Here is a 56266-nt window from a genome sequence, read left to right on the forward strand (position 1 = left end):
AGGCGGCGCAGCCGGTCGCCCTCGTAGGGGCCCGACTCGGCCACGACCTGCCGCAGGCTGAGGCCGGCGACGTACTCGCTGACGATGTACAGCGGCGCCACCTCGACCTGCGCCTCGATCACCTTGGCAGTGCAGAACGAGGCCACCCGCTGGGCCGCCGACGCCTCCTTGGCCAGCCTGGCCCGCGCCTGCGCGCCCTCGGACCTGGGCACCTTGATCGCGACCCGCTCGCCCCGCTCGCCGTACGCCTCATAGACGACGCCCTGGCCGCCCGCGCCGAGACGGCCGACCAGCCAGTACCGTCCCAGGCGGTGCGGGTCGGAAGAAGTGAGAGGAACCATCAAGTCCGCCATTCTGCTCGATCGGGGCCTTCCCGGACCGGCCTGGAGCTCCCGAAGCTACAGCGAGCCGCAAAATAGGGATCGTCGCGGTCAACGGGCCGGGAAGTTCGGCGCGAGCCGGTGACCGGGGGCGACCTTTGGGGCTGGTCGCACGGCCCCGAACGGAGGGCCTTTTGGAGCGCTTACCGCGTACCTTGCTCTTCGACTTCGTCATGATCGTTTGCGGCCGATTGATCCGACCGCGAAACAGGACGATCACTTGCGGCGGAGCCGGGTGGATCTCCAGCAGTCGCGTGGGTTGAACGGGCTCGGCTCGCGGGCGCGGGGCGCTGCCTGGCGGATCGGCCGGCCTGGGCGTGCGGCTCTCCTGCCGGTCCCGGCCGCCGCCCGTCAGGCAGCGCTCCGCGATTTCCTCGAGGCGTCCGTGGACAGATGCATCGCGCGTACGCGAACCCGCTGCCGCCCGATCCCGTTCCGCATCACAGCGATCAAGCACACCTCTGCATGACACCCTGGCGGCCCGATCGCGCTCGCTTTCGAGGCGGGCGGTCAGAGTACCGCCGCAACGGCTAGCAGTAGCTGGCGCCGTTGAACCTGCGCGGCGCCTTGGGCACGGTGCTGGAGATGGTCTCGCCGGGGTCGACGGTGAAGCAGCGGCCGTCCGCCCCGTACGACCAGTCGATGCGGTAACGCATCCGGACGCCGCAGTCGTTGCGGGCGTAGCCGGTCTTGTTGACCCAGCCGCTCTTCTGCCAGATGGCGACGCAGGCGGGGGTGTTGCCCTGCGCCTTGGCGGTGTCGGCGACGGCACCGGTCGGGGCGGCCGTCAGCATGGCGATGGAGGCCGCGCCACCGATGGCCAGGGCGGTGAGCGACTTACGAAGCTTGATGCTCATCGTCGTCTTCCTCTCGTGTTGTGGCTGATGAGAGGAAGGTAGGTGCGGCTGTGTTGAGTCCATGTTGAGGATTCGTTCAGGCCCCTCCGGACCCCGGCACGGGACCCGCATATGACCCAGCGTGAGCGGCCGGTCTGCTTCTTGCCCAGCCACAGCAGGAACAGCTGGAGCGGGAGGAGCACAACCGCGAGGGCGATGGCCCAGGCCAGGAAGATCGGGAAGTCGATCGCCCGGACCAGGGGGCGGCGATGAACGCGTACACGGCGACGATGACCGCGCCGGGCACCAGGTGCAGTGCGATGGAGAACGGGACGGAACGATGGTCGGCGGGGAAGCCATCGGATACGCCGCCCGCTTCCCCGGCAGGTTCACCGCCGCCGCCGCCTTCAGCGGAGCGCTCGACAACGACCAACCGGGCAACCCCGGCCTGCCCGCGATGGCCGCGATCGCGAGCGGCGCGTTGACCTGCGGCGCAGGGCTCCGGCACGTGGTGTGACTGGGAACGCAAGACGTTCGACCCCGGCATGAGCGCGACCGATCCCACCGCGTTCGCCTTCCCCAGCGTCAACGGCCCCGACTGGGCGTTCCCGTTCCGCAACGCCGACAACCAGACTCGGATCTACGTGGTCCCGACGTCGTCGGCGGCCGGGCAGGACGCGCCGGCGTTCGTTCACTACCCGCCCGGCGCCGGCCCGCGACCCGCCCTCGCAACGGGCGCTGCCTGCGCTTGCCCGTGACGGCACGCGTCTGTTGCGGCGGCCGCCGCGGCCGGGCATCGTAGAAGCGCCGTTCCCTTCCTGGAGGCGGACCATGACGCTGGTGCGGGGGTGAGGGTTTGTCCGGCAGGCTCGCGTCGTCCGCCCGTCGGCTTTCCGCTCTGGACCCGCGGTTGCTCGACGTCGCCCTGGCGGTCGCGCTGGGCGTCGGCACCTCGTTGTGGGAGGTGCTGGAGCTGGGCAAGGGGCGCCCGGCCGATGCGCAGTCGCTGGCGCTGACCGCGCTGGTGAACGCGCCCCTCGCGCTGCGCAGGCGGGCGCCGTTCACGGTCCTGGTCGTCTCGACGTCGGCTGCGCTGCTCTACCACCTGCTGGGCCACCACCCGGGGCTCAACAGCATCGGCCCGCTGCTGGCGCTGTACTCCGTGGCGGCGCACGGTTCCTGGCAGGCCGGCGCGGGCGGGGCGGTACTGGTGGTGGCCGAGTGGACGCATGCCTCGGTCAACCAACCCGGCGTGGCGCTGTGGTCGGCGCTGGGCCAGTCGCTCATCGTGGGCGGGTGGGCCTTCACCACGGGGACGATCGTGCGCCTGCTGAGCGCGCGCGGCAAGCAACTGGTGGCGCTGGCCGAGCAGTTGGCCGCGGAACGGGACGCGGCCGCCCGCCGGGCGGTGACCCGCGAGCGGGTGCGCATCGCCCGCGAGCTGCACGACGTCGTCGCACACCACATGTCGGTCATATCCGTACAGTCCGGGTTAGGCCGTTACGTGGCGCTGTCCGATCCCGCCACCGCGCACGCCACGCTGGGCGTCATCGCCGACACCAGCCACGAGGCGCTCACCGAGATGCGGCGCCTGCTGTCGATCCTGCGCGTCGAGGCCCACGAGCAGGACGAAGGGCGCTACTCCACGATGTCCCGCCTGAGCGACCTGGAGACCCTCGTGGAACGCATGCGCGCGGCCGGGCTGAACGTCCGGTTGACCGTCGAGGGCCCGGCCAGAACACTGCCGCCGGGCCTCGACCTGTGCGCCTACCGCATCGTCCAGGAGTCGCTGACCAACGTGCTCAAGCACGCAGGGGCCGACCGGGCGGACATCAACCTGACCTACGCCCCCGACAAGCTGACCCTCCGCGTCACCGACGACGGCGCGGGCCCCGCCCCGGGACCAGGCCGTGGCGGGCACGGGTTGATCGGCATGACCGAACGTGTCAGGCTCTACCAGGGAACGATCACCGCAGGCGGTCGCCCGCAGGGCGGCTACGAGGTTCTGGCGGCCTTCCCGCTCTCCCCCTCCGAAGAGGACGAACGGATCTGATGACCAAGGTCCTGGTGGTGGACGATCAGGTGCTCATCCGGGCCGGCCTGGCGGCGCTGCTGCGGGCCGCCGGGCTGGAGGTGGTGGGCGAGGCCGTCGACGGCGAGGAGGCCGTGCGCCTGGCCGCCGAGCTCCGGCCCGAGGTGATCCTCATGGACATCAGCATGCCGCGACTGGACGGCATCACCGCCATGGAGCGCATCCTGGCCTCCGCCGCCGGCCTCCCGCCCAAGGTCCTCATCCTGACCACCTTCGACCTGGACGAGTACGTCTACAACGCCTTACGCCTGGGGGCCAGCGGCTTCCTGCTCAAGGACACCTCCCCCGAGCGCATCATCTCGGCCATCGGCGCCGTCGCCGCGGGTGACGTGCTGCTGGCGCCGGGCATTACCAAGCGCCTGATCGAGGCATTCATCGTCCCGCCCACGCCCCCGCCCTCCCTCGACGGCCTGACCGCCCGCGAGACGGAGGTGCTGTGCCTGGTGGGGCAGGCGCTGTCGAACAAGGAGATCGCCGACCGGCTGTCGGTGAGCGAGGGCACCATCAAGACCCATCTCAACCGGCTGATGAGCAAGCTGGGCCTGAACAGCCGCGCGCAGGCGGTGGTGCTGTCCTACGACTGCGGCCTGGTCAAGCCGGCCGCCCCCTGACCGGCGCCTCAGCAGGCGGTGCGTCTGGGATGACGGATGTGCTGGCTCGGCCATGCTCCTTCGCCGCGCTGCGACTGCTGCCCATGAGCGATCGAGACAAGGACATACGCCGACGAGACCGGCTCGGCGGGGTCCGCCACGAGTACTCACATACCGCGTGACCTGTATGGATGTAATTTTCGGCAGGTGCGCTTCCGGACAGACCCGTTCTCCGACACCGACACCGTGCGTGCCTTGTCGGCGAGCCGCTCGGATGAGCGGCTAATCTATTAATAAACTTTACTTTAAATTCCGGACGGCTCGCAGGTAGAAAGAGCCTTATGAAAAGACATGCTCTTCGACTCGTGGTCATCGCCCTCGCCCTGACCGCCGTCGGCGGCATCCCCGCCTCCCCCGCCAACGCCGGCACCGCCGATCAGCTCGTGCCTCTCGGCCGCACCACGCTGGGTGGCGCCGACCCCAGCGTCATCAAGGTCGGCAATCTCTACGTCGCGGCCAAGTCGGTGAACGGCGGCGTCGCCGTACGGACAGCGACCACTCTCGAGGGCATCGCCGTCGCGTCCCCGCGCCAGGTGTGGATGGACACCGGCAACCTCGGTGAGGTGTGGGCTCCCGAGATCGTGCACCACGACGGCCGCTACCACATCTACTTCGCAGCGGGCCGCGGCGCCGCCCACCGGATGTACCACATCAGCTCCGCCAGCGCCGACTCCGGTTATTCCGCCGCGACGAAGGTCGCCCTGCCCGGCGACAAGTGGGCCATCGACGGCGTGCCGTTCACCTTCAACGGCCAGCGCTGGTTCGTGTGGTCCGGCTGGGCGGGCGACACCAACGTCGAGCAGAACCTCTACCTCGCCCGGATGAGCAGCCCGACCACGACCACCGGCGGCCGGTACATCATCTCCCAGCCGCGGGAGCCGTGGGAGCGGGTCGTCGGCAACCCGTTCATCAACGAGGGCCCCGAGCCGATCCTCGACCCGAACGGGCAGTTGCACATCGTGTACTCCGCGAACGGCAGTTGGAGCAGCAAGTACTGCCTCGCCGATCTGCGGCTGCGCTCCGGTGGTGACCCGACGAACGTGTGGGACTGGTACAAGAGCAACGGTTGCCTGTTCGGCTCGTACGCGGAGTACATGATGGCGGGCTGGACCCCGACGCTGCACGTGGACGGCCCGGGCCACCACACGTTCGTGCTGGAGCGCGGGGACATCGCCACCAGCCCGCCGTCCGGCAACCGGTTCCCGACCATGTACCACGCGGTTGCCAAGGGCACGCCGTACTCGTGGTCCAATCGGTACTGGTACACCGGCACGGCTGTGTGGTGGAGCAATACCACCTACCGGCGGGCGAACGTGCCCGGCGCCAACACCAACGTCGGGTACAGCCTCAAGTTCTTCGAATGACGCACGTACGACGCCCGATCCGCCGTCCTTGGTGAGCGCCTTGACTGGTTCGTCACATCCGAGCCGATGTCGGTGTGGAACGGCGCCTCCCGTACGGGCGACTGCCTGAATCACCCCGACGGCGCCGTCCGCGAAAGCGCGCTCGACGGCATGCAGGGCTCGGCGCACCACCGGGGTGACAGCCATCCGTGCATCTGGTGCGCATCGCCGAGCGCGCCGGGACCTCCCCGGCCGTGCCGGTGTTGTGGAGCTGCGAGTCGCCGCACCGGACCGCGACAGGAGCGGCCCGATCACGATCAGGATCACCGGTCCCCTCCTCAGCCGGAGGCGCTGCGGCCTTCGAGGCGGCTGATCGCCTGGGTTCCGGCGTTGCCGCGCAGGCCCGCGGCGTGGTGCCAGCCGTTCAGCGCACCGGGCTGGGTGAAGTCGACGCGGCCCTGGGTCGGTCGCGTAGATCCCGGACCTCGAGGCGTGCACGCCGGCCCCTGCGATCGGCATGCCGTCACGGGCGTCCACCACCCGGCCTCGTACCTCGATCGTCCTGCCTTGCACGGGGCCTGCCGCCGCAGGCGCGGGATCGGCGGAAGCGACGGCGGGGGCGGCCGGGGACAGCAGCGTCAAGACGGTGACCAGCCTGACGGCGAACGCCCGCCGCTTCCTCAGGATGGTTGACATCCCTCGGCCTCAGATCGCGCGTGCTCGATGGCGGCCGGACGTAGCTGTGCCGCGCGGATCCGCGAGACGTCCAGCTTGCTGGAGCGGTCGAAGCGATAGATCCCGTTCTGTTCCTGGAAGACGTCGGTGAGCTGCGTGTAGCAGTAGCCGAACATCCGAGGGTCGTTCAGCAGGACCCCGACCAGGCCGGCGAACCGCTGCTGGAGCTCCTCCTCGCCGGCGGGGCGCTCGCCGTATCCCCAGGAGCTCTCATCGGGACGCACGTCCGGATTCCACCAGATGCCGCCGAACTCGCTGCAGAAGTACGGCTGCCCCTGGTACGGCACCGACCACGCCGTGCCGTCGGGATCGGCGTTGACGTACGGCGTCCCGTCGGCCAGGCCCGCCATCAGCTTGCCGAACACCTCGGGATCCTGCTCGTAGCAGTGCGAGTCGTAGACGTCGGCGCCGGGGACCCGGTGCGCGTAGCCGGACGCGTCGATCACCGGGCGCGTGGGGTCGGCCGCCTTCGTGGCCAGGTACATGCCCCGGGTGACGTCGTCGAGCACGGTGATCCGGTCGTGCAGCCGCTGCCAGGTCTCGTTGAGCGGGCACCAGCCGACGATGCTCGGGTGGGAGTAGTCGCGCTCGACCGCCTCCAGCCACTGGGTCACGAACGACGCGGTCGGCTGCTGGTTGTCGCCGGGCGGCCCGCCGACGTTGGCCCCCCAGTCCCCGAACTCGCCCCAGACCAGGAAACCCGCCCGGTCGGCGTGGTACAGATACCGCTCCTCGAACACCTTCTGGTGCAGCCGCGCGCCGTTGAACCCCGCGGCCACGGCCAGCTCGATGTCGCGGCGCAGGGCCTCGTCCGTGGGCGCGGTCATCAGGCCGTCGGGGTAGTAGCCCTGGTCGAGCACGAGCCGCTGGTAGCGCACCTCGCCGTTGAGCAGGACGGCGTGCCCGTCGATGGCGACCGAGCGGAGCCCGGCGTAGCTGGTGGCGGTGTCGACCACGGCGCCGTCGCCGTCGAGCAGGTCGATGCGCAGGTCGTACAGGTGCGGGTCCTCGGGGGACCACAGCCGTACCCGGTCCTCCGGCAGCGGCAGCCAGACTTCGGCGGCCAGGTCGAGGTCGGCGCGAGCCTGCGCCTGCGCGAGGTCGCCGGCCTGGTCCGACACGGTCACCCTGACGGCGTGCCCGGGGCGGTCGCCCGACACCGGCACGGTGACGCGGAACGCGGAGGCCGCGACGTTCGGCGTGATCCGCGGCCGGCCGAGGTGCGTGCCGGGCACGGGCTCGCACCACACCGTCTGCCAGATGCCGGTGGTGCGCCCGTAGTGCGCGCCGCGCCCCTCGTAGTCGGTGCTCTGCTTGCCGCGCGCCTGCGGGCCGGAGCGGGCGTCGCGGGCGCGCACGACCACGGTGTACGTGTACGCCGGATCGGCCGCCGCGGTCAGATCGCAGGTGAACGGGGTGAACCCGCCCCGGTGCCGGCAGGCCTCGACGCCGTCCACCCACACCGTGGTGTCGTGGTCCACCGCCTGGAAGTGCAGCAGCACCCGCTGCCCGGCCCAGTCCTGCGGCACCCGGACGGTACGGCGGTACCAGACGGCCGGATGGAAGTCCGGATCGCCGATGCCGGACAGCGACGCCTCCGGGCAGAACGGCACGACGATCTCGCCGGTCAGATCCCGGTCGAGCAGGCCCCGGTCCAACCCGGAGTCGCCGGGGTCCCTCTCGAACTGCCAGGTTCCGTTGAGGCACCGCCATGCGGGGCGGACGAACTGCGGACGCGGGTACTCGGGACGGGGAATGACGGTGTTCACAAGACTCGCTTTCTCCGGGGATTCAGGATTTGACGGCACCGGCGATGCCCTCGACGAAGTACCGCTGCAGGACGATGAACAGCGCGACGACGGGCAGCAGCGAGATCGTCGCCGCGGCGGCCATGCCGGACCAGTCGGTGGTGTTCTCGCCGACGAACGCCAGCATGCCGACGCTGACGGTGCGCAGGTCGGGCCGGGAGAACGTGAAGACCAGCGGCAGGAAGAACGCGTTCCAGGTGTTCAGGAAGGTGAGCACGGTGACCGTGGCCGTCACCGGCTTGGCCAGCGGCAGCATGATGCGGAAGAAGACGGTCAGGAACCCGGCGCCGTCGATGAGCGCGCTTTCGGACAGTTCCTTGGGGATGCCGCGGAAGTATCCGGCGTAGAGCAGGATCGCCGACACGTTCGCGGCCCCCGACATCGCCACGATCATGCCCGTCAGCGAGTTCAGCAGGCCGAGCTGCTGGGAGAGCTCGACCAGCGGGATGATGGTGTATCCGGCCGGGACGAACAGCGTGGCGACCAGGACGCCCATGACGATCCGGCGCCCGCGGAAGTCGTGGCGAGCCAGGACGTAGCCGGCCATGGCGCACCGGACGAGCACCACCACGACCGTGCTCACCGTAACGATCACGGTGTTGAGCAGGTACTTCCCGAACTGCGCGCTGCTCCACGCGCGCTCGTAGTTCTCCCATGCCGGGTTGTCGGGCAGCAGGCCGAGCCCTTGGGTGAACACCTCCGCCGACGTCTTCAGCGACGCGGAGACCATCCACAGGAACGGGTAGATCCACAGCAGGCAGCCGATGGCGAGCGCGGCGGCGGCCAGCCACCAGGGCAGCCGGCGCAGCGTCGCGCTCCAGGTCCGTCGCGGGCGGGGGCGCGTCTGCGCGACTGTGCTCATGCCGCCCTCCTGGTCCGCCGGGCGGCGCGAACCGCGAGCAGTTGCAGGATGCCGACGAGGCAGACGAACAGGCCGAACAGGACGGCGGCCGCGGAGGCGTACCCGAGCCGGGGGATGGTGGCGGCGAAGGCCCACCGGTAGATGTAGACCTCGATCACCTCGGTCGAGTAGAACGGGCCGCCGCCGGTCATGGTCAGGACGAGGTCGAAGACCTGCAACGACGCCTCGATCGACAGCAGCGTGATGATGACCAGGAAGGGCTTGAGCAGGGGCAGGGTGATGTGCCGCAGGATGGCGGGCGCGCCGGCGCCGTCGAGGCGTGCCGCCTCGTACACCTCGTTCGGCACCGTCTGCAACGCGGCCAGCCAGTAGACCAGGGTGATCCCGAACCACTTCCACACGTACACGGCGATCGTCGTGCCCAGCGCCGTCGACGACTGGCCGAGGAAGTCGATGCCGTCCGTCACCAGGCCGGCCTCGCGTAACGCGAGGTTCACCGGGCCGCTGGCCGGGTCGAAGACGAACTGCATGACGACGCCGACGATCGCCGTGGTGGTGACCACCGGCAGGAACAGCGCGGTGCGGAACAGCTTGCGCAGCGGCATGCGGGGCGAGTTGAGCAGGATCGCGACCAGCAGGGTGACCAGCACCTGGAGCGGCACCGCGCAGACCATGAACGTCAGCGTCAGCCGGAACGAGCTCCAGAACATCGGGTCCGCGAGGACCTCGCGGTAGTTGGCCACGCCGATGAACGTCCGGCCCGTGTCGAACCCGTTCCAGTCGGTGAGCGAGTACGCGTAGCTGCCGATGATCGGGTAGACGGTGAAGGCGCCGTACAGCAGCACGGTCGGGGCCAGGAACAGCCAGACGTACGCGGTGCCGCGCGGTCGCGTTCCCGGCGCGGCGGGGAGTGCGACCGTCATCCGCGCGTCTCCGGAGCGCTCTGCCCGGTGCCGCCGATGGTGCTCTGGTCGACCACCAGCCGCCAGGGCGCCTCCAGATGGACGGGCGGGCCCTGGTCTCCCTCGACGCGCTCCAGCAGGCGGGTCACGGCGAGCTCGGCGATCCGCTTCTTGTCGGGCGCGATGGTGGTGAGCGCCGGATTGGCGAACCGGCCCTCCTCGATACCGTCGAACCCGACGACGGCGACGTCCTCGGGCACCCGCAGTCCCCGGGACACCACCGCCCGCACCGCCCCGATGGCCAGCAGGTCGTTGTAGCAGAACACCGCGTCCGGCGGCTCCGCCAGATCGAGCAGCTGGTCCATCGCGCGCCGGCCGTCTTCGCGCTGGTAGCGCCGCACCCGTACGGTGAGCTCGGGCCGGAGCGGCAGCCCCGCCTCGGCCAGCGCCTGCTCGTACCCGTCGGACCGGTGCGCCGAGGTCTGCCTCCGCGCCGCGGCGGTCTCCGAGCGCGGCAGGTGGGGCACGCCGATGGCGGCGATCCGGGTGCGGCCCAGCGAGATCAGGTGCGCCGTGGCGCTGCGGGCCGCGGCGGTGTCGTCGATGGCGACGTGGTCCATGCCCTCCACCCGCATCTCGCCCAGCATCACCGTCGGGCAGTTGCCGGCCCAGCGACGCAGCTCGTCCTCGGTCAGGCCGAGCGGGCTGAAGATGAACCCGTCGAAGAGGGCCGACCGGTCCCGCCGCATGACGATCTGCCGCTCCCGTTCGGCCACCCCCTCGGTGCGGTCGATGAGCACCGTGTACCCGCGCTCCTCGGCCCGATCCACCACGTGGGCGGCCAGTTCGGTGAAGTACGGCACGTCCAGCGGCAGCACGAGGGCCAGCAGGTTCGACCGCCCCCGGTTCAGGCTGCGCGCCGCGACATTGGGCCGGTAGTCGAGTTCGTCCAGGGCGCGCTGGACCTGGGCGCGGGTCTCCTCCGACACGTAGGCGAAGTTGTTCACGACGTTGGAGACGGTCCGCACGGAGACTCCGGCCAGCCGCGCAACGTCACGTTGTGTCACCACGGTCGTTCACATCCTCCAGGGGAAGCCGATGACATTGAGTTCATACAAGAGTCTTGCCGCGCGGCATGCCGCGTGGCAAGAATGAATTTGCCGCGCGGCAACATTTTTACGCGACGTTCACAGCCGCCGGTGGGAGGCAGGACCGATGACCGCGATGACTCGGCGGGGATTCCTCTCCGCAGCAGGCACCCTGGCCGCCGTGGCGGCGACCGGCGCGTGCGGTGGCGGCGGAGGCGGTGGCGGTGGCGGCGGTGCCGCGGGCGGGTCGCTGACCTGGTGGGATCACCAGAACCAGCTGCAGAAGGCGAAGGCGGACATCTTCGCCACGTTCGCCAAGAGCGCCGGCGGCGTCCCCGTCCAGTACACGTACTACAACCCCGCGAAGATGGGCCAGGCGCTGCAACTGGCCAAGCAGAGCAACCAGCTGCCGGACATCCACTCCAACGCCGGCCTCAACAACGTGCCGCCCGCGGCGCTCATCGCCGCCGGGTGGGCTCAGCCGCTGGACCTCGGCGACGAGGCGACGGCCCGGGTCAAGGACTCGCTCATCGAGGGCCTGCACGTCTTCGACGGCAAGATCTACGCCTTCCCCGTCTTCAGCCACCAGGTCTACGTCGCGGCGTCGTGGTTCAACACGGAGCTGGTCACGCGCGCCGGGCTGGACCCGCAGGCCCCGCCCAAGACCTACGACGAGTTCCGGGCCGCGGCCCGGACGGTGCAGAGCAAGAGCGGCGGCCAGTCGTACGGCTGGGTGTGGAACGTCGGCATGCCGCAGCGGCTGGGCGAGCAGGTCCACGACCTGGCACAGGCGGCCGGGTTCGAGGGCGGCCTCGGCCTGCGGTACGCCACCGGCGAGTACGCCTTCCACGCCGACGAATACCTCGACGTGATCGAGTTCCTGGTATCGCTGAGCCGGGACAAGCTGCTGGTGCCGGGGGCGAACTCCTGGACCGACGACGTGGCGCGCGCCCGGTGGACCGCCGGGGTGGCGGCGTACTACTTCGACGGCCCGTGGTGCCCCGGCGTGGCGCTGCAGAGCACGCCCGACTTCGCGGACAAGCTCGGCGTGGGACCGATCCTGGTGCCCGACGCGGGCGACACCGTGGCCACGTACCATGTGCCGCAGCCCGGCGAATACTGGCTGTCGCCCGGAAGCAAACACGCCGCGGCGGCGAACAAGCTGCTCGGCGACCACTTCACCACGGAGGACTACTCGCGCCGGGTCGCCGAGACCATGTCGCAGCCACCCCGCGACATCGCCGTCGTCGAACAGTCCCAGGCGCACCCCGCCTACAAGAAGCTGATCTCCTGGTTCAAGGAGAGCGTCTACCTCGCCCCCACTCCGGTCGCCGGGAACAAGGACGTCCAGCGGGTGCAGATCGAGTCCAAGCCGGTCACCCCCACCCTCGGGGACATCGTCCAGGGCGCGTTCAGCGGCGACGTCACCGACGTCCGCGCGGCGCTGACCAAGCTGTCCAGCGACAGCGCCAAGGAACGGGACGCGGCGATCGCGGCGGCCAGGGGCAAGGGCGCGAAGGTCGGCCTGGACGACTACGCCTTCCCCAACTGGAAGCCGCGGGCGGACTACCTCAAGCCCATGTACGCCGAGCGCTAGCGAGGGGGATCATCCCGTGAACCGACCGAACATCGTGCTGATCATGACCGACCAGCAGCGTGCCGGCTGGACCGCCGCGAGCGGCTTCCCCCTGGACACCATGCCCTTCCTCGACGGGCTGATGAGCGGCGGCACGCGGTTCCAGCGGGCGCACACCACGTCCCCGCTGTGCGTGCCCGCCCGGGTCAGCCTGCTCACCGGACGCTACCCGTCCGCGCACCGGGTCCGGCAGAACAGCGCGGCGCAGCACGTGCTGCGCGGCTCCGACCTGGTGGACGTGCTCCGCGACGCCGGCTACGCGCTGCACCTGGCAGGCAAGACGCACTTCCACCGCAAGCCCGGCGACTTCGACACCTTCGCCGCACCGTACTGGCACAACCGCGGCCCGGCCGGCGCGGCGACCGCCGACCAGGCGCGGTTCGAGCAGTGGCTCGGCGCGCTCGACCACTCGGTCAGCCACGAGCCGACACCGTTCCCGCTGGAGTGCCAGTTCCCGCACCGGATCGTCTCCGACGCGATCAGCGCCATCGATCGGACGCCCGGCGACCGGCCGTTCTTCGCCTGGCTGTCGTTCCCGGAACCGCACAATCCGTACCAGGTCCCGGAGCCGTACTTCAGCCTCTTCGGGCCGGACCAGGTGCCCGACCGGCTGGCCGGGCCCGAGGGCGCCGCGCGCAAGGGCGGCACCTACACCTGGCTGCGAGATTTGATCGAGGAGAAGCGGCCCGGGTACGACGCCGAGTGGCGGCGCTACCGCGCCAACTACTGCGGCATGCTCCGGCTGATCGACGACCAGCTCCAGCGGTTCTTCGCGCACCTGCGCGAACGTGGGCGGGACGCGGACACGCTGGTGCTCTTCGTCGCCGACCACGGCGACTACGTCGGAGACTACGGGCTGCAGCGCAAGGGTGCGGGCATGCCCGAGTGCCTGATGCGCATCCCGTTCGCCGTCGCCGGGCCGGGCGTGCGGGCCATGGACAACCGCACCGACTTCGTCTCGCTCGCCGATCTGTTCCCGACGATCTGCGACGCGATCGACGTCGAGATCCCGCCGGGCGTCCAGGGCCGTAGCCTGTGGCCCCTGCTCACCGGGGCTCCGTATCCGGCCGAGGAGTTCGCCAGCGGATACGGCGAACGCGGGTTCGGCGGGCTGTCCTACGACGTCGACGAGCGCCCGCCGTTGCACTTCCCGTACGAGGGCCGGACCTTCGACGAGCTCAACACCGTCACCCAGTCCGGCACGACGGTGATGCTCCGGCGCGAGCAGTGGAAGCTGCTCCTGGACGAGCGCGGCGCCGGCGAGCTCTACGACCTGGACGCCGACCCCGCGGAGCTGGACAACCGGTACGACGATCCCGCGCTCGCCGAGATCCGCGCCGCCCTCACCACCGATCTCGCCCGCTGGATGATCCGCGTCCGGGACGACCTGCCGGAGGCGGTCTACACCCTCAAACGCGCGTCACACAACTGGCACTAGGCCGGCGCGGAGCCGGTGGAAGCGCGGTAGACCATGGACACGGGGAGCACGACATCCTCCGGTGAGGTGCCTCCGGACGCGATGCGATCGAGGAGGAGGCGGACGGCGGCCGCTCCGGCGTCGAAGAACGGCATGTGGACGGTCGTCAGCGGCGGAATGGTCCGGGCGGCGACCGGATGGTCGTCACAGCCGACGACCGAGCAGTCATCAGGGACTCGGAGCCCTCGCTCGTGCAGCGCGTTGAGCACGCCGACCGCCATGAGGTCGTTCTGCACGTAGATCGCGGTGATGCCGGAGGCCCGGTCGAGCAACCGGTGGGTGGCGGCGTACCCGCCCTCGACCTCCCATGCGCCGTCCTCGACGAGGAGGGGATCGTAGGGGAGGCCGTGTTCGGTCAGCACCCGCCGGTAGACGGCGGTGCGCCGCTGCGCGCTGTGACGCTGCTGGAAGCCGGTCACCATGGCTATCCGTCGATGGCCGAGCGCGAGCAGGTGGCGGATCGGGAGCGCCGCGGTGCTCTCGGACTCGGGGCCGACGGTCGGGACGCCGCCGCCGGCGATGTCGTGCAGGCTGACGGAGGGAGGCCCGGCACGCAGCAATCGCCCGACCTCCTCGTCCTCCTCGGTCGCCGGGGCGTTCATGATGATCCCGTCGACCCGGCGCTCCATCAGCACGCGCAGATAACGCACGCAGTCCGAGCCGTCCGGCTCGAGGCTGCTGAGGATCACGCTGAGGCCGTGCCGCCGTGCTTCGCGCTCTATGCCGACGAGGAACTGCGCCGGCGTCGTGTTGCTGAAGTCGACGGTGATCACTCCGAGGGTCAGGGAGCTGCGTGACTGCAGGCTGCGGGCCAGCGCGTTGGGGATGTAGCCGATCTCTTCGGCCGCCTCGATGATGCGCCGCCGGGTGGCCGGCGTGACGGTGCCCTTGCCGTTGAGCACTTTGCTCACCGTCTGGAAGCTCACGTTGGCGCGCGCGGCGACGTCCCTGAGCGAGACACTGGCCACGGCGGTTACCTCCGGTAGGCGAACGTTCGCACTGACTTTACCGCCGAATTCTGCCAGGTCTTCAACGCCGTCGCTTGCAGGGGTTGACGGAGTCGCTTGGGGTGGCACAGCATAGGCGAACGTTCGCCTTGGGATCTGGACCCTCAGTTCCGGCTCGGTGCCGTGAAGTCCTGACGCGCCCCTACCTCGAATGAGAGCAATGAACCGACCGAACATCCTGCTCATCTGCACCGACCAGCAGCGCTTCGACGCGATGGGCGCCTACGGCAACGACGAGATCGACACTCCCAACCTCGACCGGCTGGCGGCCCAGGGCGTGCTCTTCGAGAACTGCTACGTACAGAGCCCGGTCTGCGGCCCCTCCCGCGCCAGCCTGATGTCGGGCCGCTACGTTCACGCGCACGGCGCCTGGGCGAACGGCGTCGGGCTGCCCGCGCACGAGCACCTGTTCTCACGCACCCTGGCCGACCACGGCTACGACTGCGGCCTGGCCGGGAAGTTCCACGTCGGCGGGGCGTGTTTCGGCGGCCGTCTCGAGCCGCGGCTGGACGACGGCTTCCGCGTGTTCCGGTGGGCACACGACCCTTACGTCGGCTCGTCCGAGAACGCCTACCACCGGTGGCTGCGGGCCGTACGGCCGGACCTGTACGAGGCCGCCGCCCGGGCCGACTCCGGGACCGGCTTCGACACGCTTCCCACGGAGTTCCACTACAGCCGGTGGATCGGCGACGAGACCATCGACTACCTGCGGCGCTCGCGCGACGCGGACAAGCCGTTCTTCTTCGTGGCCAACTTCTTCGACCCGCACCACGGGTTCGGCGCGCCGAAGGAGTACGTCGATCGTTACCGCGGAAAGGCTCTGCGGCGTCCGGTCACCCGGGACCAGGAGCTCGCCGGCAAGCCGCCCGTGCAGACCGAGGCCTCGCACCGCTCCTACGCCGGCCACGCACGCGGCTACACGGAGTACACGGAATCCGAGCTCCACGAGGTCAGGGTCAACTACTACGCGATGGTGAGTCTCGTCGACGACGAGGTCGGCCGGATTCTCGCCGCCCTCGACGAGGCGGGCCTGGCCGAGGACACGCTGGTCGTCTTCACCAGCGACCACGGCGAGATGCTCGGTGATCACCAGCTCATGCTGAAGGGGCCGATGATGTACGAGTGCGCCGTCCGCGTGCCGCTCGTCATGCGCTGGCCCGCCGGGCTGCCCGCAGGCGAGCGGCGGGCCGGGCTGGCCCAGTGGATCGACCTGGCGACGACGTTCCTCGCGGCCGCGGGCGCACCGCCACTCCCCCGCGGGCAGGGGCTGAACCTCCTGCCGGCGGCCCGCGGCGAGCAGGACGCGCCGGCAAGGGACTGGGCGCTGTGCGAGTACCGCAACAGCGGCCACCCGTACGAGGAGCCCGTGCACACCACGATGCTCAGGCACGACCGCTGGAAGGTCGTCGTCTACCATGGCGCGCCGTCCACGACCCGAGCGCGCTCCGGCGAGCTGTACGACCTGGAGACCGACACGATGGAGCTGGACAACCTGTGGGACGACCCGGCTCATGCGGCGGTCCGGGCCGAGTTGCAGGAGCTGCTGCTCGACGTCCTGGTCGCCACCGAAGATCGTAGCCGGCCGCGGGCGGCGCACTGGTGATCCCACGAGCGCGCCGGCGAGCCCGGCCGCCGCGGTCAGCGGCGGCCGGTGCGGCCTGGTCAGTGCCGCTGCAGCGCGCGGAAGTCGTCGAGCCAGTAGCCGCGCCCCGACAGGGCGCCGCGGGGCTGCACGGTGTAGGGGGCGTACACGCTGTTGAGCAGCCACGGGGCCTTACCGGGGCCGAAGTTCTCGACCATCAGGTCGTCCTGCTTGAAGGCGTACGTGGCGACCGCCAGCCGCCCGGTGCCCCGGTACAGCTTCATCTGGTCGCGCAGGAAGCCCGCCTGGCTGGTGAACCACGGGCTGCCGGCCAGGAAGTCATCCCACTTCCGCTCGCTGAACGGCTTGTCGATGGCGGCCTTGATGACCTGCCATACCAGCGTGCCGGAGGGGAAGCCGTACTTCTGGGCGAACGCGGCCGCGACCGGGTCCTTCAGGTGCTGCTGCCAGTACCAGACGAGAGAGAACTCGGTGACCAGGAACGTCTGGTCGGGGCGCATCCTCGGCAGGATGTAGTCCAGGAACGGCTTCGCGTTCTCCGGCGCGGGGATGTGCGGGTGGATGTCCACGCCCTCGATCTCCGGCGTCTGGCGCACGAAGGTCATCCAGCGCTCGGCCGCCGGCGTGCGGCGGTCCGGCAGGTCGAGCCGGTTCAGCGCGCCCATGTAGAGCGCGGTGCCGCAGTCGGCGCCGCACCGCTCACGCCGGTAGTCGATCACGTGCCGGGCGACGGTCTCGTAGAACTCGTTGAGCCGCTGGTCACGCTCGGCGGGCAGGCTCTCGATGAAGGGCTCGTTGCCGATCGTGAGGATGTCCACCTTGCCCATCACCGTGGGCAGCACCTTGTCCAGCCGGGCCAGCTCCGCGGCCATCCTGGGGCTGCCCGGCGCGGGGAAGGACGTCGCGTCGTAGGGGAACTTCAGGCTGAAGACGGTGTCGTAGCCGCGCGCCGCCGCCTTGGTGATGGTGCTGATCGCGAAGTGCTCGGCGGGGTCGCCCTTGTCGGCGGCGGGCATCGGGAAGAACCCGCGGACCCACCGGGCGCGGGCCTCGCGAAGTTCCCGGTAGTCGAGGGCGTCGAGGTTCTGGTTGAAGTTGGCGCCCAGAGCGCCGTACGCGCGGGCGAGCGGCTTGGCGTCGGGCACGGATTCTGCTCCTTCCGCCGCGGCGGCGTGGGTGACGGGCGAGACGGCGAGAACCGCGGTTAAGGCGATGATCGACAGTCGGCGCAGCATGTGACCTGCTTTCTCGGAAGGGAAGGCCGATGCGTTGTTCAGCTCAGCACATTCATGTTTGCGCTAACCTGGGCGGCCTGTCAACGGCCTGGGCGGTGGCGGTGAGGTCAGCGGCGCGGCGGCGCGGTGGAGGCCCGCACCACCAGCTCCGGCCGGACGAACCTGCTGGCGGGAGCGGACGCCTCGGCCTTCTCCGGGGCCTCGATCTGCATGATCAGGTGCTCGAGGCAGCGGCGGCCCACCGTGGCGAGGTCCTGGCGGACGGTCGTCAGCGGCGGGATGAGGAACGGCGCGAAGTCGAGGTCGTCGAAGCCGACCACACTCAGGTCGTCCGGCACCTTGCGGCCCAGCTCGGCCGCCGCTTGCAGGACGCCCACGGCCATCTGGTCGTTGGCGGCGAAGACGGCGGTCACGTCGTCGTCGGCCAGCAGGCGGCGGCCGGCGTCGTACCCCGACTGCGGCGACCAGTCGCCGACGACGGGCGGCGGGACTGCGCGGCCCGACCGCTTCAGCAGCCGCTGCCACGCGGCCCGGCGCCGCTGCGCCGGGTTCGAGCCGGTCGGCCCGGCCACGTGGTGGACGGTGGCGTGGCCGAGCCCGAGCAGGTGATCCACGGCGGCGCGGACGCCGGCGGCCTCGTCCATGCCGAAGGTGGGGTGCCGGTGCGCCGCCCTGCTGTCGGCGATCACCACCGGCACCTCCTCGGGAAGCTGCAGGTGCGGGGTGTCGAGCACCCGGGCCTCTATCACGATCACGCCGTCCACCGCGCGGTCGGTGAGGCCGCGGACGGCGGCACGGATGTCCTTCTCGGTCGGGCCGTTGACCATCGCGACGCTCACCGAGTAGCCGCGGGCCTGGGCGCCGGTCACGACGGCCTCGAGGATGCGGACGTTGAGCACGGCGCTGAGGTTGAACATGACGACGCCGATCGTGCCGAACCGGCCGGTGGCCAGCGCCCGCGCGGCGATGTTGGCGCGGTAGCCGAGCTGTCTCATGGCCGTCTCGACCTTGAGCCGCGTGGCGGCGGTCACCCGGTCGTTGCCGTTGACGACCCGCGACACGGTCTGTCCTGACACACCGGCGATCTTGGCGACGTCCGCCATCGACGGGCCGCCGGACGCCCCCGTTCCTGGTTGCCGAGCCACGCGGGGTGCTCTCCCTTCCTCGTAGCAGCGCTGAACAAGGTCAGGCCAGGCCCTGGTGATTGGTTCCTTCGAAGTCGCTCAAGGACGTGTCGTAGTCCTTGCCGCCGACAGCGTACATCGACGTCATCCAGTGGTGGAAATTGTCGCCGGAGGCCCGAAGCCGCTGGTAGAGACGGCCGATCAGCGCCGACCGGACCTCGCCGAGCGCCGGGTCGCCGTAGCGGTTGGTCAGCTCGGACGGATCTTCTTCCAGGTCGTAGAGCTCGTTGACGCTCTCCGGGTTGACCACCAGCTTGAACCGGCGCGTGCGCAACATGCGCTGCGGATAGGGGAAGTGGTGGCCGTGGAACTCCGCGGTGATGTCCTCGCGCCAGCCGGCGGGCTCCTCCCCCAGCGCGAACGGCACCAGGCTGCGGCCGTCGGCGCCCGGCTCGGGGCCGGCCCCCGCCAGGTCGAGTATCGTCGCGGTGAAGTCGACCAGGCTGACGAAGGCCCCGGTCGACGCGCCGCCCGGCGAGCCGGGGACGCGCAGCAGGCCGGGGATGCGGTAGATGTCGTCGTACATGGCCGGGCCCTTGTCGTGCAGGCGGTGGGCGCCGGTGAACTCGCCGTGGTCGGCGGTGAAGGCCACCGCCGTGCTGCCGGTCAGGCCGAGCCGCTCCAGGGCCTCGGTCAGGCGGCCGACCTGCTCGTCGATGAGCGTCACATACCCCCAGTACGCGGCCACGAGCCGGCGCGCGGTCTCCTCGCCGAGCGTGTCGTGCGTCCAGTGCTCGCTGTAGCGCCGCTGGACGGGCGGCTTGTTCTCGAACGTCTCCTTGATCGACTCGGGCAGCTCGACCAGGTCGGGCGAGTACATCTCCAGGTACTCGCGCGGCAGCAGGTAGGGAAGGTGCGGCCCGTAGAAGTGCACGGCCATGTAGAAGGGGCGGCCGTCGCGGTGGAAGTCCTCGGCGTAGCGTTCGAGCCGGTCGATCGTGCGGTCGGCGAGGAAGCGCTCGAACGTGGCCTCCCCCGGCTGGTGCAGGACGCCCGCGAGCAGGTTGCCGGGCTCTCCGTTGGGGAAGACCCCGCGCACCTCCTCGCTGATCTCGGGTCCCGGCAGGCCGTGGCGCTCCAGCCAGGCCAGGTAGTCGGGGTGCCCCACCGGGTTGTGCCAGCCCGGGTAGTGGGCGCCGTCGAAGCCGAACTCACCGGGGCCGCGCCGCCGCCCGACGTGCCACTTTCCCTCGATGCCGACGTTGTAGCCGTGCTCGCGCAGGCGGCGGGAGAAGGGCGTGAACTCGTCCGACAACTCCTCCGAGTACCCCACGTTGCGCTCGTAGTTGGCCAGCAGCCGGTGCCGGAACGGCAGCACGCCGGTCAGCAGGCTGGCCCTGGCGGGGGTGCAGATGGCCGACGGGGTGAAGCAGGCGTCGAAGCGGGTGCCCGAGGCGGCGAGGGCGTCCAGGTGAGGTGTGGACACGTGGGGGTTGCCGTAGCAGCCGAGGGTGTCGACGCGGTGCTGGTCGGTCATCAGGAAGAGCACGTTCGTGGGTTGGCTCATCGGGCCTCCATGCTTGTTTCCGCAAACATCGGATTCACCGTCAGCGGCGGGGATCATGGCGCCTGAGCTGCAGCTCAAAGAAACCTCACCGTCATGACCTTGACGCTGATAGGCGGCGGTCATAGGTTAGCGCAAACATGGAACCGCTTCACGGGGGTCCCTGAAGGTTCAGGGCTGGGCGGGATCGTGACCGACTCGACGACGAAGAGGAGTCGCCATGGGGTCGCATCGCCGAATCCTTGGAACCCTGCCCGATGTGTCAGGCGCCGGGCGCCGTGACGTCAGCCGCCGCCAGTTCCTCGGCGGCACGAGCGCCGCCGTCCTGGCGGCGGCGCTGACCGCGTGCACCGGCGGCGGGCAGACGAGCCGCCAGAGCCAGGCCGCCGGTAACGCGCTGCAGTGGTGGGACCAGTTCAGGCCGCTGACCAAGATGCTGGAGAGCGACCTCTTCAGCCCCTACGAGAAGAGCCACGCGGGCGTCACGATCGAACGGCGCCAGATGGACGCGCCCGACCTCGGCCAGGCGCTGCAGGTGGCGCGGCGCAGCAACCAGATGCCGGACGTGCACTCGCTGGCGGGGCTGGGCGCCGTCTCCCCGGCCGCCCTGGTCAGCGAGGGCTGGTTCCAGCCGGTCGGCAAGCTCGCCGACTTCGCCGGCAGCCCGGTCGCCGGCCAGCTCTACGACGGCATCCACCGCTTCAACGGCGAGATCTACTCCTTCGCGCCGTTCTCCGGCCGGAATCACGAGGCGGTGCCGTGGTTCAACACGGCGCTGCTCAAGGAGGCCAAGGTGGACCCCGAGGACGAGCCGGCCACCTGGGACGACCTGCGCGACGTCGCCCGCCGCGTGACCAAGGGGAACGCCGCCGGCGCGTACGGGATGGTGATCCCGCTCAAGGACCCCGCGTACCTGGCGGCGCTGGTGCACCGGCTCGCGATGACCGCGGGCGCCCCCGGGCCCGGCGCCATCGACTGGAAGACGGGCGAGTACGTCCACGACTCCCAGCCGTACATCGACGCCGTCGAGTTCCTCGTCTCGCTGCAGAAGGACAAGGTCGTCCACCCGGCGTCCGCGTCGATGGGCCCCCGCGACGCCCGCGCCCGCTGGGCCGCCGGGCAGGCGGCCATCTACCCGTGGGGCGCGTGGTTCGTCGGCGGCCTGCGCGTGGACGAGCCCGAGGCGGTCGAGCGCGGGGTCGGCGTGTGGCACATCCCGTGCCCCGAGACCACCAGGAACTTCGTCTACAGCCCTCCGGCGCCCGGCACGTTCTGGGTGTCGAAACAGTCGAAGAAGGCCCAGACCGCGGCCGAGGTGCTGCTGCAGATGACCACCAAGGAGTTCCAGCTCAAGCTGGCCGCCGCCATGGACCAGCCGCCCGCACTGGCCGAGGTGGTGGCGGAGGCGCAGGTGCACCCCGCCTACCGGCAGTGCGTCGCCAACTTCCAGGACGACGTGCGCATCGGACCGGTGCCCGAGGTCGGCACGCCGGGCGTGTGGCAGGTGCTCGCCGAGATGCGCGACATCCATCCCGACCTCGGCGACATCGTCCAGTCGGTGCTGACCGGCGCCAGCTCCGACGTGGGCGGCCAGCTCCGGCGCTACAAGGACCAGCTCAGCACCGAGCGCGAGCGTGCCATCAAGGCGGTCAAGGAGGAGAAGGGGGTCGAGGTCGGCCTCGACGCCTGGGTCTTCGCCAACTGGGACCGCAAGAAGGACTACGAGCAGCAGGACTACGCCGGCCGCTGAGGGGCGGCCGGACAGGAGCACCATGACGACAACCCACGGGCAGACCTCCGCACACCCCCGGCCCGGACGGCTGAGGCGCCTGCGCAAGGACTGGTGGATCTACCTCTTCCTCCTGCCGACCCTCGTCGGGTACGGCGCGTACACCATCTATCCCCTGCTGGCGTCGTGGTGGTTCGCGTTCCTCGACTGGCCGGGCTTCGCCGACGCCGGGACGTTCATCGGCGTCGAGAACTTCGCGCGGCTGATCGAGGACGAGCTGTTCTGGAACGCGTTCTGGAACTCGATCGTGTTCCTCGTGATCGCCGTGCCGCTGCGGGTCGGGCTGGCGCTCGCGCTGGCGATCGTGCTCAACCGGAAGAAGACGCCGTTCAAGGGCTTCTTCCGCACGCTGTTCTTCCTGCCGGTCGTCACCACGGGCGCCATCGTCGGCATCGTGTTCACGCTGCTGCTGGACGCCGGCGGCCCGGTGAGCATGTCGCTGGTCTGGGCCGGCCTGATCGAGTCGCCGGCGAACTTCGCCGCCGACGCCGGCACCTCGCTCTTCGCCGGGATCGCCGTCTGGGTGTGGAAGTGGCTGGGCATCACCCTCATCTACTGGCTGGCCGCGCTGCAGACGATCCCGCAGGGCGTACACGAGGCCGCGATGATCGACGGCGCGGGCCCCTGGGCGGAGTTCCGGCGCGTCACGCTGCCGCTGCTGGTGCCGTTCCTGGTGATCATCACGTTGATCGACACCGTGGCGGCGTTCAACGTCTTCGACCTGATGCAGACCCTCACCGGCGGGGGCCCGTCCTTCTCTTCCGAGGTGATCGAGATCTTCATCTTCCGCACGGCCTTCCAGGCCACCGTCCCCCAGCTCGGATACGCCTCGGCCGCGGCGGTGCTGTTCGGGCTGCTCACCATGGTCCTCGCGATCGCCCAGGCGCTGGGCATGCGCTGGGCCAGGAGCCGGATGGGCTCGGCATGACCGCGCCCGCGGACACCCGGCCCGCCCGCCGCCCGCTTGCCGGACGGCCGGCCCTGCGCCGCCGCCCGCTTGCCGGACGGGCGGCCCCGCGCCGCCGGCCGAGCACCGGGCAGGTGGTGACCGCCCTCCTGCTACTCGTGCTCGGCGGCCTGTGGGTCTACCCGTTCGTCTGGCTGGTCTCGGCGTCGCTGAAGACCTCACCCGAGATCTTCGGCACGGGGCTCGGGCTGCTGCCCGAGGAGCCGGTCTGGGAGAACTACGCCCGTGCCTGGAGCGAGGTCGGCTTCGCCAGGTATCTGGTCAACACCCTCGTCATCACCGCCGGCACGGTGGTGCTCGTCGTCGTGCGCAGCGCCCTGGCGGGCTACGTGCTGGGCCGCTACGACTTCGCCGGCAAGAAGTTCGTCATCGGCCTGTTCCTGGTCACGTTCTTCCTGCCCGAGGGCTACACGATCATCCCGATCACCCAGCTCACCGACCAGCTCGGGCTGCTCAACACCCACGCCGGCGTGATACTCGGCCTGGGCGCGGGCGGGCAGATCGCCTCGACCCTCCTCTACGCCGGGTTCTTCAGGAAGCTGCCGAAGGAGCTGGAGGAGTGCGCCCGGCTGGACGGCGCGGGCCACTTCACCGTCTTCTTCCGCGTGATGCTCCCGCTGGCCTGGCCGATCACCGCCACGGTGGTCATCCTCACGTACCTGTTCGCCTGGAACGTCTACCTGCTTCCGCTGGTGTTCACGCTCAGCGATTCCGACCTGCGGACGCTGGCCGTGGGCATGACGGTCTTCGTGGGCGAGCGGGAAACGGACTGGTCGGGGATGGCCGCGGCCGCCGTGATCTCGCTGATCCCGGTGATCGCCGTCTTCGTCGTCCTCCAGCGGAAGTTCGTCGACAGCATCGCGGGAGCGGTGAAGCAGTGACAGGAACGTCGCAGTGAAAAGAACGGAGTTCTGAACCATATGTCTGTCCATGGCCGTGAGGCACTCGTGACGATCGACACCCGCCGCCCGGCGGGCCGGATCGACGACGACGTCTACGGACATTTCCTGGAATCGGCGTTCTTCGGCAACATCGAGGGCGGCGTGTTCGACGAGGGCTCACCGCTGTCCGTCGCCGAGCCCGGCCTGCTCAACGGCGTCCGCACCGACGTGCTCGACCTGGTCCGCGAGCTGGGCCCGGGGCCGATCCGCTGGCCGGGCGGCAACTTCACCTCGGCCTACCACTGGGAGGACGGCATCGGCCCGCGCGAGACGCGGCCGAGCCGGCTGGAGCTGGCCTGGGGCGGGCAGGAGTCCAACCGCTTCGGCACCGACGAGTTCCTGGCCTGGTGCGAGGCGGCGGGCGCGGAGCCGTACCTGGTGCACTCCTGCCGGAGTGTGGACGACGCGGTGCGCTGGGTCGAGTACACCAACTCCGCCCGCGCGACCACGCTCACCGCCCGCCGCGCCGCGAACGGGCGGGCCGAGCCGTGGAAGGTGCGCTACTGGGGCGTGGGCAACGAGGTCTACGGCCCGTGGCAGATGGGCCACCGCACGGCCGAGGAGTACGCCGCCGCCGCCCGCGAGCACGCCCGGTTCATGCGCCTGGTCGACCCCGAGATCCGCCTGATCGGCGTCGGCATCCCCTGGCAGCAGGAGCAGTGGACGCGCCCGGTGCTGGCCCGCGCGGGCAAGCTGCTGGACTACCTGTCCCTGCACCTTTACGGCGCCGGCACCCACCTGTGGACCGGCGACGACTACGACGCCGTCGTGGCCCAGGCGCTGTACTTCGAGCGGGAGATCCACGCCTACTCGCAGCTCGTCACCGAACTCGCCGCCGAGGTGGGCCTGGAGCGCCCGCCCGCGCTCGCGCTCGACGAGTGGACCATGCGCCACCTCGAACCCGAGGACTGGCCACAGCCGCTGCCCGGCGACGACGGCGGCGTCGCCGAGCGCGAGCTGCCCGAGGCGGGCGACGGTCCGGGACGCCGGGTGCGGGTGAACCGCTGGAGCCCCCGCACGGTCGCCGACCTGGTCTTCTGCGCGGGCGTGTTCCACGCCGTCCACCGCTCCGCCGGCCTGACCGCGCCCGTGTCCATGGCCAACCCGGTCAACCTGGTCAACGCCAACGGCCTGGTGGTCGCCCGCCCCGGTGGCGCGCTGCGCTCGGCGATCTACCACGTCTGGCACCTCTACCGGCACCACACCGGCAGGACCGTGCTGCCGTCCGAGGTGGACGGCCCGGCCAGGACGACCGCGGTCCGGCTCGGCGACAACTGGGGCCCGGACGGCCGGCTGCTCACCGCGCCCATGACCGTCCCGTACATCGACGTGTCGGCCACCCGCGCCGACGACGGCTCGGTGCGGGTGGCCGTCGTCAACCGGCACCGCGACGAGACCATCCGCGTGCGGCTCGTCCTCGACGGCAGCTCCGGCGCCACCCCCGCCCGCGCGCGGGTGCGTACCGTCGGCGGCGACGTCCCCGGCCTCGGCGCGGTCAACACGCTCGGCGCGCAGGACACGATCGCCGTGCGGGACCTGGGCGAGGTCGAGGCGAGCGGCGGGGCGTGGGAGATCGCGCCGCACTCGGTGACCGTGCTGACCCTTCTCGAGGAGCCTTCGTGACCCGGGATGCCGACCACCCCCGCCCTCTCCTCGTCCGCCGGCACTGGCAGGACCTGTGCGGCGAGTGGGGCTACGCGACCGACGACCACGACCGCGGCCTGGCCGAGGGCCGGCAGCGCGACGCCGGGGCCTTCACCCGCGCGATCACCGTGCCGTACCCGCCCGAGAGCGAGCTGTCCGGCGTCCACGAGCCCGAGCCGCACCCGATCGTGTGGTACCGCCGCACGCTGCGTCTGGAGCGCGAGCCGAGGCCGGACGAGCGGCTCCTGCTGCACTTCGGCGCGGTGGACTACCGGGCGCGGGTGTGGTTCAACGGCGAGTACGCCGGCGAGCACGAGGGCGGTCACACCCCCTTCACCTTCGACGTCACCGAGGCTGTCGTCCCCGGCGGGGAGCAGGTCGTGGTGGTCCGCGCGCAGGACGAGTGCGACGACGCGACCCAGCCGCGCGGCAAGCAGGACTGGCGCGGGGAGCCCCACGACATCTGGTACCACCGCACCACCGGCATCTGGCAGCCGGTCTGGGCCGAGGTCGTGCCCGCGCTGCACGTCCGGCGGCTGCACTGGACCCCGGACGTGCCCGGCGCCGCGGTGGCCGTCGAGGTCGAGCTCTCCCAGCGGCCGGACCCCGCCGTGGACGTCCACGTGGTCCTCACCCTCGGGGACGAGGTCCTGGCGGAGCAGACGTGTCGCGCCGACCGGCGGGACGGCCGGTGGGTGATCGCCGTCCCGGCCGCCCGGCACCAGATGGAGCTCAGCGGGCTCCTGTGGACGCCGGAGCGGCCGACCCTGCTGGACGCCCGCGTCGAGCTGCGCCGCGACGGCGTCGTGATCGACGCGGTGACCTCGTACGTCGGCCTGCGCAGCGTCGGTGTCAGAGACGGCAGGTTCCTGCTCAACGGCCAGCCCCGGTTCCTGCGCCTGGTCCTCGCCCAGAACTACTGGCCCGGCTCCCACCTGGCCACCCCCGCTCCCGGCGCGCTGCGCCGGGAGGCCGAACTGGCCAAGGAGCTCGGGTTCGACGGCGTGCGGGTGCACCAGAAGGTCGAGGATCCGCGGTTCCTGGCCTGGTGCGACCGGCTCGGCCTGCTGGTGTGGAGCGAGATGCCCAGCGCGTACGAGTACTCGCCCCGCGCCGTCGAGCGGCTGACCCGCGAATGGCTGGAGGTCGTCGCCCGCGACCGCAGCCATCCGTGCGTGGTGACGTGGGTGCCGTTCAACGAGAGCTGGGGTGTCTGGCACGCGGCGGACGTGCCCGAGCAGCGGCACGCCACCGCCGCGCTCTACCACCTCACCAAGGCGCTCGACGGCACCCGGCCGGTGATCTCCAACGACGGGTGGGAGCACACGGAGAGCGACATCTGGGGACTGCACGACTACGCGCCCACCGGCGAGTCGATCCGCGAGCGCTACGCCGGGCCCGAGGCGCTCGCGCGCATCCTCGGCGACCGCCCGCCCGCGCGGCGCGTCGCCCTGCTCGGCGACCCGGTCCGGCGCGGGCAGCCGGTCGTGCTGTCCGAGATCGGCGGGACCAGCCTCCGCCCGGCGCCGGACGAGGCCTGGCACGGGTACGGCACCGTCGGCTCCACCGAGGAGCTGACCGAGGGGTTCCGGCAGCTCGTGGACGCGGTGCTGGACAATCCGGAGCTGGCCGGTCTGTGCTGGACCCAGCTGACGGACACCGAGCAGGAGCGCAACGGGCTGCTGACCGAGGACCGCGAGCCCAAGGTGCCCGCGGAGACCATCCGCCGCATCCTCACCCGCCCGGCCCGGTCGGTGCCCGCCGAGGCCATCGACGCGGCCCGCCGCGCGGCCAGGGACCGCTGAGCGTGCTCGCGACCGCACACCCTTGACATCCGCGGATGTGACGAGTTAGCGTCCTCGAAACCCAGGATTAACGTTCACGTTAACGTTAATCCTGGGCCCGGAATTTCTATGGGAAGGACGCCTGCGAGCGTGGAGACCACCCATGTTCCGGCCGAGGACCTACGCCGCGCGCTGATCGCGGCCGATCCGAAGCTGTCCAAGTTCAATCCCCTCCCCCGCATACTCGCCTTCGACGAGTTCACCACCGGAACGCACGGTTGGTGCGAGCTCATCGGCAACCACGACGGCCACGGAAATCTCGACACGGTGGACGTGCACATGCGCGACTTCCGGCCGCCGCAGCTCAGCTCGTGCGATTTCTTCGACATCGGCACGCACGCCGCGATGAGCGGCAATTACGCGCTCAAGGTCGCCACCCGCCCGGTGGCCGGCCACACGGCGGTCGCGATCCGCCGCCTCACCATGGCCAGGCGCGGCGTGGTGCAGTTCGAGACGTACTTCACCTACAAGAGCGAGGCGGCCACGGCCGAGTCCTCGCTCGGCAACAGCTTCGGCGACATCGAATGGGACGGGAACCTGCACCCGTCCGAAGCCCAGTTCGGGGCGTTCACCGTGGCCACGGACCTGTGCGACGGCGAGGGCATCCGCTATCACTGCGTCGCCCGCTACCAGAACACCGACCTGGACAACAGGTTCACCAGGCGCTGGGTCTACCCCGTGGTGCCCGAGCCCACCCCCAGGGAGAACCTGCACAACCAGGAGAACCTGTCCCCGGTCGAGGACTTCACCGCCCCGAATCCGGAGGACTGGCGCCCGCTCGACGAGCAACCGCAGTACCTCTGCTACAACGAGGTGCCGACAAAGGTCAATTGGCACTACCTGCGCTGGCAGTTCGACACCAGGACCCGCACCAATATCGAGCTCCAGGTGAACGACCGGGTCATGGACATGCGGCATGTCCCGGTCCCGCAGTATCCCGACAAATATGACGGCCTGGAGAACCTGCTCAATTTCTACGTGAGCGTGCGCACCCATTCTCCGGTACGCAACTTCCTCTTCCTCGATTCCGCACTCATTTCCGTGGATTGGTGAACACCGGCATGAGGCATGCTCTTACCGCCGTTCTGGAGCGCAACACCACCTTCACCAAGGATTTCGTCACCGAGCCGTACGAGGCCGGATGGGCGGCCGAGGCGCGCTGGTTCGTGCGGACGCTGGAGCTGGAGGGCCAGGAACTGCGCCTGACCGCCCAGATCTCCCCCGACGGCCTGCACTGGTGCGACGACGACGAGACCACCGAGCAGATCGTGAAGGAGCCGGGCCTGGTGTCCCTGCGGGTGCGCGAGTTCGGCCACTGGCTGCGGCTGCGGGCCACGCTGGCGGGCGGCGACCCGCGGGCCAAGGTGCTGATCTACCTGGCCCTGAAAAGCTGAGAAAGGTACGACCATGGCAACAAGCAGGCGCCAGTTCCTGACCCTCCTGGGAGCCGCCGGCGCCGCAGTCGCGGGGTGCGCCCCTGGCGGCCCGGCGACGGGATCGGCCTCGGGAGGCAACCGGCCGTTCAACGCGGCGTTCTACCAGGCGATCAACGATCTGGACCCGCACGGGGCGAGCGCCGTCGACGAGGCCTCGCTCCTCGCCAACCGGCAGATCTACGACACGCTCGTCGCCAGGGACGGCGACCGGCTCGTGCCGCGCCTGGCCACCTCGTGGAAGCAGCCCGACGACACGACGTGGGAGTTCACCCTTCGCGAGGACGTCGTCTTCCACGACGGCACCAAGCTGACCTCGGCGGACGTCAAGGCGTCGCTGGAGCGGCTGGCCGCGTCCGACGGGCCGCAGAAGCCCCTGTGGTCCGCCGTGGACGCCGTCGAAGCCCCCGACGCGGGCACCATCAGGATCACCACCAAGGACCCGCTGGGCACGATGCTGGTGAACCTGACGCTCGCCTTCATCGTCCCGGCCGCCCGGATCGGCAAGGCCGACCTGTCGCGCAGTCCGATCGGCAGCGGGCCGTTCGCCGTCGAGTCGTTCACGCCGTCGTCCCAGCTCCTGCTCAAGCCCGTGCCCGGCTACTGGGGCGGCGCGGCCAAGCTGCCCGGCCTGCGCCTGCCGTACATCCCCGAGGCCTCCACGCGCATCACCTCCCTGCAGAACGGCGAGGTGGACGTCACCTGGATCATCCCTCCCGACGAGCTCAAGCGGCTGGGCGGCGTGAACGGGGTGAAGATCGACAGCAAGCCGGGGGTGAACTACTTCCTCGCCTGGTTCAACTGCGGCAGGAAACCCTTCTCCGACCCGCGGGTGCGCCGCGCGCTCCATCACGCGCTCGACATCAAGAGCATCGTCTCCAGCCTGTACGGCGACGCCGCCGCCGTCATGGACGCCCCCATCCCGTCGGCCGTCTTCGGCCACGCGCCCCAGCAGCCGTACGACTACGACCCCGATCTGGCCAAGCGCGAGCTGGCCGAGGCCGGCCACGGCTCCGGCATCCGCACCTCGATGATGTGGTTCAAGGACACCGGCCCGCTGGCCACCGAGCTGGCGCAGTCGATCATCTCGGCCTGGGCCAAGGTCGGCGTCGTCGTCGAGCCGCAGCAGATCGAGAAGGCCGCCTGGCTCAAGCGCCTGACCGCGCTCGACTGGGACATCGAGCTCCAGGTCAACACCGTGACCACGGGAGACGCCGACTACACGCTCGGCAGGCTCTACACCAGCGAGGCCAACCGCATGGGCTACCGGAACAAGGAGCTCGACGGCATCCTCGCCAAGGCACGCTCCACGTCCGGCCAGGACGAGCGCAAGTCGTTGTACGCCCAGGCGTGCGAGATCATCTGGCGTGACGCGGTCGGCGTCTTCCCGGCGGCGCTGTCCAGCACGTACGGGCTGCGCTCCTCGGTGGCGGGATTCGTCCCGGCGGCCAACAGCCAGCCCGAGTTCCGCACGGTGTCGACCGCCGGATGATCCCTACGGAACGAGAGTGACATGCGCGAGGCACGCCGTACCACTCTGAAGGACATCGCCGAGAGCCTCGGCGTCTCGGTGAACACCGTCTCCCGCGCGCTGTCCGACAAGGACAGCGTCGGCGTGGAGACGAGGACCCGGGTCAAGGCCGAGGCCGAGCGGCTCGGCTACGTGCCGAACGTGACCGCCCGATCCCTGGTGCTGGGCTCGGCGAGCACGCTCGGCATGGTCATCACCAATCCGTCCAACCCGTTCTACGCCCAGCTCATCAGCGGCATGGAGCAGCGCTGCCGGGAGCACGGCTACTCCCTGCTGCTGATGGCGACGGAGGAGAGCCTGGACAACGAGCGGCGCGCGGCGGAGGAGCTGCTGCGGCGCGGCGTGGACGGCGTGCTCGTGGTGACCGTGCAGGAGGGGGCCGAGCACTGGCGGCGGTTCAGGGCGGCCGGGGTGCCTCTCGTCCTGATCAACCGCGACGTACCCGAGCTGAACACCGACCTGGTGGGCGTCGACCACGTCCAGGGCGGCTACGAGGCCGCCAGGCACGCCGTCGCCCAGGGCGCCAGGAAGATCTATTTCCTGGAGGAGGACCTGCACGTCTCGTCCGTCGCCGACCGCGTCGAGGGCTACCGGCGGGCCATGGCCGACAGCGGCCTGCCCATCGAGCCGGACACCCTGATCAAGGTGCCGACCCGGCGACTGGAGCAGAGCGCGATGCCGTGGGACCCGAGCGAGGCCTACCGGCTGGGCAGAGAGGTCGTGCGGACCGCTCAACGGCCGATGGCGTTCGTCGCCGGCAACGACTACTTCGCGCTCGGCGTCTACCGGGTGGCGAACGAGGAGGGCCTGCGCATCCCCGACGACATCCTGGTCGTCGGCTACGGCGGCCACCCGTTCGCGCCGTACGTGATCCCCTCGCTGACCACCGTCGAGCTGCCCGCCGCCGACATCGCCGTGTCCGCGGTCGACCACATGCTCCGGCGGCTGGGGCGGCCGGCGGCAGGGAGGCCTCCCGAGCAGATCCTGTTCCCGCCGCGGCTGGTCATCCGGGCGTCGAGCGGTGGGGGCGCCACATGACCGCCTTCCTCGGACGGCGCCTCGCCCAGGCGCTGCTGCAGGTCTGGGGCGCCATCACCATCGTCTTCATCGCGCTGCGCGTGCTGCCGGGCGACCCGGCCGAGCTGATCCTCGGCAGCCAGGCCACGCCGGAGGCGCTGGAGGCGCTGCGCGACCGGCTCGGGCTGCGCGACCCCCTGCCCATCCAGTACGCGCACCACCTCCAGGACATCGTCACCCTCGACTTCGGCCAGTCCTGGCGGCAGGGCGTCAGCGCTCTGGACGCCTGCCTGGAACGGCTGGGGCCGACCCTGTCGCTGTCCGTCTGGGCCATGGTGATCACCATCGTGCTGGGCTTCGCCGCCGGCTCCTTCGCCGCCCGCCGCGCGAACACCTGGGCCGACCACCTCGTCTCGGTGTCCTCGCTGGTCGGCCAGGCGCTGCCGCCGTTCTGGATCGGCATCATGCTGTCGCTGATCTTCGCCCGGTGGCTGCAGATCCTGCCGAGCACCGCCGACGGGACCCTGGTCAGCCTGCTGCTGCCGGCGCTCACGCTGGCGCTGCCGTTCGTCGGCTGGCTGGGCCGGCTCGTACGGACCGGGATCCTCGAGGAGATGAACCAGGACTACGTCCGGACGGCCCACGCCAAAGGGCTGAGCCACCGGGTCGTCTTCTACATCCACGTGCTGCGCAACACCCTGGTCCCGGTGGTGACCATGCTCGGCCTGCTCATGGGCTACTTCATCGCCAACGGCGTGATCGTCGAGGTGATCTTCGCCTGGCCCGGGATCGGCTCGCTGCTGATCGACTCGATCACCTTCCGCGACTACGCCGTGGTCGAGGCCGTCCTCACCGTGATCACGGTCTGCTACATCGTGCTCAACCTGCTGGTCGACGTGCTCTACGTGTACCTCGACCCCAGGATCCAGTTGGAGAACGCCTGATGTCAGTGAAAGCCCCGAGCCGACCGGCCGCGTTGCCGCTGCGGGCTCGCCTGGCGCTCGGGACCGTGCTGGTGTTCGCGACGGCCGGCGTGCTCGGGCCGCTGCTGGCGCCGTTCGACGCCGCCCGCACCAGTCCCGTCGACCGCCTGCTGCCGCCGGGGACCCGGTTGTCCGACGGCGCCGTGGCCTGGCTCGGCACCGATCAGGTCGGCCAGGACATCCTTGCCGAGGTGCTGGCCGGGATGCGCACGTCGTTGACGGTGGCCCTGGTGACCGTGCTGGTCGGCGGGACGGCCGGGCTGGTGCTCGGGCTGTTCGCCGGCTACTTCGGCGGCTGGGCCGACGGGATCATCTCCAGGGTCGGCGACATCCAGCTGGCCTTCCCCAGCCTGCTCCTGGCGATCCTGCTGGCAGGAGTGCTCGGCCCGAGCATGGTGAACGTGATCATCGCGCTGGCGGTCACCCGGTGGGTGATCTTCGCCAGGGTGGTGCGCGGCTCGGCGCTCGCCGTGCGCGACCGGGAGTTCGTCGACTCGGCCCGGGTGATGGGCGCCTCGCACGGGCGCATCCTCGTGCACTACATCCTGCCGTCGTGCCTGCCGCCGCTGCTCGTCGCGGCGACCGTGCAGGTCGGCCTGACCATGGTCGCCGAGGCGTCGCTGAGCTTCCTCGGCCTCGGCGTCCCGGCCTCCCAGGCGTCCTGGGGCGCCACGATCGCCGAGGGCCGCGACTACCTGGCGTCGGCCTGGTGGATCGCCGCCGCGCCCGGAGCCGCGCTGGCCCTCGTGGTGGTGAGCATCGGAGTCCTCGGCGACCTGTTGCGCGACGCCTCCGACCCGATGACGGAGCTGTGACGATGGCCAATCTGCTGGAGGTCCGGGAGCTGGCGGTGGAGTTCGACACCCCGGAGGGGCCGCTGCGTGCCGTACGCGGGGTGTCCTTCGAGGTGGACGAGGCCGAGACGCTCGCGATCGTCGGCGAGTCCGGCAGCGGCAAGAGCGTCACCGCGCAGACGCTGATGGGCCTGGTGCCGCTGAACGCGCGGATCGCGGGCGGTCGCGTGGCCATCGAGGGCCGCGACGTCGTCGGCCTGTCCGACCGCGAATGGCGGGAACTGCGCGGCGAACGCATCGCGATGATCTTCCAGGATCCGCTCAGCGCCCTGAACCCGTCGCTGACCGTCGGCTACCAGATCGCGGAGATGTTCCGCAGGCACCGCGGCACCCGCAGGGCCGAGGCCAGGCGGCGGGCGGCGGAGCTGATGACGCAGGTGGGCATCCCGGACGCCGAACGGCGCCTGGACGACCACCCGCACCGCTTCTCCGGCGGCATGCGGCAGCGCGTGATGATCGCGATGGCGCTGGCGCTCGATCCCCTGCTGCTCATCGCCGACGAGCCGACGACCGCCCTCGACGTCACCGTCCAGGCGCAGATCCTGCGGCTGCTGCGGCAGCGCCAGCAGGCCCAGCGGCTCGGCATGATCCTCATCAGCCACGACCTCGGCGTGGTGGCGCGTGCCGCCGACCGCGTGGCCGTCATGTACGCCGGCCGCGTCGTCGAGACGGGCACCGTGGCCGAGGTGTACGAGCGGCCCGCGCACCCGTACACGCTGGGCCTGATGCGGGCGGTGCCCGATCCCCGCGACATCGGCGCCCCGCTGGAGGCCATCGAGGGTCAGCCGCCCGACCTCGCCGCGCCGCCCGCGGGCTGTTCCTTCCATCCGCGCTGTCCGTTCGCCAGGGACGTCTGCCGCACCGACGACCCCTTGCCGCGTGAGCTCGGTACCCGCAGGGCCAGCGCCTGCCACCTCGCCGAGGAGGTGGCGGCGCATGGCTGAGCCGTTGCTCGAGCTCACCGATCTGGTCACCACCTACCGCCTGCGGGCCGGGATCGGCCGGCCCGGCGGCGAGGTACGCGCCGTGGCCGGCGTCAGCCTGACCGTCCACGCGGGAGAGACCGTCGGCCTGGTCGGCGAGTCCGGCTGCGGCAAGTCCACGGTCGCGCGGACCATCGTCGGCCTGGTGCGCCCGTCCAGCGGCAAGGTCCTGTTCGAGGGCCGCGACCTGGCCGCCCTGCCCGCCAGGGAGCTGCGCAGGCTGCGCCGGGAGATCCAGCTCGTCTTCCAGGACCCGTACGCCGCGCTGAACCCCCGCATGAAAGTCGCCGACCTCATCAAGGAGGCCTGGCGGATCCATCCGGGGCTGGTGCCGCGCGAGCGGTGGGACGCGGAGGTCGGCGCCCTGCTCGACCGCGTCGGCCTGCGCCCGGAGCACGCCGGACGCTACCCCCACCAGTTCTCCGGCGGGCAGCGGCAGCGCATCAGCATCGCCCGCGCGCTCGCCGTCCGCCCCCGCCTGATCGTCTGCGACGAGGCGGTCTCCGCGCTCGACGTCTCGGTACGGGCCCAGATCCTCAACCTGCTCGGGGAGCTCCAGCGGGACCTGGGTGTGGCGTACCTGTTCATCTCCCACGATCTGGGCGTCGTCCGTCACCTGTGTGACCGGGTGGCGGTGATGTACCTGGGCAAGGTCGTCGAGACCGGCTCCAAGGAGGACGTCTACCGGAGCGCGGCCCACCCGTACACGCAGGCGCTGCTGTCGGCGGCGCCGAGCGTGGACGACTGGAGGGGCGGCGAACGCGGCGAGATCGTCCTGTCAGGAGATGTTCCCTCACCGTTGGACCCGCCTTCAGGCTGCCCTTTCCGAACACGCTGCTGGAAGGTCCAGGATCGGTGCCGCGACGAGGAGCCGGCGCTCATCGGCCGGGACACGGGTCATCCGGTCGCGTGCCATTTCCCCGACGCACCGGCGACACCCGCGGCCGGTGGTGGCCGCGTCTTGAAGGAGTGATCCATGCTTGGCAAGTCCCTGTCAGTGCCGGCCGCCGTCGTGGCCGCTGCCGCCGTTATTGCCGCGGCCACGTTGACGGGCGCCGCCCCGGCCTCGGCCGCGGCCTCCGCCTGCGCTGACGCCCCCGTTCCCGCGCACGTCACGACGACCGCCGTGTTCAACGACCCCGCGGGCGGGGACCCGGCCGCCCTCGTGCGTACGCTCTGCGGCCTCGTCCGGCAGACCCCCGCCGGAGCCCGCATCCAGGTCGCCCACTTCGTCATGTCGGGCGCCGCGGGCACCGAGTTCGCCGACGAGCTGATCAAGGCGCACCAGCGGGACGTGGACGTCCAGGTCATCCTGGACGGGGACACGCGCGGCGCGGCCGTGGCCGGCAAGCTCTCCGCCGCGCTGGGCACCGACACGGCGGCCGGTTCGTGGACGCACGTCTGCAGCGGGCCGCTCTCCGGCGGCACCGCCGCGTGCATCGGCAACAAGGGGCAGCACAACAAGTTCTACCTGTTCTCCCGCACGGGCGACGCCTCCGACGTGGTGGTCCAGTCGTCGGCCAACCTGACCGACCTCAACTCCTCCACGTACTGGAACAACGCGGTCGTCCTGCCCGGGAACCGGCGCCTGTACGACGCCTACTCCGGCTACTTCGGCGACCTGGCCGCCGAGCGCAAGAACCTCGACTACTACCGCGTCGTCCAGACCGGCGGCCCCGGCGGGTCGGTGCGGGCCTCCTTCTTCCCCAAGGCGGACGGCGACCCCATCGTGGACGAGCTCGGCAAGGTGTCCTGCCGGGGCGGCACCACGATCCGGGCCGGCATGTCCGAGTGGGACACCTTCCGGATCGCCATCCCCGCCAAGCTCCGCGACCTGGCCGCCCGCGGCTGCACGGTCCAGATCGTGTACGGCATCATGAGCGACGAGGTCAAGCAGCTCCTGCTGGCCGAGCCGCGCGTCGAGCTGCGCACCCTGGGCGACGGCGGCGCGCTGCCCGGCCGCGTGCACTCCAAGTACCTGCTGATCGAGGGCTCGTACGACGGCGACCGCGACGCCCGCTGGGTGATCACGGGCAGCCACAACTACATCGAGACGTCGCTGCGCCGCAACGACGAGACGCTGCTGAGGCTCAACAACAAGGCGATCTACCGGCAGTACGTCGCCAACTTCGAGCGCATGCGCGCCGTCGCGCCCCTGGCCGGTTGATCCTGGACGCCGGCCGGCGATCCCCGATCGCTAGCCGGCGTCCTTGTGGTCGGCCAGGACCTCGTCGATGACCCGCCGCTGGACGGCGGCCTGCTCCTCGTCGGTGCCGAGCTTCTCGGCCAGCACGATCAGCGCCTTCCACAGTGCCCAGCCCCGGGCCCGCGCCCACATGGCGCGATCCTGGCCGACGGCCCTGCGGAAGGCCTCCCGGCTGTCGCCCGAGAACATCGTCCAGGCGATCACCAGATCGCAGGCGGGATCGCCGACACCCGAGGTTCCGAAGTCGATGACGGCGGCCAGCTTTCCGTCCCTGACCAGCAGGTTGCCGCCGGCGACGTCGCCGTGGAACCACACCGGCGGCCCGGACCAGGTCGCCTCCAGGGCGGCGTCCCAGACGGCCGAGGCCAGGCCGGTGTCGAGCTGACCGTCCAGCGCGGCGAGAGCGCGACGGGTGTCCTCGTCGTAGTGCGCCGGCGGCGCACCCCTGTAGAAGCTGTGCGCACCGGCCGCAGGCCCGCCCGTGGCGTCGACGCGCCGCAGCGCGAGGAGGAATCCGGCCACCGACTCCGCGAACGCGCACGGGTCGTCGACGCGGTCGAGGGTGGCCGTCCGCCCGTCCAGCCACCTGCGGATCGACCAGCCGAACGGGTATCCCGCGCCCGGTACGCCCTTGGCCAGCGGCACGGGGACCGCGACCGGCAACGACGGCGCGAGGACCGGCAGCCATCGATGTTCCTTGTCGACCGCCGGCGCGTATCCGGCGGCGGTGGGAAGGCGTACCGTCATCTCCTCGCCGAGGCGATAGGTGCGGTTGTCCCAGCCATCGACCTCGACCGGCGTCACGGGCAGATCGCTCCACTGCGGGAACTGGTCCTCGATCAGCCGCTTGACCAACGAGGCGTCGATTCCGGCACGTCCGTCGGGGGGCACACTGTCGATCACCCCGAGAGTGTGGCGGCCGCGACCGCCGCCGTGCAAAGGGTTTTCAGGCCGGGCTCTCGTCCTCCCCGAAGCGGAGCGCGCCGCCGATCTGCGCGCCCAGCTCCAGCTGGTCGTAGTAGATGCGGTGGCTGACGATGAGATCGTCCTCCACGGTCGAGACGCTGCACGCGCGCACGAGGATGGGGCGGCCGGTCGCCGCGGCCACGCCCCCTCCGGGCATCAGGTAGGCGCCCTTGTGCGTGCCGCTCAGGGTGTACTCCGCCACCAGGGTGTCGCCCAGGATCGTGAGCGACTGAACGGTGCACCTCGAGTCCGGGAACGCCTCGATGAACGCGCCGTAATAGGAGGCGATCTCGTCCCTGTCCTGGCCCACGCCGTCCGGCGCGACGAGGACCGCACCGCGGCTGAAGGTGTCCGCGAGGCCGTCCAGGTCGTGGCGGTTGAAGGCCCTGCGCAGCCGGTCCAGCGGGCGTCGGGGATCAGACATCGACTCATTTTAATAGTCGAATGGGCAATTATTGGGCCAACCCTTAGTACAGAAGCCAATATCGGGCATAGGTCGTTTTCTAGAGATATATACGCCTGTCACAGGTTGCCGGGCTGTCCTGTCAGAGGGGGTGACCACCCTGGTGCCGGCATCGCCCGGCCACTACCATCTCGGCCAGTTCGGAAAACGAGGAGTGCCTGCCCGGTGAAAGTCGAGACCGCCTGATGCAGGCCTTCCTCCACGCGGTGGGGATCTCGGCCGGGTGCGCCCTGGCTCTCGCCCCGGCCCTGCTGCCCTCCGCGCGTCCCACCAGGAGGTGGCCGCACGTCGTCATGGCGCTCGGCATGGCGGCCGGGCACCTGGGCGGCTGGTTCCTGTCCGCCGCGGTGCTCGCGCTGCTGACCGCCGGCTGGCTCTGCGGCTCCCCCTCCCGCCGCGCCGAGACCGGTCATCACATCCAGGACTTCGTGGTCATGTCCATCCTCTTGGTGCTGACGGCGTTCGGCTCGCCCCCTCTCGCCGGCGCAACGGCCGGGCACCCGCACGGAGGCGGTTCGCCGGCCGTGCTGGCCCTGGTCATCGGGCTGGCCTGGACCTGCGCCCGGCTCCTCCGCGTCCTGCCCGAGCGGAGCGCGGACCGAAGGATGTTCGGTCAGGACGTCTGCTCGGCCGGAATGGCGGCCAGCATGGCCTTCATGGCCGCGCTGGCCCTCTGACGGGTCAGAGCGTTGTCACACATCGGGACGCTGTCTTGTCTGAGCTGGTGCACGGCCGGACCGAGCCGGCCGACGTCCCGTGAAAGGAACCTGATGAGCATCGACCAAGCTCACGCCCACCAGCTCGAGAACCCCGACCAGAGCGGGCCGCCGCCGAAGATCGAGATCGTCGCCACCGTGCCGGGGGTGCCGCGCGCGCCGGAGGGCTCCGAGGCGATGACGATCCTGGTCACGTTGCCGCCGAACAGCCCGGGCGCGCCGCCGCACCGGCACTCCGGCCCCGCGTACGGGTACGTGGTCAAGGGCGCCATCAACTTCGAGCTCGAAGGCGAACCCGTGCGGGTCGTCCGGGCCGGTGAGGCGTTCTGGGAGCCCGGTGGGGACGTGATCCACTACCAGGACGGCAACCACCTGGCCGACGAGGAGTCGGCGTTCGTGGTGACGATGTTCTGCGCGCCCGGGCAGCCGATGCTGGTCCCGGTCAGCCCGCAGGAGCTGGAAGCCCGAAAGGACCGTCGCGCGCCGCGGTCATGACCACGAGCCGGACCGCGCACTGAAGACGAAGAAGGCGGGAAGCGGGTTCGGTTCCCGCCTCTTCGAACAAATACGTGCGCTTGGGCTGATTTTCACCGTTTATATAGCTGTGATTGTCACTGTTTATATAGATTTGCGATCGCAAAACAACGGGGGAAATCATGGAGAAAACGCTTGACCAGGATCGGGTGAAGGAGTTCCTGGAACGCGTGACGATCGACAGCGGTGCCGCCCTCGCGGGCCTGTGCACGTCGATCGGCACCCGGCTCGGGCTCTACGAGGCGATGGCCGGAGCCGGGCCGCTGACCTCCGGGGAGCTCGCCGCCCGTGCCGGCCTCGACGAGCGGTACGTACGGGAGTGGCTGGCCTCCCAGGTGGCCGGCCAGTACGTGTACTACGAGCCCGGCACGGACACCTACGTGTTCCCCGACGAACACGCCGCCGTGCTCGCGGACCCGGCCTCTCCCGCGTACTCGGCCGGCGCGTTCGCCATGCTCCAGCCGCTCTACGCCACCGAGGACGCGCTGGTGGACGCCTACCGGACGGGCGGCGGCGTGGGCTGGGAGGAGCACGAGTCCGCCTTGTACGAGGGGGTGGCCAGGTTCTTCCTCCCCGGCTACGCGGCGTCCCTGGTGCAGGAGTGGTTGCCGGCCATGGACGGCGTCGTGGAGGGGCTGGAGCGGGGCATCTCCGTCGCCGACGTCGGCTGCGGCTTCGGCCACAGCACGCTGCTCATGGCGCACGCGTACCCTGCCTCCCGCTTCCACGGCTTCGACTTCCACGGCCCGTCCGTCGAGAGCGCGCGGCGGGCGGCGGCGGAGCAGGGGCTGGCCGATCGGGTGACCTTCGAGGTCGCGGGCGCGGGCGACTTCCCCGGCGGTGACTACGGCCTGATCACCTTCTTCGACTGCCTGCACGACCTCGGTGACCCCGGCGCCGCGTTCCGGCGGGCCGCGGCGACGCTGGCCGCCGACGGCGCCTGCCTGGTCGTCGAGCCGAACGCCGCCGCGGCGCCCCAGGACAACATCAACCCGCTCGGGCGCGCGTTCACCGCGACGTCCGCGACGTTGTGTCTGCCCGGGGCGCTGGCCCAGAAGGGACCGTACGCGCTGGGGAACCACGCCGGCGAGGACGCCCTGCGGCGCATCGCGCACGAGGCCGGCCTGCGTACCTGGAAGCTGGCCGCGGAGGGCCCCGCCAACCGCGTCTACGACGCCCGCCGCTGATTCCCGGCCGCGTCAGTCGTCCTCGTCGTCCTCGTCGTCCCAGTCGTCCTCCTCGTCGTCCCACAGGTCGCTGGGCGGCAGCGGGTGCTCGTCGTCGACGAGCGAGTCGTCCACGTAGCGCCGCCAGGCGCGGCTCCTCTCCTCCGGATCGGCCCACTGGTCCTCGGTGATCCTCGGGATGGGGATGGTGGCCCGCTGGTGGTCGACCATCCACGAGTTGCGGAAGAAGTCGAACGTGAGGTGGTAGCAGCCGTCGGACTCGGCGAAGATGATGGGCGGGACGAGGAACTGCGCAACGCCGACCTTGGCCGCGACGACCACGTAGTCCTCGGGGATGGATTCGTCGTTCCAGCAGGCGGCGAAGTTCACCGGCTGGAGGGCGCCCTTGCCGAGCACGTGGATGAGGTTGTCCTGGATGACGAACCGGTCCGGGTCGAGGGCCACGTCCTCGCCGAGCATGAGGATCGGCGCGGGCAGGATGTGCGCCTTGGCGAAGGACTGCGCGTCGGTGTAGAGATCGATGATCTCGTCGTGGCGCGTGGGGTCGTAGCGTCCGGAGGAGTGGAACGGGCAGCAGGTCTGGTTGTTGGGCCGCTCCGGCTCGGGGAAGAACGCCGACTTGTCCACCCGCGTCATGACGGACCCGCCGCGCCGGGCACTCAGGAACTCCGGGATCCAGGCGGCGTCGTCGGACTCGATCACCTCCGTCTCGCACAGCGCCCGGAACGCGGTGTCGCCGAGCTTGCAGTTGAAGTAGTCGAGCAGGGTGATCGCGGCACACTCCGCCAGAGCCAGCTCCTCGCTCTTGGCGAACCAGAAGTCGTAGCCGTTGGCCACGAAGTGCACCCCGCGGAACTCCTTGTGCACGAAGGTCTCGCGAGCCGGGCCGTCTCCCAGGCCGCTCCAGTGGGCGGCCGCCACCTGGTTGTAGTACGCGTCGGCGTGCCGGGCCAGCTCCGGCGCGAAGATGCTCTCACCGGTGAGGTAGCACGCCTTGCTGAACAGCTCGCCGATCTCCGGCGCCTCGGTGACCTCGTCGGCGGTGAAGATGAGCTCGGTACGCAGGAACACCTTGCGGCCGTCGCGGTAGGGGGCGCCCTCGTGCTCGTACCGCTGATCGAAGATCACACACGTGAAGTCGCCGATCTCGCTGAGCGCGGTGCCGCCGATCAGGTCCAGCGCCGGCGACCCCGTGCCGCCGGTGAGGTAGAGCAGCACCGTGTACCGGGAGATGTGCCGCCGCGCCGCGTCGAAGTACGGCGTGTCCCGGTGCCGGTGGAAGTTCGCGTCGCCGGGCTCGAACCGGTTGCACCTGAACACCGGGTTCACGTGCGAGAACCCCTCCGCCGTCGCCGGCGGCAACGCGTCGGCCACCGCCGCGCTCAACGCCTCGGCCAGCAGCGCCGAGTGGAAGATGAACCGTTCGCCGCCCCGGGACCCGGCGTTCAGCGGCGGCACGTACAGCTTCAGCTCGTCCAGCCGCTCCAGGCGGGCCCGGGCCTCGGCCGGCAGCCGCAGCGAGAACGAGAACACCCCGTCCGCGTGCTCCGCCCGCTCGGCCAGCTCCGCCTCCAGCGGCACGTCCTCGAACAGGCGGTCCAGCGGGACGATGTTCTCGAACGTGCGGAACGACAACTCGTGCGGATCCACGAACACCGCCGCCAGGTACGGCGCGTCCGCGCTCGGCCGGGCGAACAGCTCCCGCACCCGCTCGTCGATCCGCTCGGCGTCGATGAACCGCACCGCCTTGAACCGGGCCGACGGATGCCAGGAAATGTCCAGCCCGTCCACCGTCGCGGCCGGCTCGGCGTCGGTCGCGTCCACCTCCGCCCGATACCGGGCGGCCTCCTCGGCGGGCGCGTCCCCGGCCGACAGGACGAAGAAGCTATCCCGAAGTTCGATGCTCACATGGACCTCCACATGGTGCGCAGCCCGGACGGAAGGTTCGCGGCGTGCGCCAGTCTGCGCACGCCGTCCTTGCCCACATCGGAGCCGTACAGCCACAGCCGCGCGAGGGAGCCGGCGAACGGGGCCGCGATCAGGGCCTCCGCGCCCGCCTCGCCGATGTGGTTGTACCGCAGGTCGAGCTCGGTCAGCTCCGTGAACCGATGCAGGGACCGCACGCCCTCGGCGCTCACCCTGTTGCGCTGCAGGTGCAGGCGGCGCAGTCCGCCGAGGTACGGGGACGCCGCGAGGGCCGCGAGACCGGCGTCGCCGATCCGGCAGTACCGCAGCTCCAGTGCCCGCAACCGGTCCGTGCGGAGCAAGGTGGTGAGGAGTTCGGCGCCGTTGGGACCGAGGTCCAGATAGGAAAGGTCGAGCCCGGTGAGCCGGCCGAGATCCAGCCCGTCGAGTGCCGCCATGTCCAGGCGCCCGGAGCGAACCCCGCCTCCCGGGCCGTCGTCCTCGTCCTCGTCGTCCTCGTCATCCTCGTCATCGTCATCGTCCCAGAAGTCGTCCTCGTCGTCCCACTCCTCGTCCTCGTCGGACGCCTCGTGGGACGTGATCCTCAGGGTGGTGACGAACCGGCCGCGCAGCACCTGCTCCACGACCTCGCGGACGTCGTCCGACCACGGGACGGCGACCTCCGTGGCGAAGCCGTACCGGCGGGCCAGCACGTGCGCCGTCGCCGGCAACCCGTCGTCCCATCCGCCCTCGTGCTCCGCGACGAGGTCGGCGATCTCCCGCTCCATGGCCGGGCGGTCGGCGGGACGGGTGCGTGCCAGGCGCTGTTCGAGGCGGATCAGCGTGCCTCTGGCGTCGCCCTGCTCCAGCAGCCAGTCACTGTAGGCACCCCACGAGGCGAGGTCGTCGGGATGAGCCCGTAACGCGTCTTCGACGGCGGTCACTTGCATTCGTACGAATGTACGGAGATCGACAGATGTGTCAAGGCGCCGCACATCATCTGTAAACCGACCCCGAGTGACCGCGCGGGCAGGTATCGTGCTGCGCCGAGTACATGATCGCCGACGTGTCCCAGGCGGCACGGTGTCGTTTGCGGCGCTCTCGGGCGGAGCCAGGGGGCCCGCCTCAGTTGGAGGTCTCCACCGTGAATTCACCGGGTCCCGAGCCGGACGACGACGGCGCCATCGAGAGGCGGGCGTGGGAGTCCGCCGCCCGCGCCTGTTACCGGGAGATCGGGGTCCCGTTCCCGGAACGGGTCGTGTGGGTGTCCTCGCCGCTCGTCGGCGCGTTCGCCGCACCGATCGCGGCCTGCCTGAGCACCGGCCACCGCAACAACCGCGTCCTGGAGTCCGTCTACCGCGCGGTGGACGACACCGCCGGTGAGAGCGTCGGCCACGCCGTGCGCGCCGCGGTCCGGGTCGCGGCCGAGGGGGCGGCGAGCGATCCGGTGCACGGCGCGGCGGCCACCGCCCTGCACGCCGAGATCGCCGCGACGATGGACGCCGCGCTGGCCTCGGCGGTGCGGGACGTGCCCGCCCGCGAGGAGAGCCGGAATGTGCCCGCCGGCGTGTTGAACCTGGTCGCCGAAGCGTCGAACGCGGCCGTGCGGGCGGCGGTGGACGCGGCGGTGGGCGGCTCGCGGCAGGACACGATCCGCGGCGAGGTACGGCGGCTGTGGCGGGCCCACCTGGCGTTCCAGCGGTCCGGCACCTGGCTCCCCCTGGTCGACCGCTTCAGGCAGGACGCGCTCCCAGGGCACGACCCCGGCCAGGACACGATCTCACCGCACGACTCCGGCCAGGACACGGCCCCACCGCGCGACCTCGGACAGGACCCGGTCGCGCCGCTGGACGAGGACGGGCCGTGGCAGGGCGCCGCGGAGCAGGACCCGGCGCGGTCCGCGCCCGCCGGCTGGTGGTGGTGGCCCTTCCTCGACTTCGTCATGCTCTGCCCGCGCCCGGCCGAGCTGCACCTCGAGCAGGTCGGCGAGGGTGCCAGGGCCGTGCACCGGCCGCACCGCGCCGACGGCCCCACCGCCGGCTGGTCCGACGGGTTCGGGGTCTACTTCTGGCACGGCACCCACGTCCCCCGAGCCGTCATCGACGACACCCTCACCACCGACGAGATCCTCCGCGAGACCAACGCCGAGATCCGCCGCTGCGCCATCGAACGCCGCGGCTGGGACCGTTTCATCATCGAGGCCGGCCTGGAGCAGATCGGACCCGCCGTACCCGACCCCGGCAATCCCGGCCAGACCCTCACCCTGCACGACGTCCCCGAGGACATCTTCACCACGCACGTGCGGGTCCTGCTGTGCACCAACGGCACCGTCGAACGGGACGGCACCCGCCGCCGCTTCGGCCTCACCGTCCCCGCCGACTGCAGCGACCCCATCCAGGCCGCCGCCTGGACCTACGGCCTCACCCCGGCACAGTACGCCGGCGCGCAACGACGATCCTGACCCCGCCCACCGGCAAAGGAGCCCGAGAGAAGATGCTTACCATCGAGCAGGCCATGGCCACCTTCGGCGTCACCGTCGACGAGCACCTCGACCGGCAGGCCGAGATCCCCATCCTGTCCGGCCTGCAGTTCCAGGGCGATGTCGCCGTCGTACCGGCCAAGCGGGACCCGGCCCGCACCCCAGTCCCCGAGGCCGGCGTCCCGATCGTCCGCGGCCAGGGCGGGGCCAACACCCACCTCCTGCTCTCCACCGGCAAGGCGTTCTTCACGCCGGAGCGCTTCGGCGGCGGCATGGTGCTCGGCGTCCTGACCGTGGCCGACGATGCGACCGCCTACCTCGCGCACCCCGAACACGCCTTCACCGGCATCGCACCGGGCACCTACGAGCTGCGGCGCCAGCGCGAGCAGGCCGACCAGACCCGCCTCGTCGCCGACTGAAGGCCATCCGCCGTCGGGCCGGGAAGGGCGGATGCCGGACATCCGCCCTTCTGTCTTCTCTCAGGGCACCAGAGCGGCCATCAGCCCGTACTCGATGGCTGTCGCGGCGTTGGCGGGCCCGGCGACGGTGCCGGCGAGCAGCGCCAGCGCCGAGACGGCCAGGACGAGCAGGAGGGAGATTCGTCGCGCCATGAGGGACCTCCAGTCAGGTTTCTGCCGCGCATTCGAGAACAAGACGTGCGCGGATCACGGCGAGCGGCACCTGTGACGATGACGTTACCTCGCGAACCCCGACGTACGGCGCGTCAGGAGCCGGGAGGCCACCTACCGGATCTCGTAGATGGCGGTGGTCCCGCTCACCTCGTTGCCCACGATCAGCAGCGGCCGGCGGGTCGGACTGTCCCCGGCGGACACGAAGAAGACACCCTCCGGGCCGACGTCGCCGGCGGTCCCGTCCTCGACGGATCCGGCGAAGTCGCGCGTGTTGAGATAGTCGACGAGGGCCGGGCGCCGGGGGTCGGTCACGTCGTAGGCGACCACCCCGCCGACCCGCTCGAGCCCGACGAACGCGTACGTCCTCCCCCGCACCTGACCCACCGCGACACCCTCGGGCTCCGGGCCCTTGTTGTCGCTGCGGCTGTCGAAGGAGTCGTTCTCCTCGTTGTCGGCGTTGAACTTCTTGGGCAGCTCCCGGGCGATCAGCTGCTCGAGCTCGTCCCCCGAGTCCCAGACCAGCGCGCCCGTGGCCGAGCGTACGGAGATCGAGCGCGCGCCGAAGGCGTTCAGCTGCCGGTAGGCGCCCGAGGCGTCCTTCGGCGAGTCCGCGGCCACGGTAAGGCGGCCGAGCTCCGCGTCCTTCTTCAGCGCGGCGGCGTTCGGGAACGCCTCGGCCGACAGCGTCAGGTCCTTCACGCGCACCTCGTCCGTGTGGCAGTCCCAGTCACGGCCGTCTCCCTCGTTGGCGGTGACGAGGTACGTCTCCCCCTTCGAGCGGAAGTGCGCGACCGAGTCGGGCATGTACATCCCCTTGACGCCGGCCCGGGGACGGATGTCGATCTTCCCGTCCTTGTCGGAGGCGTCCAGGCCCACCGTGCCGAAGTCCTTCAGGCCGAGCGGCACGATCCGCTGGACCTTGGCGCGGCCGAGATCGACGATCGCCACCGCGTTGTTCTCCTGCAACGTCACCCACGCCGTGTCACCGGCCACGGTGATGTACTCCGGCTCCAGGTCCTGGGCCACCGTCGCGCCCGGACCGGAGATGCGCACGCCCGCGGCCCGGAGCGCGTCGGTCCGGTCGTTGAACGCCCGGAAGTCGGCGGTGCGTACGGTGCCGCTCCTCACGTCGATGACGCTCACCGACCCCTCGGGGTCGTCGACGGCGCCCGCGCAGTACGATTCCGGCTCGCCTTCGTTGGCGGCGACCAGCCGGCGGCCGTCCTCGCTGAAGGTCACCATGTCGGGAAGCGCCCCCACGGGGAACGCCTTGAGCTTCTTGCCGGAACCGGCCTGGAAGAGCGTCACCTTCCCCTGGCCGGTCTTCTTCGCCGCCTGCTGCGCGACGGCCACCAGGCCTTTGCTCACCGCGACGCTGTTCGCTCCGGGAGCGGGCAGGGAGGTGACCCGCTTCGGGTTGCGCGGGTCGCGGATGTCGAGGACGTCCACCGTTCCCGCCTGCGCGTTCACCACGAAGGCGCGCTTGGTGGCGGGGTCGTAGGAGGTGATCTCCGAGGCCCCGGTGCCGACCGACCCGGTCGAGAACCGGCCGAGGAACGCCAGGCTGACGCCCTTGGTCCCGTTGTCCTGCGAACTCGTCGCCTGGGCGGGAACGGCCAGCATGGCGAGCGAGAGAGCGGCGCCGGCGGCGGCCGCGGTCATCCGGAAGGCATGTGAGCGGTGCATTCGCCGATCGTGACGACAGCCGATGACCGTTTGAGCGCCACAGGATGTCTTTGCGGTGAATTGCACCTGGGAAGAGCCTCATCCACGCAGCTCAGGCGGCACGGAGGCGCGACGCCCGGTCCGGCCCGAGCGATGGCAGTGCGCCGCCAGGGCCGGTCCGTGGCCGCGGTCAGATGCCGGGGGCGGCGGGCTCAGGTGGCGGCTTGGCGGATGAGGTCGGCGACCGTGACGTGCTGCGAGACGTACACGGCGTGGCTGCCGATGGCCTCCATGAGGGCGATCGCCTCGGTGAGCGCGGTGACGGTGCGGTGCCGGGGTCCCCTGCTGCGACCCCGCTCCATGTCCGACAGCGTCCGGACGCTGACCCCCGACGCCTCGGCGAGCTGCTCCAGGGTCAGTCGTGCCGCATGCCGATGACGGCGCAGCGCTTGATTGCTTGCGGAGGTTTGGCCGGTACCTGATGCAAGGCACAGCGTGGGGCGGGAAGGTTCCGGTGCGGCGGGCGGCGCACCGAGCAGCCACAGCGACCTTGCCCGCGCGGAGTTCATGAAAGGCATCGTCATGGCACAGGCCAGCCTCTACCAGCAGATCCTCGACCCCGCCAACCGGGCGAACCCGTACCCGCTGTACGCCGAGCTGCGCAAGACCCCGGTGACGCGGGAGGCCGACGGCACGTACGTGGTCAGCACGTACGAGGAGATCGTCGCCTTGCTGCACGATCCGCGGGTCAGCTCCGACCCCCGCAGCCGCCCCGGCGTGGCCGAGGCCACCGCCTCTCCCGAGGACAGCCTGCTCCTGCCTTTCATCAACCGCGACCCGCCCGAGCACGACCGGCTGCGGGAACTGGCGATGCGCCCGTTCGGGCCGCCTCAATCGCCCGGGCGCGTCGACGCCCTCCGCCCCTGGCTCGCCGGGGTCACCGACGGCCTGATCGACGGCTTCGCCGGGAAGAACCGCATCGACGCCGTCGCGGAGTTCGCCTACCCGCTGCCCGTGGCCGCGATCTGCCACCTGCTCGGGGTGCCACGCGAGGACGAGTCGCGCTTCCGCCAGTGGGCCGACGCCACCGTGGAAGCCTTCGACCCGACCACCGGAACGTTCGAGGAGCGCCAGCGCAGGAGAAGCGAGATCACCCGCGAACTGGGCGAATATCTCAACACGCTCGCCGAGGCCCGCGTCCGCCAACCGGGCGACGACCTGATCTCCGGCCTGCTCACCGACACCGGCCCGCACGGGCCGATGGCGCGTACCGACCTGCTCAACACCGGCGCACTGCTGCTGGTCGCCGGCCACGAGACCACCGTCAACCTCATCGCCAACGGCCTGCTCACCCTGCTGCGCCACCCCGACGTGCTCGATCGGCTGCGCCACGAACCCGACCTGAGCATCCCGCTGGTCGAGGAGCTTCTGCGCTACGAACCACCGGTGCACATGCTGACCGGCCGCAGCACCCTGGCCGACATCGACCTCGCAGGCACCACCATCCCGCGAGGCTCACCCCTCGCGCTCGTCCTCGCCGCCGGCAGCCGCGACCCCCACCGCTTCCCCGACCCGGACCGCTTCGACCCCGGCCGCGCCGACAACGCGCATCTCGGCTTCGGCAACGGCATCCACTACTGCTTCGGCGCGCCGCTGGCCCGGAGCGAGACGCAGGTGGCGCTCTCCGCGCTGGCCCGCCGGCTGGTCAATCCCCGGCTGGTCACGGACCCGCCGCCGTACCGGCCCAACCCGGCGCTGCGCGGCCCCCGCCAGCTCATGATCGAGTTTGACGCTATCGCACCTTGAGGGGCCGGTCAGCGCGCATCCTGGGAGGGAAAACCTACCTCGCGTCCTCCAGCAGCAGCGCGAGCTTCTTCTCGCAGGGTGCGTGTCCGATCTGCCGGCACAGCCGCAAAGCCTCGTCGGCCCGGTGCTCCGCCGCCTCGCGGTCGCCGCGTCGCCGTTCCAGCTTGGCCAGCTCCGTCAGCGCGGCCAGCTCCGGCAGCCGGTACGTGCTCTCGGCCGCCACGGCGTGTCCCCGCAGCGCGTGGCGGACGGCGCCCTCCTGGTCGCCCACGGCTTCGAGCAGCCGGGCGCGGGCGAGCAGCGCGTAGGCCAGATGCCAGTTCAGGCCGCCCGCGCCGATGAGGCCGTCGGCCAGGTCCAGGCTGTCCGCGGCCTCTGCCGTCAGGCCGAGGCGGACCCCGGCGTCGGCCAGCGCGACCAGCGCCGCCGCCTCCACCAGCCGGTCGCCCTGGCCGCGGCACACGTCGAGCGCCGCCAGCGCCTCGTCCCGCGACTGCGCCCACCGGCCGTTCTCCCAGTGCAGCCGGCTGATCCAGATCTGCGTCGTGGCCGCGCCGTGGCCGCCTATCGAGGTGATCAGGGCGACCGACTGCCGCAGGCAGGTCTCCGCCTCGCCGTACCGGCCCTGGTCGAGGAGCACGGCGCCCAGCTGCCGCAGATCGGCCCCCTCGGCGTAGGGCAGATCGTGGCGCCGGCTCAGCGCGAGCGCCTGCCTGCAGTAGTCCTCGGCCAGGTCCAGCCAGCCCAGGTGGTGGTACTGGTAGCCGAGCGCGTGAAGTGCCCGGACGTGGCCGGGCACCGAGCCGAGCTCGCCGAAGAGCTGCGCGGCCCGTACGTTGTCGGCCATCGCCTCGACGAGGTCGCCCGTCCACGCCCGCGCGAAGCTCAGCCCCATCCTGGCCGCCGCCTCGCCCTCCCGATCGCCGCTCTCGCGGGCGATGCGGACGGCCTGCTCCAGATGACCGACGGCCTCCTCACGGCGGCCGACGCGGAAGAGGCCGTCGCCCATGCCGGTGTGCAGCATGGCGGTCACGGCCGGGACGTCGTGCGCGGAGGCGGCCTCCAGCAGGGTCGGCGCGATCTCCATCCACTCACCGATGCGTCCGGTACGGGCACAGATGGCGCGGACCATGTCGGCCAGGCGCCAGACGGCCGGGCCGGGATCCCGCTCGATCGCGCGCCTCAGCGCGGCCAGCAGATTGATGACGTCGGCCGCCTCGGGGGACGGCAGCTCACAGGCGTCCGGGCCCGGCGGCGGGCCGGAGAGCAGGGACTCGCCGGGCGCGCACCGGGCGGCGATGGCCGCGCCCAGTTCCAGGTAGTGCTCGAACAGGCGCTGCCAGGCCGGCTCGCGCTCGGGATCGCGCCCGGCTTCCGCCACCGCGTACAGGCGGACCAGGTCGTGGAAGCGGTAGCGGTCGGTGATGTGGTGTTCGAGCAGGTGGGCCGCGGCCAGGGCCTTGAGCGAGGCGCGGGCCGCGTCCCGCGGGAGGCCGGTGACCGCCGCCGCGGCCGCCACGGTGACATCGGGGCCGGGCACGAGCCCGAGGAGGCGGAAGACCCGCTGCTCGGCGGGGGCGAGCACGCGGTAGGAGGCGGAGAAGGCGACGGTGACGGCGTTGTCCTTGGCGCCGTCCACGGTGAGCCCCGCCAGCGGGTTGCCGACGGCCAGCTCCGCCGCGACCGCCGCGGTGCCGTCCTCGGGCCGGGCGGCGGCGTTCGCGGCGGCGATGCGCAGCGCGAGCGGCAGGCCGCCGCACGCGCGTACCAGCTCGCCGCGCGCGTCCGACTCGGCCGGGCCGCCCGCCGGCCCGAGCACGCCGTCCAGCAGCGCCCGGCCGTCCGCCTCGGACAACGGGCCGAGCGAGTGCTGCCTGGCACCCGCGAACGCCACCAGCTCGCCCAGGCGGTGCCTGCTGGTCACGAGCGCCACGCCGTTCGGGGGCAGGAGCTGCTCGATCTGGGCCGCCGCGCGGGCGTTGTCCAGGAGCAGCAGGAACGAGTGCCCCGACAGCAGCGAGCGGTAGAGGCCGAGCTGGGTCTCGAATCCGCCCCGCACCCGTTCGGGATCGACGCCGAGCGAGACCAGCAGCCGGGTCAGCGCCGCCGTCGTGGTCAGCGGCTCGTGGTCCGGATCGTAGCCGCGCAGGTCGATGTAGAGCTGCCCGTCGGGGAAGCGGTCCTTGGCCTGGTGCGCCCAGCGCAACGCGAGGGCCGTCTTGCCCATGCCGGCCGTGCCGCTCAGCACGCACACGCCGTCGCCGCCGGCCAGGCACTCGTTCAGCCACGCCAGCTCCGCGTCGCGGGCGGCGAACTCGGGCACGTCCCTGGGTAACTCGGCCGGCCGCGCGACGAGGGGTTCTCGTCGCGGCGGAGGAGGCGCCGACTGCGTGCCCTCCCCCGGTAAGTCCGGTTCGTCGTCCCGCAGGAGCCGCTGGTGCAGCTCGCGCAGGGGGCGGCCGGGCTCGATGCCCAGTTCGTCGACCAGCCGCCGTCTCGCCTCCCGGTACACGGCCAGCGCCTCGCCGCGGCGCTCGCACCGGTGCAGGGCCAGCATGAGCTGTCCCAGCAGCCGCTCGCGCAGCGGGTGCTCGGCCACCGTCGTGTGCAGCTCGCCGACGATCTCGGCGTGCCGCCCGGCCGCCAGCTCGGAGTCGTACAGCTCCTCCAGGGCGCAGATCCGCCTGTCCTCGAGGCCCGGACGTTCCTGGTGGATCAGCTGGGTGCCGGCCCCTGCCAGCGCGGGCCCGCGCCACAGCCCCGCCGCGGCGCGCAACCGGGCCGCGGCGTCGGTGTGGCGCCCCTCCTCCGCGTCGGCGCGCGCGGCGGCTCTGTACTGCTCGAACAGCTGCAGGTCGAGCTCGTCCGCGTCGGCGTGGATGCGGTAGCCGGCGCCGACGCGGCCGATGCGCTCCTTGCCGACCAGCGCTCGCAGCTCGTGAACGTAGACCTGCAGGCGCGAGACCGCCGTACGCGGAGACCGCTCGCCCCAGATCAGGTCGACGAGCCGGTCGTCCGACACCGTGCGGTTCGCGTGGAGCAGCAGGGCGGCCAGCACGGTCCGCTGTTTCGGTGAGCCCAGCGCGATCGGCCCGTCAGGCCCGTCGACCGACACCGGCCCGAGCAGCGCGAAGCGCACCTCCGATTCCATGTGCCCCCTTCACGTCCCGATTCCCCCGCCGTGATGCCGGCGAGTGATGATCGTACGACGGGGGTACGGGAGTGATGGCAAGATCCCGCCCAATCACCAAGATCAGGCGGGATCCCGTCGGCCGGGGGGTTACTTCAGGACCCAGAGTGCCCAGAACGGGCTGTCCCAGTCGCAGTCCCAGTATTCGTGGTCCCCGGAGTACTTCCAGCCCGCCGCCTCACACTTCGCCAGGGTCCGGTGGACGCTCTTGATGTGACCGGCCTGAACCTCCGCGTTCGCGGGAACGCCGGCGCCGGCTGTCGCGGCCATCGCCAGGGCGGCCGCCGGGACCAGCGCTCTCATGATCTTGCTTCGCATGGAGAACCTGCCTTCGCTCGATGACGCGAAGAGCGTCCCAGCCAAGGCTTCCGTAACGCTTCCCTTTCACTCCCGGATCCAGACGGTCATGTCGGAGAGGCCGCGGTTGGCCCAGGAGAAGTACGGCACGGCGGTCAGCGTGACGCCGCGCCGGGCAGGAGGACGGTCGCCGTACAGCGAGCCGTCGGTCTCGGCGTCCGCGGTGGCGTCGGCGTTCAGGGTGACGACGCCGGTCCGCTCGTCCGGGACCGCGTGGACGGGGGTGTCGCGGGCGAGGGTGAGGCTGTGCACGGCGCAGTCGTGGTCGACGCCCTCCAGGCAGAACACGATCGGACCGCGCTCGAGAGCGACCTTGCCGGCGGTGGCGGCGACGGCGGGATCCGCCCAGGTCCGGCGGACCTCCATGCCGAGATCGATCTCGACCACGTCGCCGGCCCGCCAGCGGCGGGAGAGGACGCAGTAGCCGTCGCGGAGGACAGGCTGATCAACGGGCTCGCCGTTGACGGTGACGGCCGGCTGCCGGCTCCAGCCGGGGATGCGGACGGCCAGCGTGAACTCCGCCCCGTCGTCGGCGTGGGTGACGGTGACGGCCAGGCGGCCATCCCGGGGGTAGGCGGTGTCCTGGCGGAGGGTGACCTCGCCGCCGGCGAAGGTGAAGCGGGCGGTGCCGGCCACGTACAGGTTGACGACGGCCTCGCCGGGTCCCTGGGCGTAGACGTAGCGGCCGAGCTCGCTGAGCAGCCGGGCGAGGTTGGGCGGGCAGCAGGCGCAGTCGAACCACTCCTGCCGGGTCACGGTGCCGTGGCTGGCGAGGGGGTTGCCGTAGAAGTAGCGGGTGCCGTCGGCGGAGGCGCCGCTGAGGACGCCGTTGTACAGGGCGCGTTCGAGGGCGTCGACGTAGTGGCCGTGGCCGGTGAGGTTGCTCATCCGCCGCGCCCACTGGACGAGGCCGATCGCGGCGCAGGTCTCGGCGTAGCCGTGGGCGTCGGGCAGGTCGTACGCGGGCCCGAAGCCTTCGATACTCGGGTCGGAGCCGAGCCCGCCGGTGACGTACAGCTTCTTGTCCGTGACGTTGGCCCACAGCCGGCGCACGGCCTGGAGCAGCCGGTCGTCGCCGTACTCGCCGGCCAGGTCGGTCATCGCGCTGTACATGTACATGGCGCGGACCGAGTGACCGACGGCCTCGGCCTGGTCGGCCGCGGGCAGGTGGCTCTGGTTGTACTCGCGGAAGCGCCGCAGGTCCCTGGGCTTGCGGGGGAGCCTGGTGCCGAAGTAGCCGGGGGTGCCGCGCCGCCGCAGTTCGGCCTCGAAATAGTAGGGCTGCTCCCCGCGCCAGTCGATGAACCGCCGGCCGAGGTCGAGGTAGCGGCGCTCGCCGGTCGCGCGATAGAGCTTGACCAGCGCGAGCTCGATCTCCTGGTGCCCGCAGTAGCCGCCCGCGCGGGGGCCGTCGGGGCTGAAGACGGTGTCGATCAGCTCGGCGTAGCGGCGCACGATGTCGAGCAGCCGGGTCTTGCCGGTCGCCTCGAAGTGGGCGACCCCGGCCTCGATGAGGTGACCGGCGCAGTACAGCTCGTGGGCGTCGCGGAGGTCGGTGAACCGCTCCCCCGGCTTGACGACGGTGAAGTACACGTTGAGGTAGCCGTCGTCCTGCTGCGCGCCGGCCAGCAGCTCGATCGCCTCGTCGACGGCCCGGTCGAGCTCGGGGTCGTCGGTGGTGGCCAGGCAGTAGCTGGCGGCCTCGATCCACTTGGCGACGTCGCTCTCCCAGAAGATGTGTGGCTCGTCCGGGTCCCCCGGCCGCCAGGACAGGCTCAGGGCGTCGAACTGCTGTCCGGGCCGGCGCAGCTGGCCCTCCTGGTGCCGCAGCGTACGGGTGCGGATCAGCTCGCGGCGCGGCGCCCAGAACTCGTCGTCGATGGTGACCGCGGTCAGCGGCAGCGGCTCGCGACGCAAGGCGGCGGTAGAGGTCATGGTCATGGTGTTCCCAACGGGGTGTCGTGAAATGAGCCCGGGGCCCTGGGAAGGACCGCGGTGCCCCAGACGTAGGCGAAGGAGGCGAAGGCCGGTACGGCGACGCCGAAGACCGGGACCAGCCCCGGGACGACGTAGTACGCGCAGAGGATCACGCCGACGACGAGCAGCGTGACGAGCGCCTGGACCGGGCGGGCGAGGACGAGGATCGCGCTCCGGCGGACGAGCGCGCCCGGCCCCTCGTCGAAGTGGGCGGCGAGGATCCAGATGTTCGCGGTCATGCCCGACACGAACAGCGTGACCAGCCAGAGCAGCGCGCCGAGCAGCGGCTCGACGACGCCGAGGTCGGCGCTCTCCAGCAGCCGCCGGTCCAGCAGGAGCACCGCCCAGGCCGCCGCGAAGACGTAGCCCACCACGTTGGCGGTGCGGAACTCCTGCCGCCAGAGCCGGCGGAACTCGCGAGGCGCCCCTGAATGGAGGAGCTCGCCGCGGATGACGCCGTACACCGCGGCGGTCGCGGGGAAGACTCCGAGCACGACGCCGCCGGCCAGGGTCCACACGATCCACAGCAGGTGCAGCTTGAGCAGCAGCAGGCCCACCTCGCCCGCCCTGGTGTGCCAGGTGAGGACGCGTCTCATCAGCCTTTCACCGACCCGATGAGCACGCCCTTCTCGAAGTAGCGCTGCAGGAACGGGTAGAGCACCAGGACCGGGAGGCTGGAGACGACGATCACGCCGTACTTGATCTGGTCGGCGTACTGCTGGTCGTAGGAGGTGCCGCTGCCGCCGGAGGCTCCGACGCCACCGGCGAACGCCTGGTTGGACAGGAGGATGTCACGCAGCACGATCTGCAGCGGTTGCAGCGCGTTGTCCCGGACGAACACCATGCCGGTGAAGAAGTCGTTCCAGTGCTGGACCAGGTAGTACAGGCCGATGACCGAGACGATCGCCTTGGACAGCGGCAGCGCGACCCTGGCGAAATACTGCAGGTAGGACACGCCGTCGATCATCGCCGCCTCGAACAGCTCCTTCGGCAGCGAGTGCTCGAAGAACGCGCGGGCGATGATGAGGTTGTAAACGTTCACCGCCGACGGCAGGACGAACACGAGCCAGTTGTCCAGCAGGCCGAGATCGCGATAGAGCAGGTACGTCGGGATCAGCCCGCCGTTGAAGAACATCGTGAACACGAAGAACAACATGAGGATCCGCCGGGGGCGGAACTCCGGCCGCGACAGCGCGTACGCCGCGGGGATGGTCACGACGAGGTTCAGCGCGGTCCCGGCGACGCCGTAGAGCAGCGTGTTGCGGTAGCCCGTCCAGATCCGCTCGTCGTTGAAGATCTCCCGGTACCCGAAGAGGTTGACGCCCTTCGGCCACAGCCACACCTCGCCGGTGGAGATCAGCGACGGGTTACTCACGGACGCGATCACCACGAAATAGACCGGATAGACCACCGCGAACAGGACCGCCACGCAGATCGCGCCGAGCGCCAGCGTGAAGATGACATCGCCCGGTGTCTTCTTGCGGAAGAATGTCACCACAGGCTCCAGTTCGACACGCGGCGGGCGATCGCGTTGGCGGCGATCAGGAACGCGAAGTTGATGACCGTGTTGAACAGGCCGATCGCGGTGGCGTAGCTGAACTGCGTGCTGAAGATGCCGATCTTGTAGACGTACGTCGCGATGACCTCGGACACGGGGAGGTTCAGGTTGTTCTGCATCAACCAGACCTTCTCGAAGCCGGTGTTCAGCACGCCGCCCATGGTGAGGATGAGCAGGATCACCATGGTCGGCACGATGCTCGGGACGTCGACGTGCCGGATGAGCTGCAGCCGGTTCGCGCCGTCCACCTTGGCCGCCTCGTACAGCTGCGGGTCGACCCGCGAGAGCGCGGCGAGG

General features: G+C 70.9%; 51 protein-coding genes (1 of these 51 cut by a window edge). 28 read left to right on the top strand and 23 right to left on the bottom strand.

What is annotated here, in order from left to right:
• The coding region (locus tag ACIHFD_RS47745) for a protein kinase (protein ID WP_397372544.1) at positions 1 to 344 on the bottom strand (344 nt) is incomplete at its 3' end.
• A 566-nt stretch (positions 345 to 910) separates the two neighbouring features.
• A complete protein-coding gene (locus ACIHFD_RS47750; protein ID WP_397372545.1) occupies positions 911 to 1237 on the bottom strand; it encodes a hypothetical protein in 327 nt (108 codons plus the stop codon).
• A 319-nt stretch (positions 1238 to 1556) separates the two neighbouring features.
• Between ACIHFD_RS47750 and ACIHFD_RS47755 the strand changes: the two genes are divergently transcribed.
• From ACIHFD_RS47755 to ACIHFD_RS47775, 5 genes are all read left to right on the top strand, one after another.
• Positions 1557 to 1733, top strand: coding sequence for a hypothetical protein (locus ACIHFD_RS47755; RefSeq protein WP_397372546.1), 177 nt, complete (start codon positions 1557 to 1559; stop codon positions 1731 to 1733).
• Between the two features lie 28 nt (positions 1734 to 1761).
• Positions 1762 to 1974, top strand: coding sequence for a hypothetical protein (locus ACIHFD_RS47760; RefSeq protein ID WP_397372547.1), 213 nt, complete (start codon positions 1762 to 1764; stop codon positions 1972 to 1974).
• 98 nt (positions 1975 to 2072) lie between these two features.
• Positions 2073 to 3269 carry a sensor histidine kinase gene (locus ACIHFD_RS47765; protein ID WP_397372548.1) on the top strand — a complete coding sequence of 399 codons (1197 nt, stop codon included), beginning with the start codon at positions 2073 to 2075 and terminating at the stop codon, positions 3267 to 3269.
• Positions 3269 to 3919: a response regulator gene (locus tag ACIHFD_RS47770; RefSeq protein WP_397372549.1), complete on the top strand. Its 651-nt coding sequence runs from the start codon at positions 3269 to 3271 to the stop codon at positions 3917 to 3919. The genes ACIHFD_RS47765 and ACIHFD_RS47770 overlap by 1 nt, the downstream gene beginning before the upstream one ends.
• 320 nt (positions 3920 to 4239) lie before the next feature.
• Positions 4240 to 5322, top strand: coding sequence for a glycoside hydrolase family 43 protein (locus tag ACIHFD_RS47775; RefSeq protein ID WP_397372550.1), 1083 nt, complete (start codon positions 4240 to 4242; stop codon positions 5320 to 5322).
• Between the two features lie 659 nt (positions 5323 to 5981).
• Here ACIHFD_RS47775 and ACIHFD_RS47780 read toward each other — a convergent pair.
• From ACIHFD_RS47780 to ACIHFD_RS47795, 4 genes are read right to left on the bottom strand one after another with little or no spacing between them, the layout of a single operon-like run.
• Positions 5982 to 7805 (bottom strand): glycoside hydrolase family 2 protein, encoded by a 1824-nt coding sequence (locus ACIHFD_RS47780; protein ID WP_397372551.1) that lies wholly within the window; start codon positions 7803 to 7805, stop codon positions 5982 to 5984.
• Between the two features lie 22 nt (positions 7806 to 7827).
• Positions 7828 to 8706 (bottom strand): carbohydrate ABC transporter permease, encoded by an 879-nt coding sequence (locus ACIHFD_RS47785; protein ID WP_397372552.1) that lies wholly within the window; start codon positions 8704 to 8706, stop codon positions 7828 to 7830.
• On the bottom strand, positions 8703 to 9629 hold the full coding sequence (locus tag ACIHFD_RS47790; RefSeq protein WP_363971762.1) for a sugar ABC transporter permease: 927 nt from the start codon (positions 9627 to 9629) through the stop codon (positions 8703 to 8705). Before ACIHFD_RS47790 ends, ACIHFD_RS47785 begins: the two co-directional genes overlap by 4 nt.
• Positions 9626 to 10678, bottom strand: coding sequence for a LacI family DNA-binding transcriptional regulator (locus ACIHFD_RS47795; RefSeq protein WP_397372553.1), 1053 nt, complete (start codon positions 10676 to 10678; stop codon positions 9626 to 9628). Before ACIHFD_RS47795 ends, ACIHFD_RS47790 begins: the two co-directional genes overlap by 4 nt.
• 145 nt (positions 10679 to 10823) lie before the next feature.
• Between ACIHFD_RS47795 and ACIHFD_RS47800 the strand changes: the two genes are divergently transcribed.
• Together ACIHFD_RS47800 and ACIHFD_RS47805 are read left to right on the top strand one after the other, a co-directional pair.
• Positions 10824 to 12293, top strand: a complete 1470-nt coding sequence (locus ACIHFD_RS47800; protein ID WP_397372554.1) for an ABC transporter substrate-binding protein — start codon at positions 10824 to 10826, stop codon at positions 12291 to 12293.
• A gap of 16 nt (positions 12294 to 12309) precedes the next feature.
• On the top strand, positions 12310 to 13770 hold the full coding sequence (locus ACIHFD_RS47805; RefSeq protein ID WP_397372555.1) for a sulfatase-like hydrolase/transferase: 1461 nt from the start codon (positions 12310 to 12312) through the stop codon (positions 13768 to 13770).
• On the opposite strand, the gene ACIHFD_RS47810 is transcribed toward ACIHFD_RS47805, so the two are convergent.
• Positions 13767 to 14777 (bottom strand): LacI family DNA-binding transcriptional regulator, encoded by a 1011-nt coding sequence (locus ACIHFD_RS47810; protein WP_397372556.1) that lies wholly within the window; start codon positions 14775 to 14777, stop codon positions 13767 to 13769. The two genes, ACIHFD_RS47805 and ACIHFD_RS47810, sit on opposite strands and share 4 nt — an antisense overlap.
• A 199-nt stretch (positions 14778 to 14976) precedes the next feature.
• Between ACIHFD_RS47810 and ACIHFD_RS47815 the strand changes: the two genes are divergently transcribed.
• Complete coding sequence (locus ACIHFD_RS47815) at positions 14977 to 16419, top strand: sulfatase (protein WP_397372557.1); 1443 nt, start codon at positions 14977 to 14979, stop codon at positions 16417 to 16419.
• Between the two features lie 59 nt (positions 16420 to 16478).
• Here ACIHFD_RS47815 and ACIHFD_RS47820 read toward each other — a convergent pair whose 3' ends face one another.
• From ACIHFD_RS47820 to ACIHFD_RS47830, 3 genes are all read right to left on the bottom strand, one after another.
• Complete coding sequence (locus ACIHFD_RS47820) at positions 16479 to 17654, bottom strand: hypothetical protein (RefSeq protein WP_397372558.1); 1176 nt, start codon at positions 17652 to 17654, stop codon at positions 16479 to 16481.
• 107 nt (positions 17655 to 17761) lie between these two features.
• The gene (locus tag ACIHFD_RS47825; protein ID WP_397372559.1) at positions 17762 to 18799 is read right to left on the bottom strand and encodes a LacI family DNA-binding transcriptional regulator; all 1038 of its coding nucleotides are present in this window, start codon (positions 18797 to 18799) and stop codon (positions 17762 to 17764) included.
• 40 nt (positions 18800 to 18839) lie between these two features.
• Entirely contained in the window at positions 18840 to 20345 is a 1506-nt protein-coding gene (locus tag ACIHFD_RS47830) for a sulfatase-like hydrolase/transferase (protein WP_397372560.1), read from the bottom strand.
• 256 nt (positions 20346 to 20601) lie between these two features.
• Here ACIHFD_RS47830 and ACIHFD_RS47835 point away from each other — a divergent pair, with 256 nt between their 5' ends.
• The 14 genes from ACIHFD_RS47835 to ACIHFD_RS47900 all read left to right on the top strand — a co-directional run bounded on the left by ACIHFD_RS47835 (position 20602) and on the right by ACIHFD_RS47900 (position 36495).
• Positions 20602 to 22092, top strand: coding sequence for an ABC transporter substrate-binding protein (locus ACIHFD_RS47835; protein ID WP_397372561.1), 1491 nt, complete (start codon positions 20602 to 20604; stop codon positions 22090 to 22092).
• A 22-nt stretch (positions 22093 to 22114) separates the two neighbouring features.
• Positions 22115 to 23059, top strand: coding sequence for a sugar ABC transporter permease (locus ACIHFD_RS47840; RefSeq protein WP_355209310.1), 945 nt, complete (start codon positions 22115 to 22117; stop codon positions 23057 to 23059).
• The gene (locus ACIHFD_RS47845) at positions 23056 to 23979 is read left to right on the top strand and encodes a carbohydrate ABC transporter permease (protein ID WP_397372562.1); all 924 of its coding nucleotides are present in this window, start codon (positions 23056 to 23058) and stop codon (positions 23977 to 23979) included. The genes ACIHFD_RS47840 and ACIHFD_RS47845 overlap by 4 nt, the downstream gene beginning before the upstream one ends.
• A gap of 66 nt (positions 23980 to 24045) precedes the next feature.
• Entirely contained in the window at positions 24046 to 25662 is a 1617-nt protein-coding gene (locus tag ACIHFD_RS47850; protein WP_397372563.1) for an alpha-L-arabinofuranosidase C-terminal domain-containing protein, read from the top strand.
• Complete coding sequence (locus ACIHFD_RS47855; protein WP_397372564.1) at positions 25659 to 27488, top strand: glycoside hydrolase family 2 protein; 1830 nt, start codon at positions 25659 to 25661, stop codon at positions 27486 to 27488. Before ACIHFD_RS47850 ends, ACIHFD_RS47855 begins: the two co-directional genes overlap by 4 nt.
• 129 nt (positions 27489 to 27617) lie before the next feature.
• Complete coding sequence (locus ACIHFD_RS47860; RefSeq protein WP_397372565.1) at positions 27618 to 28580, top strand: DUF6772 family protein; 963 nt, start codon at positions 27618 to 27620, stop codon at positions 28578 to 28580.
• 8 nt (positions 28581 to 28588) lie between these two features.
• A complete protein-coding gene (locus ACIHFD_RS47865) occupies positions 28589 to 28921 on the top strand; it encodes a hypothetical protein (protein WP_350734139.1) in 333 nt (110 codons plus the stop codon).
• 13 nt (positions 28922 to 28934) lie between these two features.
• The gene (locus ACIHFD_RS47870; protein WP_397372566.1) at positions 28935 to 30452 is read left to right on the top strand and encodes an ABC transporter substrate-binding protein; all 1518 of its coding nucleotides are present in this window, start codon (positions 28935 to 28937) and stop codon (positions 30450 to 30452) included.
• Positions 30453 to 30473: 21 nt separating this feature from the next.
• Entirely contained in the window at positions 30474 to 31529 is a 1056-nt protein-coding gene (locus ACIHFD_RS47875; protein WP_397372567.1) for a LacI family DNA-binding transcriptional regulator, read from the top strand.
• Positions 31526 to 32452: an ABC transporter permease gene (locus ACIHFD_RS47880; RefSeq protein ID WP_350734133.1), complete on the top strand. Its 927-nt coding sequence runs from the start codon at positions 31526 to 31528 to the stop codon at positions 32450 to 32452. The genes ACIHFD_RS47875 and ACIHFD_RS47880 overlap by 4 nt, the downstream gene beginning before the upstream one ends.
• Positions 32452 to 33306, top strand: a complete 855-nt coding sequence (locus ACIHFD_RS47885; RefSeq protein ID WP_397372568.1) for an ABC transporter permease — start codon at positions 32452 to 32454, stop codon at positions 33304 to 33306. Before ACIHFD_RS47880 ends, ACIHFD_RS47885 begins: the two co-directional genes overlap by 1 nt.
• A 2-nt stretch (positions 33307 to 33308) precedes the next feature.
• Entirely contained in the window at positions 33309 to 34289 is a 981-nt protein-coding gene (locus tag ACIHFD_RS47890) for an ABC transporter ATP-binding protein (protein ID WP_397372569.1), read from the top strand.
• Positions 34282 to 35301 carry an ABC transporter ATP-binding protein gene (locus ACIHFD_RS47895; RefSeq protein ID WP_397372570.1) on the top strand — a complete coding sequence of 340 codons (1020 nt, stop codon included), beginning with the start codon at positions 34282 to 34284 and terminating at the stop codon, positions 35299 to 35301. The genes ACIHFD_RS47890 and ACIHFD_RS47895 overlap by 8 nt, the downstream gene beginning before the upstream one ends.
• Positions 35302 to 35304: 3 nt before the next feature.
• A complete protein-coding gene (locus ACIHFD_RS47900; RefSeq protein WP_397372571.1) occupies positions 35305 to 36495 on the top strand; it encodes a phosphatidylserine/phosphatidylglycerophosphate/cardiolipin synthase family protein in 1191 nt (396 codons plus the stop codon).
• A 30-nt stretch (positions 36496 to 36525) separates the two neighbouring features.
• Here ACIHFD_RS47900 and ACIHFD_RS47905 read toward each other — a convergent pair whose 3' ends face one another.
• Positions 36526 to 37437 (bottom strand): aminoglycoside phosphotransferase family protein, encoded by a 912-nt coding sequence (locus ACIHFD_RS47905; protein WP_397372573.1) that lies wholly within the window; start codon positions 37435 to 37437, stop codon positions 36526 to 36528.
• Positions 37438 to 37480: 43 nt separating this feature from the next.
• Positions 37481 to 37924 carry an ester cyclase gene (locus tag ACIHFD_RS47910; protein WP_397372574.1) on the bottom strand — a complete coding sequence of 148 codons (444 nt, stop codon included), beginning with the start codon at positions 37922 to 37924 and terminating at the stop codon, positions 37481 to 37483.
• A gap of 224 nt (positions 37925 to 38148) precedes the next feature.
• On the opposite strand from ACIHFD_RS47910, the gene ACIHFD_RS47915 reads away from it, so the two are divergent.
• The 3 genes from ACIHFD_RS47915 to ACIHFD_RS47925 all read left to right on the top strand — a co-directional run bounded on the left by ACIHFD_RS47915 (position 38149) and on the right by ACIHFD_RS47925 (position 40400).
• Positions 38149 to 38640, top strand: coding sequence for a hypothetical protein (locus ACIHFD_RS47915; RefSeq protein WP_397372575.1), 492 nt, complete (start codon positions 38149 to 38151; stop codon positions 38638 to 38640).
• A 93-nt stretch (positions 38641 to 38733) separates the two neighbouring features.
• Positions 38734 to 39174, top strand: coding sequence for a cupin domain-containing protein (locus ACIHFD_RS47920; RefSeq protein WP_397372576.1), 441 nt, complete (start codon positions 38734 to 38736; stop codon positions 39172 to 39174).
• 161 nt (positions 39175 to 39335) lie between these two features.
• Positions 39336 to 40400, top strand: a complete 1065-nt coding sequence (locus ACIHFD_RS47925) for a class I SAM-dependent methyltransferase (RefSeq protein WP_397372577.1) — start codon at positions 39336 to 39338, stop codon at positions 40398 to 40400.
• A 12-nt stretch (positions 40401 to 40412) separates the two neighbouring features.
• Here the strand turns inward: ACIHFD_RS47925 and ACIHFD_RS47930 are convergent, their stop codons facing one another.
• Positions 40413 to 42308 (bottom strand): hypothetical protein, encoded by a 1896-nt coding sequence (locus ACIHFD_RS47930; protein ID WP_397372578.1) that lies wholly within the window; start codon positions 42306 to 42308, stop codon positions 40413 to 40415.
• Entirely contained in the window at positions 42305 to 43255 is a 951-nt protein-coding gene (locus tag ACIHFD_RS47935) for a TIGR02996 domain-containing protein (protein WP_397372579.1), read from the bottom strand. Before ACIHFD_RS47935 ends, ACIHFD_RS47930 begins: the two co-directional genes overlap by 4 nt.
• 194 nt (positions 43256 to 43449) lie before the next feature.
• Between ACIHFD_RS47935 and ACIHFD_RS47940 the strand changes: the two genes are divergently transcribed.
• Positions 43450 to 44766 (top strand): DUF6745 domain-containing protein, encoded by a 1317-nt coding sequence (locus ACIHFD_RS47940; RefSeq protein ID WP_397372580.1) that lies wholly within the window; start codon positions 43450 to 43452, stop codon positions 44764 to 44766.
• A 32-nt stretch (positions 44767 to 44798) separates the two neighbouring features.
• Complete coding sequence (locus ACIHFD_RS47945) at positions 44799 to 45203, top strand: hypothetical protein (protein ID WP_350734113.1); 405 nt, start codon at positions 44799 to 44801, stop codon at positions 45201 to 45203.
• 60 nt (positions 45204 to 45263) lie between these two features.
• Here ACIHFD_RS47945 and ACIHFD_RS47950 read toward each other — a convergent pair whose 3' ends face one another.
• From ACIHFD_RS47950 to ACIHFD_RS47960, 3 genes are all read right to left on the bottom strand, one after another.
• Positions 45264 to 45395 carry a hypothetical protein gene (locus ACIHFD_RS47950; protein WP_350734111.1) on the bottom strand — a complete coding sequence of 44 codons (132 nt, stop codon included), beginning with the start codon at positions 45393 to 45395 and terminating at the stop codon, positions 45264 to 45266.
• Positions 45396 to 45527: 132 nt separating this feature from the next.
• Entirely contained in the window at positions 45528 to 47102 is a 1575-nt protein-coding gene (locus ACIHFD_RS47955) for a choice-of-anchor I family protein (protein WP_397372581.1), read from the bottom strand.
• Positions 47103 to 47293: 191 nt separating this feature from the next.
• Positions 47294 to 47665 (bottom strand): helix-turn-helix domain-containing protein, encoded by a 372-nt coding sequence (locus tag ACIHFD_RS47960; protein WP_397372582.1) that lies wholly within the window; start codon positions 47663 to 47665, stop codon positions 47294 to 47296.
• Here ACIHFD_RS47960 and ACIHFD_RS47965 point away from each other — a divergent pair.
• Positions 47649 to 48887 (top strand): cytochrome P450, encoded by a 1239-nt coding sequence (locus tag ACIHFD_RS47965; RefSeq protein WP_397372583.1) that lies wholly within the window; start codon positions 47649 to 47651, stop codon positions 48885 to 48887. The two genes, ACIHFD_RS47960 and ACIHFD_RS47965, sit on opposite strands and share 17 nt — an antisense overlap.
• 34 nt (positions 48888 to 48921) lie before the next feature.
• On the opposite strand, the gene ACIHFD_RS47970 is transcribed toward ACIHFD_RS47965, so the two are convergent.
• From ACIHFD_RS47970 to ACIHFD_RS47995, 6 genes are all read right to left on the bottom strand, one after another.
• A complete protein-coding gene (locus tag ACIHFD_RS47970; RefSeq protein WP_397372584.1) occupies positions 48922 to 52038 on the bottom strand; it encodes an AfsR/SARP family transcriptional regulator in 3117 nt (1038 codons plus the stop codon).
• Positions 52039 to 52167: 129 nt separating this feature from the next.
• Entirely contained in the window at positions 52168 to 52395 is a 228-nt protein-coding gene (locus ACIHFD_RS47975) for a hypothetical protein (RefSeq protein WP_397372585.1), read from the bottom strand.
• 66 nt (positions 52396 to 52461) lie between these two features.
• Positions 52462 to 54375, bottom strand: a complete 1914-nt coding sequence (locus tag ACIHFD_RS47980) for a glycoside hydrolase family 127 protein (RefSeq protein WP_397372586.1) — start codon at positions 54373 to 54375, stop codon at positions 52462 to 52464.
• Entirely contained in the window at positions 54372 to 55007 is a 636-nt protein-coding gene (locus ACIHFD_RS47985) for a YesL family protein (protein ID WP_397372587.1), read from the bottom strand. Before ACIHFD_RS47985 ends, ACIHFD_RS47980 begins: the two co-directional genes overlap by 4 nt.
• Positions 55007 to 55906, bottom strand: a complete 900-nt coding sequence (locus ACIHFD_RS47990) for a carbohydrate ABC transporter permease (RefSeq protein WP_397372588.1) — start codon at positions 55904 to 55906, stop codon at positions 55007 to 55009. Before ACIHFD_RS47990 ends, ACIHFD_RS47985 begins: the two co-directional genes overlap by 1 nt.
• Positions 55903 to 56266, bottom strand: the 3' portion of a protein-coding gene (locus tag ACIHFD_RS47995; protein ID WP_397372589.1) for an ABC transporter permease. The gene runs 587 nt beyond the window's last position; 364 of the gene's 951 nt are visible here — the last part of the coding sequence; the start codon falls outside the window, past its right edge; it ends in the stop codon at positions 55903 to 55905. Before ACIHFD_RS47995 ends, ACIHFD_RS47990 begins: the two co-directional genes overlap by 4 nt.

Source organism: Nonomuraea sp. NPDC051941 (genome assembly GCF_044593615.1).

Excerpts from the sequence above, each read along its gene's own strand:
- ACIHFD_RS47900 (WP_397372571.1), top strand. The coding sequence starts at position 35,305 with ATGCTTGGCAAGTCCCTGTCAGTGCCGGCCGCCGTCGTGGCCGCTGCC.
- ACIHFD_RS47885 (WP_397372568.1), top strand. The coding sequence starts at position 32,452 with ATGTCAGTGAAAGCCCCGAGCCGACCGGCCGCGTTGCCGCTGCGGGCT.
- ACIHFD_RS47965 (WP_397372583.1), top strand. The coding sequence starts at position 47,649 with ATGAAAGGCATCGTCATGGCACAGGCCAGCCTCTACCAGCAGATCCTC.
- ACIHFD_RS47750 (WP_397372545.1), bottom strand. The coding sequence starts at position 1,237 with ATGAGCATCAAGCTTCGTAAGTCGCTCACCGCCCTGGCCATCGGTGGC.
- ACIHFD_RS47870 (WP_397372566.1), top strand. The coding sequence starts at position 28,935 with ATGGCAACAAGCAGGCGCCAGTTCCTGACCCTCCTGGGAGCCGCCGGC.
- ACIHFD_RS47880 (WP_350734133.1), top strand. The coding sequence starts at position 31,526 with ATGACCGCCTTCCTCGGACGGCGCCTCGCCCAGGCGCTGCTGCAGGTC.
- ACIHFD_RS47935 (WP_397372579.1), bottom strand. The coding sequence starts at position 43,255 with ATGCAAGTGACCGCCGTCGAAGACGCGTTACGGGCTCATCCCGACGAC.
- ACIHFD_RS47820 (WP_397372558.1), bottom strand. The coding sequence starts at position 17,654 with ATGCTGCGCCGACTGTCGATCATCGCCTTAACCGCGGTTCTCGCCGTC.
- ACIHFD_RS47895 (WP_397372570.1), top strand. The coding sequence starts at position 34,282 with ATGGCTGAGCCGTTGCTCGAGCTCACCGATCTGGTCACCACCTACCGC.
- ACIHFD_RS47775 (WP_397372550.1), top strand. The coding sequence starts at position 4,240 with ATGAAAAGACATGCTCTTCGACTCGTGGTCATCGCCCTCGCCCTGACC.
- ACIHFD_RS47920 (WP_397372576.1), top strand. The coding sequence starts at position 38,734 with ATGAGCATCGACCAAGCTCACGCCCACCAGCTCGAGAACCCCGACCAG.
- ACIHFD_RS47785 (WP_397372552.1), bottom strand. The coding sequence starts at position 8,706 with ATGAGCACAGTCGCGCAGACGCGCCCCCGCCCGCGACGGACCTGGAGC.
- ACIHFD_RS47875 (WP_397372567.1), top strand. The coding sequence starts at position 30,474 with ATGCGCGAGGCACGCCGTACCACTCTGAAGGACATCGCCGAGAGCCTC.
- ACIHFD_RS47925 (WP_397372577.1), top strand. The coding sequence starts at position 39,336 with ATGGAGAAAACGCTTGACCAGGATCGGGTGAAGGAGTTCCTGGAACGC.
- ACIHFD_RS47755 (WP_397372546.1), top strand. The coding sequence starts at position 1,557 with ATGGTCGGCGGGGAAGCCATCGGATACGCCGCCCGCTTCCCCGGCAGG.
- ACIHFD_RS47910 (WP_397372574.1), bottom strand. The coding sequence starts at position 37,924 with ATGTCTGATCCCCGACGCCCGCTGGACCGGCTGCGCAGGGCCTTCAAC.
- ACIHFD_RS47840 (WP_355209310.1), top strand. The coding sequence starts at position 22,115 with ATGACGACAACCCACGGGCAGACCTCCGCACACCCCCGGCCCGGACGG.
- ACIHFD_RS47945 (WP_350734113.1), top strand. The coding sequence starts at position 44,799 with ATGCTTACCATCGAGCAGGCCATGGCCACCTTCGGCGTCACCGTCGAC.
- ACIHFD_RS47760 (WP_397372547.1), top strand. The coding sequence starts at position 1,762 with ATGAGCGCGACCGATCCCACCGCGTTCGCCTTCCCCAGCGTCAACGGC.
- ACIHFD_RS47980 (WP_397372586.1), bottom strand. The coding sequence starts at position 54,375 with ATGACCATGACCTCTACCGCCGCCTTGCGTCGCGAGCCGCTGCCGCTG.
- ACIHFD_RS47865 (WP_350734139.1), top strand. The coding sequence starts at position 28,589 with ATGAGGCATGCTCTTACCGCCGTTCTGGAGCGCAACACCACCTTCACC.
- ACIHFD_RS47770 (WP_397372549.1), top strand. The coding sequence starts at position 3,269 with ATGACCAAGGTCCTGGTGGTGGACGATCAGGTGCTCATCCGGGCCGGC.
- ACIHFD_RS47800 (WP_397372554.1), top strand. The coding sequence starts at position 10,824 with ATGACCGCGATGACTCGGCGGGGATTCCTCTCCGCAGCAGGCACCCTG.
- ACIHFD_RS47830 (WP_397372560.1), bottom strand. The coding sequence starts at position 20,345 with ATGAGCCAACCCACGAACGTGCTCTTCCTGATGACCGACCAGCACCGC.
- ACIHFD_RS47790 (WP_363971762.1), bottom strand. The coding sequence starts at position 9,629 with ATGACGGTCGCACTCCCCGCCGCGCCGGGAACGCGACCGCGCGGCACC.
- ACIHFD_RS47970 (WP_397372584.1), bottom strand. The coding sequence starts at position 52,038 with ATGGAATCGGAGGTGCGCTTCGCGCTGCTCGGGCCGGTGTCGGTCGAC.
- ACIHFD_RS47815 (WP_397372557.1), top strand. The coding sequence starts at position 14,977 with ATGAACCGACCGAACATCCTGCTCATCTGCACCGACCAGCAGCGCTTC.
- ACIHFD_RS47985 (WP_397372587.1), bottom strand. The coding sequence starts at position 55,007 with ATGAGACGCGTCCTCACCTGGCACACCAGGGCGGGCGAGGTGGGCCTG.
- ACIHFD_RS47960 (WP_397372582.1), bottom strand. The coding sequence starts at position 47,665 with ATGACGATGCCTTTCATGAACTCCGCGCGGGCAAGGTCGCTGTGGCTG.
- ACIHFD_RS47845 (WP_397372562.1), top strand. The coding sequence starts at position 23,056 with ATGACCGCGCCCGCGGACACCCGGCCCGCCCGCCGCCCGCTTGCCGGA.
- ACIHFD_RS47950 (WP_350734111.1), bottom strand. The coding sequence starts at position 45,395 with ATGGCGCGACGAATCTCCCTCCTGCTCGTCCTGGCCGTCTCGGCGCTG.
- ACIHFD_RS47955 (WP_397372581.1), bottom strand. The coding sequence starts at position 47,102 with ATGCACCGCTCACATGCCTTCCGGATGACCGCGGCCGCCGCCGGCGCC.
- ACIHFD_RS47975 (WP_397372585.1), bottom strand. The coding sequence starts at position 52,395 with ATGCGAAGCAAGATCATGAGAGCGCTGGTCCCGGCGGCCGCCCTGGCG.
- ACIHFD_RS47915 (WP_397372575.1), top strand. The coding sequence starts at position 38,149 with ATGCAGGCCTTCCTCCACGCGGTGGGGATCTCGGCCGGGTGCGCCCTG.
- ACIHFD_RS47890 (WP_397372569.1), top strand. The coding sequence starts at position 33,309 with ATGGCCAATCTGCTGGAGGTCCGGGAGCTGGCGGTGGAGTTCGACACC.